Source organism: Synechococcus sp. O70.2, assembly GCF_047462135.1.
Lineage (GTDB): Bacteria > Cyanobacteriota > Cyanobacteriia > Thermostichales > Thermostichaceae > Thermostichus.
Window position 1 is genome coordinate 1 of the sequence record NZ_JANSIS010000012.1, and the last position, 51,323, is coordinate 51,323.

The 51,323-nt window shown below is 59.0% G+C and carries 47 protein-coding genes, 1 tRNA gene and 3 pseudogenes; 25 read left to right on the forward strand and 26 right to left on the reverse strand.

Features of this window, described 5'->3' with window-relative positions; translation table 11 throughout:
• Positions 1-137 precede the first annotated feature (137 nt).
• From rsmA to NW812_RS10645, 3 genes and pseudogenes are all read right to left on the reverse strand, one after another.
• Positions 138-728, reverse strand: a pseudogene (gene rsmA / locus NW812_RS10635) (16S rRNA (adenine(1518)-N(6)/adenine(1519)-N(6))-dimethyltransferase RsmA); the annotation flags it as partial.
• 22 nt (positions 729-750) lie between these two features.
• The gene (locus NW812_RS10640) at positions 751-2,436 is read right to left on the reverse strand and encodes an ATP-binding protein (RefSeq protein ID WP_414396722.1); all 1,686 of its coding nucleotides are present in this window, start codon (positions 2,434-2,436) and stop codon (positions 751-753) included.
• A gap of 49 nt (positions 2,437-2,485) precedes the next feature.
• Positions 2,486-3,592, reverse strand: coding sequence for a PIN/TRAM domain-containing protein (locus NW812_RS10645; protein WP_414396725.1), 1,107 nt, complete (start codon positions 3,590-3,592; stop codon positions 2,486-2,488).
• A gap of 205 nt (positions 3,593-3,797) precedes the next feature.
• Between NW812_RS10645 and NW812_RS10650 the strand changes: the two genes are divergently transcribed.
• The 3 genes from NW812_RS10650 (at position 3,798) to nth (ending at position 5,896) form a co-directional block, all read left to right on the forward strand.
• Positions 3,798-4,040, forward strand: a complete 243-nt coding sequence (locus NW812_RS10650; protein WP_414396728.1) for a NifU family protein — start codon at positions 3,798-3,800, stop codon at positions 4,038-4,040.
• Between the two features lie 80 nt (positions 4,041-4,120).
• On the forward strand, positions 4,121-5,221 hold the full coding sequence (rseP, locus tag NW812_RS10655; protein WP_414396730.1) for an RIP metalloprotease RseP: 1,101 nt from the start codon (positions 4,121-4,123) through the stop codon (positions 5,219-5,221).
• Between the two features lie 6 nt (positions 5,222-5,227).
• Positions 5,228-5,896 (forward strand): endonuclease III, encoded by a 669-nt coding sequence (nth, locus tag NW812_RS10660; RefSeq protein ID WP_414396733.1) that lies wholly within the window; start codon positions 5,228-5,230, stop codon positions 5,894-5,896.
• 77 nt (positions 5,897-5,973) lie between these two features.
• On the opposite strand, the gene sixA is transcribed toward nth, so the two are convergent.
• The gene (sixA, locus tag NW812_RS10665) at positions 5,974-6,519 is read right to left on the reverse strand and encodes a phosphohistidine phosphatase SixA (protein ID WP_414396736.1); all 546 of its coding nucleotides are present in this window, start codon (positions 6,517-6,519) and stop codon (positions 5,974-5,976) included.
• Positions 6,520-6,644: 125 nt separating this feature from the next.
• On the opposite strand from sixA, the gene trxA reads away from it, so the two are divergent.
• The 3 genes and pseudogenes from trxA to NW812_RS10680 form a co-directional block, all read left to right on the forward strand.
• On the forward strand, positions 6,645-6,986 hold the full coding sequence (gene trxA / locus NW812_RS10670; protein ID WP_414396739.1) for a thioredoxin: 342 nt from the start codon (positions 6,645-6,647) through the stop codon (positions 6,984-6,986).
• Positions 6,987-7,106: 120 nt separating this feature from the next.
• Complete coding sequence (locus NW812_RS10675; protein WP_414396741.1) at positions 7,107-8,171, forward strand: TIGR00730 family Rossman fold protein; 1,065 nt, start codon at positions 7,107-7,109, stop codon at positions 8,169-8,171.
• 11 nt (positions 8,172-8,182) lie between these two features.
• Positions 8,183-8,809: pseudogene (locus NW812_RS10680) on the forward strand (phosphoribosylanthranilate isomerase); the annotation flags it as partial.
• Positions 8,810-8,879: 70 nt separating this feature from the next.
• On the opposite strand, the gene NW812_RS10685 reads toward NW812_RS10680, so the two are convergent.
• The 4 genes and pseudogenes from NW812_RS10685 to rbfA form a co-directional block, all read right to left on the reverse strand.
• Positions 8,880-9,470, reverse strand: coding sequence for a DUF4115 domain-containing protein (locus tag NW812_RS10685; RefSeq protein WP_414396829.1), 591 nt, complete (start codon positions 9,468-9,470; stop codon positions 8,880-8,882).
• A gap of 45 nt (positions 9,471-9,515) precedes the next feature.
• Positions 9,516-9,728 (reverse strand): annotated as a pseudogene (locus NW812_RS10690) (helix-turn-helix domain-containing protein); the annotation flags it as partial.
• Positions 9,729-9,844: 116 nt separating this feature from the next.
• Positions 9,845-10,621, reverse strand: coding sequence for a pseudouridine synthase (locus tag NW812_RS10695; protein ID WP_414396744.1), 777 nt, complete (start codon positions 10,619-10,621; stop codon positions 9,845-9,847).
• A gap of 286 nt (positions 10,622-10,907) precedes the next feature.
• The gene (rbfA, locus tag NW812_RS10700) at positions 10,908-11,351 is read right to left on the reverse strand and encodes a 30S ribosome-binding factor RbfA (protein ID WP_414396747.1); all 444 of its coding nucleotides are present in this window, start codon (positions 11,349-11,351) and stop codon (positions 10,908-10,910) included.
• A 169-nt stretch (positions 11,352-11,520) separates the two neighbouring features.
• Here rbfA and NW812_RS10705 point away from each other — a divergent pair, with 169 nt between their 5' ends.
• Positions 11,521-11,751, forward strand: a complete 231-nt coding sequence (locus NW812_RS10705) for a hypothetical protein (RefSeq protein ID WP_414396749.1) — start codon at positions 11,521-11,523, stop codon at positions 11,749-11,751.
• A gap of 49 nt (positions 11,752-11,800) precedes the next feature.
• Positions 11,801-13,264 (forward strand): cryptochrome/photolyase family protein, encoded by a 1,464-nt coding sequence (locus NW812_RS10710; RefSeq protein ID WP_414396751.1) that lies wholly within the window; start codon positions 11,801-11,803, stop codon positions 13,262-13,264.
• Between the two features lie 127 nt (positions 13,265-13,391).
• On the opposite strand, the gene NW812_RS10715 is transcribed toward NW812_RS10710, so the two are convergent.
• From NW812_RS10715 to NW812_RS10725, 3 genes are all read right to left on the reverse strand, one after another.
• Positions 13,392-14,519 (reverse strand): alkaline phosphatase, encoded by a 1,128-nt coding sequence (locus tag NW812_RS10715; RefSeq protein WP_414396753.1) that lies wholly within the window; start codon positions 14,517-14,519, stop codon positions 13,392-13,394.
• On the reverse strand, positions 14,516-14,749 hold the full coding sequence (locus NW812_RS10720; RefSeq protein ID WP_414396755.1) for a hypothetical protein: 234 nt from the start codon (positions 14,747-14,749) through the stop codon (positions 14,516-14,518). Before NW812_RS10720 ends, NW812_RS10715 begins: the two co-directional genes overlap by 4 nt.
• Before the next feature lie 233 nt (positions 14,750-14,982).
• Complete coding sequence (locus NW812_RS10725; protein WP_414396757.1) at positions 14,983-17,355, reverse strand: DUF3488 and DUF4129 domain-containing transglutaminase family protein; 2,373 nt, start codon at positions 17,353-17,355, stop codon at positions 14,983-14,985.
• A gap of 198 nt (positions 17,356-17,553) precedes the next feature.
• Here NW812_RS10725 and uvrA point away from each other — a divergent pair, with 198 nt between their 5' ends.
• The gene (gene uvrA, locus NW812_RS10730) at positions 17,554-20,454 is read left to right on the forward strand and encodes an excinuclease ABC subunit UvrA (protein WP_414396759.1); all 2,901 of its coding nucleotides are present in this window, start codon (positions 17,554-17,556) and stop codon (positions 20,452-20,454) included.
• Between the two features lie 114 nt (positions 20,455-20,568).
• On the opposite strand, the gene hemW is transcribed toward uvrA, so the two are convergent.
• Entirely contained in the window at positions 20,569-21,762 is a 1,194-nt protein-coding gene (gene hemW / locus NW812_RS10735) for a radical SAM family heme chaperone HemW (protein WP_414396762.1), read from the reverse strand.
• 36 nt (positions 21,763-21,798) lie between these two features.
• On the opposite strand from hemW, the gene hisH reads away from it, so the two are divergent.
• Positions 21,799-22,443 (forward strand): imidazole glycerol phosphate synthase subunit HisH, encoded by a 645-nt coding sequence (hisH, locus tag NW812_RS10740; protein ID WP_414396764.1) that lies wholly within the window; start codon positions 21,799-21,801, stop codon positions 22,441-22,443.
• 22 nt (positions 22,444-22,465) lie between these two features.
• Complete coding sequence (locus NW812_RS10745; RefSeq protein WP_414396766.1) at positions 22,466-22,927, forward strand: EVE domain-containing protein; 462 nt, start codon at positions 22,466-22,468, stop codon at positions 22,925-22,927.
• Positions 22,928-22,996: 69 nt separating this feature from the next.
• Here NW812_RS10745 and surE read toward each other — a convergent pair whose 3' ends face one another.
• The gene (surE, locus tag NW812_RS10750; RefSeq protein ID WP_414396769.1) at positions 22,997-23,776 is read right to left on the reverse strand and encodes a 5'/3'-nucleotidase SurE; all 780 of its coding nucleotides are present in this window, start codon (positions 23,774-23,776) and stop codon (positions 22,997-22,999) included.
• A gap of 324 nt (positions 23,777-24,100) precedes the next feature.
• On the opposite strand from surE, the gene NW812_RS10755 reads away from it, so the two are divergent.
• Complete coding sequence (locus NW812_RS10755; RefSeq protein ID WP_414396772.1) at positions 24,101-24,766, forward strand: Crp/Fnr family transcriptional regulator; 666 nt, start codon at positions 24,101-24,103, stop codon at positions 24,764-24,766.
• A 3-nt stretch (positions 24,767-24,769) separates the two neighbouring features.
• Complete coding sequence (locus tag NW812_RS10760; protein WP_414396774.1) at positions 24,770-25,639, forward strand: alpha/beta fold hydrolase; 870 nt, start codon at positions 24,770-24,772, stop codon at positions 25,637-25,639.
• Here NW812_RS10760 and NW812_RS10765 read toward each other — a convergent pair.
• Positions 25,579-26,178 (reverse strand): Ycf51 family protein, encoded by a 600-nt coding sequence (locus NW812_RS10765; protein ID WP_099884551.1) that lies wholly within the window; start codon positions 26,176-26,178, stop codon positions 25,579-25,581. The genes NW812_RS10760 and NW812_RS10765 overlap by 61 nt on opposite strands.
• Before the next feature lie 336 nt (positions 26,179-26,514).
• Between NW812_RS10765 and NW812_RS10770 the strand changes: the two genes are divergently transcribed.
• The 3 genes from NW812_RS10770 (at position 26,515) to NW812_RS10780 (ending at position 28,089) form a co-directional block, all read left to right on the forward strand.
• Positions 26,515-26,709 carry a dynamin family protein gene (locus NW812_RS10770; RefSeq protein ID WP_414396777.1) on the forward strand — a complete coding sequence of 65 codons (195 nt, stop codon included), beginning with the start codon at positions 26,515-26,517 and terminating at the stop codon, positions 26,707-26,709.
• The gene (locus NW812_RS10775; RefSeq protein ID WP_414396780.1) at positions 26,687-27,598 is read left to right on the forward strand and encodes a hypothetical protein; all 912 of its coding nucleotides are present in this window, start codon (positions 26,687-26,689) and stop codon (positions 27,596-27,598) included. The genes NW812_RS10770 and NW812_RS10775 overlap by 23 nt, the downstream gene beginning before the upstream one ends.
• A gap of 113 nt (positions 27,599-27,711) precedes the next feature.
• Positions 27,712-28,089, forward strand: a complete 378-nt coding sequence (locus NW812_RS10780; RefSeq protein ID WP_414396783.1) for a hypothetical protein — start codon at positions 27,712-27,714, stop codon at positions 28,087-28,089.
• A gap of 5 nt (positions 28,090-28,094) precedes the next feature.
• Here NW812_RS10780 and NW812_RS10785 read toward each other — a convergent pair whose 3' ends face one another.
• The 6 genes from NW812_RS10785 to NW812_RS10810 form a co-directional block, all read right to left on the reverse strand.
• On the reverse strand, positions 28,095-29,219 hold the full coding sequence (locus NW812_RS10785; RefSeq protein ID WP_414396785.1) for an FtsW/RodA/SpoVE family cell cycle protein: 1,125 nt from the start codon (positions 29,217-29,219) through the stop codon (positions 28,095-28,097).
• Complete coding sequence (gene murD / locus NW812_RS10790) at positions 29,164-30,573, reverse strand: UDP-N-acetylmuramoyl-L-alanine--D-glutamate ligase (RefSeq protein WP_414396788.1); 1,410 nt, start codon at positions 30,571-30,573, stop codon at positions 29,164-29,166. Before murD ends, NW812_RS10785 begins: the two co-directional genes overlap by 56 nt.
• A 75-nt stretch (positions 30,574-30,648) precedes the next feature.
• The gene (locus tag NW812_RS10795; RefSeq protein ID WP_414396790.1) at positions 30,649-31,377 is read right to left on the reverse strand and encodes a type 1 glutamine amidotransferase; all 729 of its coding nucleotides are present in this window, start codon (positions 31,375-31,377) and stop codon (positions 30,649-30,651) included.
• Between the two features lie 139 nt (positions 31,378-31,516).
• Positions 31,517-33,337, reverse strand: coding sequence for an ATP-binding protein (locus tag NW812_RS10800; protein ID WP_414396793.1), 1,821 nt, complete (start codon positions 33,335-33,337; stop codon positions 31,517-31,519).
• A gap of 4 nt (positions 33,338-33,341) precedes the next feature.
• Positions 33,342-34,490: a DNA double-strand break repair nuclease NurA gene (locus NW812_RS10805; RefSeq protein WP_414396795.1), complete on the reverse strand. Its 1,149-nt coding sequence runs from the start codon at positions 34,488-34,490 to the stop codon at positions 33,342-33,344.
• Between the two features lie 17 nt (positions 34,491-34,507).
• The gene (locus NW812_RS10810) at positions 34,508-35,644 is read right to left on the reverse strand and encodes a Druantia anti-phage system protein DruA (RefSeq protein WP_414396797.1); all 1,137 of its coding nucleotides are present in this window, start codon (positions 35,642-35,644) and stop codon (positions 34,508-34,510) included.
• 271 nt (positions 35,645-35,915) lie between these two features.
• Between NW812_RS10810 and NW812_RS10815 the strand changes: the two genes are divergently transcribed.
• Positions 35,916-39,878, forward strand: coding sequence for a magnesium chelatase subunit H (locus NW812_RS10815; protein WP_414396799.1), 3,963 nt, complete (start codon positions 35,916-35,918; stop codon positions 39,876-39,878).
• A gap of 132 nt (positions 39,879-40,010) precedes the next feature.
• Here NW812_RS10815 and gatC read toward each other — a convergent pair whose 3' ends face one another.
• The 3 genes from gatC to NW812_RS10830 are packed head-to-tail and all read right to left on the reverse strand — an operon-like array spanning position 40,011 to position 41,229.
• Complete coding sequence (gatC, locus tag NW812_RS10820) at positions 40,011-40,304, reverse strand: Asp-tRNA(Asn)/Glu-tRNA(Gln) amidotransferase subunit GatC (protein WP_414396802.1); 294 nt, start codon at positions 40,302-40,304, stop codon at positions 40,011-40,013.
• A 48-nt stretch (positions 40,305-40,352) separates the two neighbouring features.
• Positions 40,353-40,874, reverse strand: a complete 522-nt coding sequence (locus NW812_RS10825; protein WP_414396804.1) for a photosystem I assembly protein Ycf3 — start codon at positions 40,872-40,874, stop codon at positions 40,353-40,355.
• 55 nt (positions 40,875-40,929) lie between these two features.
• Positions 40,930-41,229: a chlororespiratory reduction protein 7 gene (locus NW812_RS10830; RefSeq protein WP_414396805.1), complete on the reverse strand. Its 300-nt coding sequence runs from the start codon at positions 41,227-41,229 to the stop codon at positions 40,930-40,932.
• 90 nt (positions 41,230-41,319) lie between these two features.
• Between NW812_RS10830 and trpS the strand changes: the two genes are divergently transcribed.
• Entirely contained in the window at positions 41,320-42,330 is a 1,011-nt protein-coding gene (gene trpS / locus NW812_RS10835) for a tryptophan--tRNA ligase (RefSeq protein ID WP_414396807.1), read from the forward strand.
• On the opposite strand, the gene NW812_RS10840 is transcribed toward trpS, so the two are convergent.
• On the reverse strand, positions 42,323-43,324 hold the full coding sequence (locus tag NW812_RS10840; RefSeq protein ID WP_414396810.1) for a DMT family transporter: 1,002 nt from the start codon (positions 43,322-43,324) through the stop codon (positions 42,323-42,325). The genes trpS and NW812_RS10840 overlap by 8 nt on opposite strands.
• A gap of 73 nt (positions 43,325-43,397) precedes the next feature.
• Here NW812_RS10840 and truB point away from each other — a divergent pair, with 73 nt between their 5' ends.
• From truB to NW812_RS10875, 7 genes are all read left to right on the forward strand, one after another.
• A complete protein-coding gene (gene truB, locus NW812_RS10845) occupies positions 43,398-44,297 on the forward strand; it encodes a tRNA pseudouridine(55) synthase TruB (RefSeq protein WP_414396812.1) in 900 nt (299 codons plus the stop codon).
• 159 nt (positions 44,298-44,456) lie between these two features.
• Complete coding sequence (apcB, locus tag NW812_RS10850; protein ID WP_414396814.1) at positions 44,457-44,960, forward strand: allophycocyanin subunit beta; 504 nt, start codon at positions 44,457-44,459, stop codon at positions 44,958-44,960.
• A gap of 260 nt (positions 44,961-45,220) precedes the next feature.
• Complete coding sequence (locus NW812_RS10855) at positions 45,221-46,222, forward strand: zinc-dependent alcohol dehydrogenase family protein (RefSeq protein WP_414396815.1); 1,002 nt, start codon at positions 45,221-45,223, stop codon at positions 46,220-46,222.
• Positions 46,223-46,255: 33 nt separating this feature from the next.
• Entirely contained in the window at positions 46,256-46,825 is a 570-nt protein-coding gene (locus tag NW812_RS10860; protein ID WP_414396817.1) for a hypothetical protein, read from the forward strand.
• Between the two features lie 33 nt (positions 46,826-46,858).
• Positions 46,859-48,445 (forward strand): AAA family ATPase, encoded by a 1,587-nt coding sequence (locus tag NW812_RS10865; RefSeq protein ID WP_414396819.1) that lies wholly within the window; start codon positions 46,859-46,861, stop codon positions 48,443-48,445.
• Between the two features lie 13 nt (positions 48,446-48,458).
• Positions 48,459-49,112 carry a Crp/Fnr family transcriptional regulator gene (locus NW812_RS10870; protein WP_414396822.1) on the forward strand — a complete coding sequence of 218 codons (654 nt, stop codon included), beginning with the start codon at positions 48,459-48,461 and terminating at the stop codon, positions 49,110-49,112.
• Positions 49,113-49,172: 60 nt separating this feature from the next.
• Positions 49,173-49,245, forward strand: a tRNA-Phe gene (locus NW812_RS10875).
• 92 nt (positions 49,246-49,337) lie between these two features.
• Here NW812_RS10875 and NW812_RS10880 read toward each other — a convergent pair.
• Positions 49,338-50,327, reverse strand: coding sequence for an ABC transporter permease (locus tag NW812_RS10880; protein WP_414396824.1), 990 nt, complete (start codon positions 50,325-50,327; stop codon positions 49,338-49,340).
• Between the two features lie 20 nt (positions 50,328-50,347).
• Positions 50,348-51,172, reverse strand: coding sequence for an ABC transporter ATP-binding protein (locus NW812_RS10885; protein ID WP_414396826.1), 825 nt, complete (start codon positions 51,170-51,172; stop codon positions 50,348-50,350).
• Between the last annotated feature and the right edge of the window lie 151 nt (positions 51,173-51,323).

Below are 51,323 nucleotides of genomic sequence, written 5' to 3' on the forward strand. Positions count from 1 at the left end.
GACCAGTATCTCGTAAGGCTCGCCCCGCGCGTTCAGGTACTCCCTTGCGCTTATACACATCTGCCGCTGCAGAAGATATGCAGGGTGTTCATCTCGGTGGTCGCCGTATCATTAAATACAAATTGGGGGGTGGGGGGGGGGGCAGGGCGGGGAGTGAGGCGAACCACTGCCGATTCCACTTGGGGAGGAGGCTGGAAGGCGCTAGGGGGCACGCGGCAGATGAGCTCGCACTCAGCTAGGTAACGCACCCGCACACTCAAAGCGCCGTAGGCTTTGCTGCCAGGGCCGGCCTGCAGGCGCTCAGCCAGCTCTTTTTGCACCATCAAGACGATGCGCTCAAACTGCCTCACCGGCTGGGCTGGGGATCCCAGAACTTTCTCCAAAATGGGGCCAGTGAGGTTGTAGGGGATGTTGGCCACCAGCAGGCGGGGCTGAGGCGGGAGCGGCAGGCGCAGAAAATCTCCCTCCAATAGCTGAAAGCGGGACTCGTTGGCAAAGCGCTTGCGCAGCAACTGGCACAGATCCCGATCGATCTCCACTGCCACCACCTGGGCGCCTTGGGCCAACAGCCGCCGTGTTAACTGCCCCGTACCTGGGCCAATCTCCAGCACCCAGGGGGGATCCCTGCCCTCTTGGGGTGGTGGCAACTGGGCGGCCTCCACAATTGCCGCGTGGACAGCAGGATCTTTGAGCCAATGCTGGCCAAAGCGCTTGCGGGGATAGGGCATGGGTGGGCTGTCGGCTGAAGGATCAGGGTGAGACCGGCGTCTTCTCTTGGGGCAGGTTGGGATCCCTCCCTGGGAGAGGCTGGCGGTAGAGCGGCACGGTAAAGGTAACGGTGGAGCCCAATCCCTCTCCCAAGCTGTAGAAATGGATCTCCCCCCCCATTGCCTGCACCAGGCGTTGGCTGATGGCCAAGCCTAGGCCGGTGCCCCCGTACTGGCGAGTGGTGGAGCCATCGACCTGGGTGAAGGCCTGGAACAGCTTTTGCTGCTTTTCCAACGACACGCCGATCCCGGTGTCGATAACGCGAATGCGGGCCATCCCCGGCTCGCCAGGCAGGAGGTCTGCTCGCACCGTTACCGAACCCTTGGGGGTAAACTTGACGGCATTGCCCACTAGATTCAGCATCACCTGCAGCAGGCGTTGGTAGTCGCCATAGAGCAAAATGGGCTCCGCCGTGGGGGGCAGGTGAAAGCTGAGCTGCAATCCCTTTTGACTGGCCTGCAAACTGGTTTTGGCCTCCACATCCTTGAAGAGAGCTTGCAGGTCGCAGGGTTGAAACTGCAACTCCAGTTTGCCGGCTTCAATTTTGGCAATATCCAGCACGTCGTTGATTAAGGCCAACAGGTGCAGGGCAGAGCGGTAGGCTTCCTGCAAAAAGTCCAGCTCCTCTTCCCGGCTTTCGGCCATTCCATCCAGTACCAGCCTAATAAAGCCGATGATGCTGTTTAAAGGGGTGCGCAGCTCGTGGGAGGTGTTGGCCAGAAATTGGCTTTTGAGTTGGTTGGCCGATTCTGCTTGGGCGCGGGCCAGCTCTAGCTCTTTGTTTTTCTGAAGCAAGGTTTGGTTAGCCAGTTGCAGACGGGTGGCCAGTTGTCGACTTTGTTCGAGCAACCTGGCGTGGGCAATGGCAGTACCCAAGTAGGTGGCAATAATCTGCAGCAGCTGGAAGTGGCCGGTCTGCCAGGCAGGAGCTGTCTTGGGGGGCAGCACTTCTAGCCAAAGCAAGCTGTTGGGATAGCTGCGGTAGCACATGGCCACGGCTAGGTGGCGTTCTGTTACCACTGGCTCTTCCTGTCTAAGGGCCTGGAGCAAATGGGGGTGATCTCCTAGCCGCAGCGTCTGGTCGAGCAGCGAGGGAGTTTCCGGATAGCGGCGGTACTCGGCGTTAACCGTCAGGAAATCCTGTCCCACCTCGTAGAGGGCAAGTAGACACCGATCCACCCCAAACAACTGCCCCAACTGTTCTACCGTCTGCTGGCACAGCTCGCGGATACCTGCCGAGTGGCCAATGCTGCGCAGAAGCTGAGCTGTAACCGCCTGGAGCGGCTCACCGTCACTGAAGGAATAGGGCGACCTAGGAGTCTTGCTTGTCCCTCCAGCCAAGTTGAAGGGCGTTGCCCCCAGCACCCTGCCCACCACCGCAACAGCTACCACCTCCCCCTCTGTATCCCGCACGGGGTTGAGGCAAAGGTGCAAATGCAGCTTGTAGCGGGGCGAGAGGACTTGGCATTCGTGCTGCAGGGGCTCCCCTGCCGCAAACACCTGGCTGAGCTTGGCTTGGTACTCCTCCCCGTTCACCAACTCCCATCCCTGCTGGGCAGCCACAATCTGCTGCGGGTAGATGCCGTAGCTCTCAGCACCTTCCCAGTAAAAGCTTTGAAAGCGCTGCTGGCGATCCTGCGTGTAGAGGATGAGATCCGGTCGAAGCACACCCACCTTGCTTTGAGCTTTGAAAAACCAAGCTCTTGGGATCCAGAACTTAGGTTTTTGCAGAGGAAGCTGAGGTAGTGGGGTTGGAGTCTCTGTCGGCAAGGCGGGCAAAGAGCATTCGCCCTGCCGAGGTCTGGATGGAGCCAGTAACCACGACCGAGCGAGTTTTGCCTACGGCCCGCTGTCCCTCTTCCACCACCACCATCGTGCCATCTTCCAGATAGCCTACCCCCTGGCCTGGCTCCTTGCCCTCACGAGTAATCTTGATGTCGAAGCTATCGCCAGCGATGTAGATAGGCCGCAAAGCCTCAGCCAGCTCGTTGACATTCAGCACCTTGATCCCTTGCAGCAGAGCTACCTTCTTTAGGTTGTAGTCAGTGGTTACCAACATCCCGCCCACACTTTGGGCAAGGCGCACCAGCTTCTCGTCGACGGTGTTTAGGTCAGAGTAGTTGGCTTCGTGGATAACAAAGCAGTTGGGGTTGGCCTGGCGAAGGGCCTGCAGCGTATCCAGCCCCCTCCGACCCCGCTCCCGTTTTTGGGGATCGGCCTTGTCAGCAATGGCCTGTAGCTCGGCAATCACAAAGCGGGGAACGACTAGCGTTCCCTCCAGAAAGCCCTTCTCAATCAACTGAGCCACGCGCCCGTCAATGATGGAGCTGGTATCCAAAACCTTGGGGCTGGCTGCCACCACACTCCCTTCTGCTGCCGCCTGTAGGGCATAGTTAGGGTTGAATAGGCGCAACAGCGCCGGGCCGTGGGTATCGGCCAAACTCACTCCCAAGTAGGCAAAGGAGAGGCTAAAGAAGACAGAGGCCAGGGGTTCCAGAAAATTGTTCAGCTCCTGGGGCAGGGGCAGTAAATAGACAGGAGCCATAGCCAAGTTGGCAATCACCAGGCCAATGACCAATCCTACCGAGCGGCTAATCAACACATCCGGTGGCAGCGAGCGCACGTTGGCCTCGAAGCGGCGGTAGCCCCAGCGCACCAGGGATCCCAGCGCCAAACCTGCCAAGGCCCCAAAGCCGCCAGTAACCACGCGCGCCCCTTCGACGTTGGCTCCTTCAAGAGCAGCAGGGGGGAGCAGATCTAGGCCGTAGAACCCAAGGCCCGAGCCCGCTAAGATGAAGATTGCAATGAGTAAAATGTCCAACATGGCGCGGAAAGTGCCCCTGCTGGGAATGGCAAGCTGTCAGCAAGGGGCAAACCTGCCCCCTATTCTAGTCTTCGGGCTGGAGGCGGATCTCCTCCCCAAACTCTAGAAAAAGGAGGCTATGCTGAGAGAGGGCGATCCCTGGCTGGCTTAAGTGCTAGTCAAGCTTAACGCCACCAATCAAGGTCTGAGCAAGCTAGAAGGAACCATGGCCCAAACCTTAGAACTAACTGCCGAAAATGTGGAAAAGGTCCTCAACGAGCTGCGCCCCTATCTGCAAGCTGATGGCGGCAATGTAGAGCTGGTGGAGATCGATGGCCCAGTGGTGAAGCTGCGCCTGCAGGGGGCCTGTGGCGCCTGCCCCAGTTCTACCCTAACCCTGAAGATGGGCATTGAGCGCAAGTTGCGGGAGAGGATCCCCGACATCCTAGAAGTGGAGCAGGTGTTCTGAGGATCCCTGCCCCGAGGACTTTGGGCTGAATTCCCCTCTCTTGCGAGGGTAGCTGTCTCCTCTTTTGTTGTTGCCAGCACATGCCGATTCTTCTCTCCATCGCCATCCTAGCCCTCCTCATTCTGGTGCACGAGGCGGGCCACTTCGCAGCAGCCAAACTGCAAGGGATCCACGTCAACCGCTTTTCGCTGGGGTTTGGCCCCGTGCTGTGGCGCTACCAGGGCAAGGAAACAGAGTATGCCATTCGCGCCCTGCCCTTGGGAGGCTACGTAGGGTTTCCTGACGATGACGAGCGCTCCCCCTACCCCCCCGATGACCCGAATCTCTTGAAAAACCGCCCCCTTGCGGATCGCCTGGTGGTGATGAGTGCCGGAGTGCTGGCCAACTTGGCCTTTGCCTACCTGGTGCTGGTGCTGATGTTTGCTCTGCTAGGGATCCCCTCGGTTACCCGCATCCAGCCCGGCATTCTCATTGCTCAGGTAATGCCAGGTAGCCCGGCAGAGCGGGCGGGCCTGCAGGCAGAAGATGTGGTGCTGCGGGCAGCTGACCACGACTACAGCGACCTTGCCGATGCCGCCTCGGCCTTGGCGGCCCTCAACGATTTTCAGACGCTCATCCGCAGTAGCGAAAACCAACCCGTTCCCCTGCAGGTGCGACGAAGGGAAAAAGAAGCGCTGCTGGAGATTACCGTAATCCCGGAGCGGCAAGGGGAGAAGGTAGCCATTGGGGTTAGCCTAGCACCCAATCAGGAGGTGAACCTGCGCCCAGCCCAAAACCTGGGGGAGATCCTGACGGAAGCTGGAAACGCCTACCAGCGCTTGGTGATGATGAATCTCACTGGCCTGCAGGAGCTGCTGCGGAACTTCCAAAACACCGCTACTCAGATATCCGGGCCGGTGGGGATCGTCAAGATTGGCGCAGACCTAGCGCGGGATGACGTTGCCAGCTTGTTGAATTTCACTGCCTTGATTAGCATCAACTTGGCCGTCCTTAACCTGTTGCCCCTCCCTGGCTTGGATGGAGGCCACATTGCCTTTTTGATCTTGGAAGCCATCCGTGGCAAGCGGCTGCCCAAGGAGGTCGAAGAGCGGGTGATGCAGACAGGCTTGGCGCTTCTCCTGGGGCTGGGAGTGTTCCTAATCTTCAAAGATACTCTCGCCATTGTCACCGGGTCGGGCTAGTTGCCAATGACCAGCAAGCGGGCTTTGCGCCAAAAAGCCTTGGAGATTTTGCTGCGCCTGAAGCGCCATTACCCCAACTCCAAGTGTACTCTCCACTACCAGACGCCGCTGCAACTGCTGGTGGCGACGATTTTGTCAGCCCAGTGCACTGACGAGCGGGTTAACCAGGTAACCCCAGAGCTGTTTCGCCGCTTCCCCGATGCCCAGGCTCTGGCCACAGCCCCGCGGGAGGAGATTGAGGCTCTAATTCGGCCCACCGGCTTCTACCGCAACAAGGCCAAACACATCCAAGAGGCCTGCCGCAAGATCTTGACAGACTTTGGCGGCCAGGTGCCCCGCACCATGCCGGAGTTGCTCACCCTGCCGGGAGTGGCCCGCAAGACGGCCAACGTGGTACTAGCCCATGCCTTTGGCATTAACGCTGGGGTAACGGTCGATACCCACGTCAAGCGCCTCAGCCGCCGCCTTGGCCTTACCGAGCACGAGGACCCCGTGCGCATTGAGCGGGATCTCATGCAGCTGCTGCCGCAGGTGGATTGGGAGAATTGGTCCCTTCGCCTTATCGAGCATGGCCGAGCCATCTGCACCGCCCGCCAGCCTCTCTGCCAGCAGTGCTTCCTAGCTGATCTCTGCCCCAGCGCCTCCCTCCTAAAGCCGGAGGCAGCTGCCAATTGAAATCCGCAGGAGCTGGCCCTCTCTCCGGAGGGAGTCCTCAAGCCCCTGCTTTTTACCTCGGTATGAGCGCGGTCACGCTACCCCAGCATCACCTTGGGAGAGAGCAACAGCGTCAGGGATCCCTGGCCACAATCAATGCGCCCTTGAGCAAAGCGCACGCGAGCCAGGCCTGCTTTCTTGAGGGTAATGGCCTCGGGATGGGCTGGCTGTAGCCCAATGGCTGCCTGTACCCAGAGGCTCAGATCCGGCTGGTGGCCAACTACCGCCAGCGAGGTGAAGGGATCCCGCTCCGTCTGCCAGCGCACCAAGTCGGCAAAGCTGCCGCCGGGGGCCAGCGGCTCAAACACTTCCAGGGCTTCGGCCAAGTTCTCGTCCAAGAAGATCTCTGCCGTCTGCCGCGCTCTGACCAGAGGACTGGTGAGCAGGAAATCCCACTTCCAGCCCATGCTCCTGAGCTGGCGGGCAATTTTGCGACAGCGCTGGCGGCCTTTATCGGTTAGGGCGCGCAGGCTATCCTCCTTCCCTGGTTGGGGCTCTTCGGCTATGCCGTGGCGAACAAAATCCACGGTCACTGCCCTGCCTGTTACCTGACTGTTGTCGTCTGGTTCAAGCTCAAACACCATCGGCACCCGGCAACCTTTCACGTTCCTCCTAGGATACCTTGCCCTGCTCGGGAAAAGCCCAGTGGCGACCCTAGTTGTGATACGATAACTAGGATACTAGATGATGTTTTAGGAGTTCCCCAGGCATGTCTGCGGCAATAGATATTGCTGATGCTACCTTTGAAGCCGAGGTGCTGCGCAGTGAGATTCCAGTTTTGGTTGATTTTTGGGCACCCTGGTGCGGCCCATGCCGGCTGGTAGCTCCTGTGGTGCAGGAGATAGCAGAGCAGTATGCTGGTAAAATCAAGGTTGTAAAAATCAATACCGACGAAAATCCCCAAACTGCCAGTCAGTACGGCGTTCGGAGTATTCCTACCCTGATTCTCTTCAAAGGTGGCCAAAAGGTAGATGTGGTGGTTGGCGCCGTTCCCAAGGCAACGCTGACCACGATTTTGGAAAAGCACCTTGGAGCCTCTGCCGAGGGCTAAGGTTTTGGCCAAGACCAGGGATCTTGCCGGCTCTCCACCAGAAGGCAAGTCCTCCAGCCGGGGGAGCCTATTGCAGTAAAAGTGGGTAAAAGAAGTAGACAGAGGATTCTGGATCCCAGCTTGACGGATTCTCTTTCCTTGCTGCTGCAAGAGATTTTTTCCAGTGCGGAAGCTCGTCTCAAGCAGTTACACCACCCCAACCGAACAGCTTGGTTGCGGATCTTGCGGTCGCTGCAGCGGATGGGATCCCTGAAGCTCAGCCGTCTGGACGCCAAGATCCTGGCAGCTACGCTTGAGGATCTGGAGCAGGGTTTTGCCACCTTCCAAAACTACACCCATCGGCGCAAGGTAACCGTCTTTGGCTCGGCGCGTCTAGGGGAGGACAGCCCCGAGTACCAGCAGGCGCAGCTATTTGCCCACCGCATTAGTCAGCTAGGCTTCATGGTGCTGACAGGGGGCGGCGGCGGCATCATGGAAGCCGGTAACCGGGGGGCGGGGCAAGAAAACTCGTTTGGGCTGAATATTCAGCTGCCCTTTGAGCAGGTAGCCAACCCTTTCATTGCCGCCAGCGACCGGGTCATTAACTTTAAGTACTTCTTTTCTCGCAAACTTTTCTTTGTCAAGGAAACAGATGCCCTAGTGCTGTTTCCTGGCGGCTTTGGCACCCAGGATGAGGCTTTTGAGTGTCTGACCCTGATGCAGACCGGGAAGACCAAGCTGATGCCGCTGGTGCTGGTGGACAGGCAAGGCGGCTGCTACTGGAAAGAATGGGATGAATATGTGCGAGAGCACTTGCTCAGCCGCGGCCTAATCAGCTCCGAGGATCTCCACCTTTACTCCCTAACTGACGATGTCGAGGAGGCCTGTCAGCAGATTGTCGATTTCTATCGCATCTTTCACAGCAATCGCTACGTGCGGGAGCTTTTGGTTTTGCGCTTAAACACCAAGCTTTCACCGGAAGCCCTAGAAATTTTAAACCAAGAGTTTGCTGACATTCTCGAGTCGGGCCGGATTGAGCAAACAGAGGCTCTGCCCGAGGAAGCTGAGGAAGACATTGCCCATCTGCCGCGGCTAGTAATGCGCTTTAACCAGCGCAGCTTTGGGCGGCTGTGGCAAATGGTGCGCCGAATCAACAAGCTCCCTCCCGAAAGGTCAGAGCCTTTGATGCACCCTGAACAAAAGTAGCATCAATCCCAATGGGCCGGTTGTTTGTCAAAATCTGCGGCATCACGCGGCAGGATCAGGCGGAGGCCATTGCGGCGCTGGGGGTAAGCGCCCTAGGGTTTGTGGCCGTGCCCAACACGCCGCGCTATTTGCCTCTTTCGGCAGCGCGCTGGGTGGGATCCCTGCCCCGCCATGTGGAAAAGGTAGGGGTTTTTCTGGATCAGGATCCCGGCACCATCGCCACCTGGGTGGAAACGGCTGGCCTCACGGCTGTTCAGCTTCACGGCCAGGAATCTCCAGAGATGTGTCGGCAACTGGGAGAGTGGCTCCCCAGCATCCGCCGCATCAAGGCCCTGCGCATTCGGTGCCCAGCAGACCTGGAGGTGGCCGACCTCTACCGCGACTGTGTAGAGACCTTACTGCTGGATGCCTATCACCCCCAACGGGCAGGTGGCACTGGGCAAACGCTCAACTGGTCGGAACTGGCCTCCTGCTCTCTGCCCTTGCCCTGGCTTCTGGCCGGTGGCCTCAACCCAGACAATGTTCTGCAAGCGCTCAGCCACCTTCAGCCTGCCGGCATCGATCTCTCCAGCGGTGTCGAACGCCAGCCGGGCGACAAAGACCTAGACAAAGTCCGGCGTCTGCTGCAGCAGTTAGCATCCCAAGGTTGGGCGATCGCCCCTGGCCAGTCTCAACCCCCTGCAAGCCAGGAGGGCTCGCGCCCGATCCCTACTGCAGGGATCGAAGGTCCAGCCCTGGCTCGAACCTCACCTCTTTCACCTCTCCAAACCGTCCCATCAGTCCCAGAGGGCGATCGTTGAAGGTCACCAGCACCCCGCCCGCATTGCCAGTGCGCAGCACGATCGATCGCTCGGCCTCCCAGTTCAGCTCCGCCCCTGGCTGTAGGGTAGCCTCAAAAACAGTTTTTCCGTCGACAATAACCCGCAGCCAAGAAGGATGTTCCACCACGCGAATATCAAGGCGCACTGGCTTGCGCTGCTGGGCTTCCAAGACGTCGGGGAAAACCCCCTCGATGCGCGTCCATTGCTCTAGGGTAGGAAACATCTGGCGAAGGGTCGGCTCGGGGTCTGGCTTGCGCTCCAAGGAGTTGGCCGCCGGCGGCTGTAGCTGGGATCCCTCACCGCCCGAACGGCTAGCTAGCCACTGCCCAAAGGGATTGCCCCTGCTCTCCAAAAAAGCCGACAGCCCTCCCACCGCCAGCACGACCAGCCCCACATAGGCAGCCCAGAGGTGGAAGGGTCGCAAAGCAAAGGCGGGCTGTTCGCCAACAGCAGTTCGCGGAGGTGAGGCAGAGGGCATTTTGGCCGATAGCAGCGGCAACGCTTGCCGAGATAGCCTTTCGCCATCCAGCCCTAGGTAGTTAGCGTAGCGTTTGATGAAGCCTTGCACGTAGACTGGCTCCGGCAAGCGGCTTAAGTCGGCTTCCTCCAGGGCCTGCAGGTATTGGGAGCGGATGAAGGTATCGTTAGCTACCTCTGTCAACGTCAGCCCCCGTGCCTCCCGTGTTTGCCGCAACAGGGATCCCAGAGCTTCTAGAGAGTGTGCTGGTTCCTGCATCGTCGCTTACCTGTGAACGCACACTCAGGTGACATCCTCCCCCTCAATTCACGGGAGATACCTAACACGCATATGGTAACGTACCCCAAGACGGGATCCTTGCAGATCGCGCTCCCCTACTCTCTGAGCGCTTGGGCATTGTCAGCAAACGAGGCCAGCAAAGCCTGAACCTCCTGGGGCTCCAACCGGCGAAACTGACCTGGCTTGAGGTTGCCAAGGCGCAGCGGGCCAATCGCCTCCCGGTGTAAGCTGAGCACAGGATGACCCAGCTGCTCGGCCACCCGCCGAATTTGCCGCTTGCGGCCTTCAAACAAGACCACCCTCAGCCACGAGGAGTTGGAGTTTTTTCTAAAGGGGGGCGGATCACAAAACTCCACCACTGCCGGCAGAGTGGTAGACCCATCCAAATCGACGCCCTCCCGCCACCGTTGTAGCGTGGCTTGGCTAGGGCGACCCTGCACCTGCACCCGATAGGTCTTGGGCAGATGATAGCGCGGGTGGGTCAGCTTCAGGGTCAGGTCGCCGTCGTTGGTGAGCAGCAAAGCGCCACTGCTGTCAGCGTCCAGCCGGCCCACTGGATAGAGGCGGATCTGCCGGTTCCAGGGTGGCGGAAGCAGATCCAGGACGGTCTTGCGCCCCCAGGGATCCCTGCAGGTGGACAGGACCCCCCGGGGCTTATGCAGGAGCAAAACGTAGCGGGCCAGATCCCCGCAGGAGATTGCCCGCCCATCCACTTCGATGCAATCCCGTTCCGGATCGGCTTTAAAGCCCAGCTCGGTGACCACCTTCCCATTGACCCGAATGCGCCCAGCCAGGATCCAGGCTTCCACCTGGCGGCGGGAAGCTAGCCCCTGCCGAGCCAAAAGCTTCTGGAGCCGCTGGGGTGCTGCCATAGGCACTGGGTAGCAAAGGAAGCAGAACCTTACCTCCTAGGAGGAGGCGGGTGTGGTGCCGGCTCTGGGCAGATAACTGGAGGAAGAGCTGTAGGACACCTTAAGCCTAACAAATCCTAGAACTTTGCGGTGAACTTTGCGGTTGCTAACCTCTCAAAAGGCAACCGATGAGCTATCGCCCTGCTGGGCTGAAAGGTTCACCAACCGGTTGCGGCCTCCTAGGCGGCAAGACGGATCTCCTCTTACCTCCTGCAACCCGCGATGGTTAAGGGCTGAAATGGTGCAGCTACTGGCCGCCCAACTCCTCGGCCTCGCCACCATCCCCCTCTTCAACCGTTTCCTGGTCTTTGGAGGAGGATCCCTGCTGTCGAGCCTCGGCTTCCCGTTTCAGTTGGTTGAGTAGGGCCAAGACTCGGGACCCCCGTTCCAAGGAGCGATCTTGTAAAAACACCACCGTCGGCACTCGTCGCAGGCCCAGCCGCTGGCCAATCTCCCGCCGCACGAAGGGGGTGGCGGCGACCAACCCTTCCATTGTTTGCCGCTGGGCTGCTTCGTCACCATAGATGCTGACGAAGATGCGGGCGTTTTGCAGGTCGCTGGAAACCTCTACGTCCACAATGCTGACCATGCCCGCCCCCACGCGGGCATCCTTGATCTCCGAGAGCAGGATCTGGCTAACCTCCCGCTTGATCTGCTCGGCTACCCGGGCTACCCGTCGCTCTGTTGCCATTTTTCGATCCTCAGGTTCCTATCCTCTGCAAACTTCGGCCCTTGGGGAGTGCTGACTTCTCTGCGCCATGTTCTCAGAACAGTAGCAGATGCTACGCGCCTCTTCTCCTTCCCCTTCTATTTTGGGTCAATGTCCACCCTCTCCTGAGTAGGAATACCTAAAGCCAGCGATGGATGGAGACAAGGTGATCAAAACCCCAGAGGCGCTGCGGCGCTCCGTGGAGCAGTTCATGCTCGATGTAACGGAGCCGCTCGATCCGCTACTTGCCCTCAAGCTAACTCAGGTGGTGGTGATGCTGGGAGATACAGCTTACGCCATGGGCTACAGCGATGGCCAGCGAAGTCTCTGCCCTGGCCGTCTTTTGGGAGATAGACACTGCCGGCAGCCTGAGGGGAATTGAAGAGAGGAAGGAAAAGCAGCCAAGATGGGATCCAGTTGCTTGGCCTCCTATGACTTCCCTGGTTCTCCTCTGGCATCGCCGCGATCTGCGCCTAGGAGACAACACAGCCCTCCATGGGGCAGCCCAGCGCAGCCCCCAGGTAGTGCCGGTTTTCGTTTTCGACCCCCAACTCCTGCAGCGGGCAGACATGGCCCCAGCCCGGGTGGCGTTTCTGCTCCAGGCGTTGCAGGAGCTGCAGGAGCGCTACGCCCAGATGGGGATCCCACTCCTGTGGCGGCGGGGAGATCCAGCCGTGGAGCTGCGGCAGTTGGCCGCCGAGCTGGGAGCGCAGGCCGTGTTTTGGAACGAGGATCTGGATCCCTGGGCTCGGCAGCAGGAGAGTCGGGTGCGGGCCAGCTTGGCGGAAGCTGGGATCCCGTCTTTTTCTTACCAAGATATGCTGCTGCACGGGCCAGGGGAAGTGTTGACCCAGGCGGGGGAGCCCTACTCGGTTTTTACCCCTTTCTGGCGCCGCTGGTCTAGCTTGCCCAAGCCGGATCCCTTCCCCATCCCAAAGAGTCTGCAGTCGGTGTCAAGCCTGAAAGCCCAACCTCTGCCCAGCTTGGCGGAGCTGGGCTTTGTCTGCAGTCAGCGGATCCCGGCCGCGGGTGAGAGTGTAGCTCAGAGGCTTCTAGAGGATTTCTGCCAGGGCCTGCGCATTTTCGAGTACGAGCGAGCCCGCGACTTCCCCGCCGAGCAGGGCACCTCCCTCCTCAGTCCCCACCTCTGCTGGGGAACCATCGGCATTCGCCGGGTGTGGCAGGCCACCTGTGAAGTGGAAGCGGAGGCCCGCAGCGAAGAGGCCGAGAGCAGCCTGCGCACGTGGCGGCAGGAGCTGTGCTGGCGCGAGTTTTACAAGCATGTCTTGGCCCACTGGCCCCATGTGGAAAGCGGAGCCTACCGACGAGCCTTTGATGCGCTGGAATGGGACAACCGCCAGGACTGGTTTCAGGCCTGGTGCGCCGGGCAGACAGGCTACCCCATTGTGGATGCGGCCATGCGCCAGCTCAACGAAACTGGCTGGATGCACAACCGCTGCCGCATGATCGTGGCCAGCTTTTTAACCAAGGATCTCCTCATCGACTGGCGCTGGGGGGAGCGCTACTTCATGCAAAAGCTTGTAGACGGGGATCTGGCTGCCAACAACGGCGGCTGGCAGTGGAGCGCCGGTGTGGGCACAGATCCCAGGCCCCTGCGCATCTTCAACCCAGCCACCCAGGCGGCCCGCTACGACCCAGAGGGGGAGTATATCCGCCGCTACCTGCCGGAGCTAGCGGGGCTGGATACCCCAGCTTTGCTGTGGGTGGGGAATGACCCCAAGGGATCCTGGGCTCTGCAGGAGCGGCGGCGCTGCGGCTACCCGGATCCCATCGTGGATCACAAGGTGCAGCAGCAGGAGTTCAAGCGGCGCTACCAGGCAGTGCAGCACGGCCACTCTAAGCCCGCTCAAGGCAGTCTTTCTCCTCCTTTCTGACAAGACGTGGCAAGGACTCCTCGTCACTCCCAGAAGCGCTCCGCGCCGCCAGCAGGTTTGCGACGGCGTTGCGTAGCAATAAAAAAGGGGATCCGAGGGATCCCCGCCAATCCCCACTTGCTTGAGACTACCGCCTTAGCTCGCTGGGGATGCGCTCCCCGAAGAGCACGAAGTAGAGAATCCGATAAATGTCCGTGTTCAGGATCCCGGTGGTCGGCACCAACTCTCGAGCGTTCAAGCCCGCAGCGCGAGCAATGACTCCACTGCCGACGTCATCTCCGCTAGCCCAAGCCACGGCAAAGGGAAAGCGCTTGCCATTTTTGTCAGGAGCGGAAATGAACGGCTTGCTACCGGTGCCGTCAACCCCGTCAATGGGGGCACCACTGCCTTCGGGGTCAGTAGTGGGCAACGGCTCCTCGGCAGACTCGACATCCACCAGCTGCATCCCGCCAGCATTGCTGTCGCTGGTGGTGATCATGAAGGTCTTGGGATTCTTCTCGATGAAGTTGAGAATCACCCCAATGGCATCGTCAGCCCGCTTCATGGCCTCCAGGCAGCCGGAAGCGTTGAGGTTGTTGCACATGTTATCAGTGCCCTCTTCTTCGATGACGGCGAAGAAGCCCTTAGGATTGCGGGAGATCCGCGCCAGGGCAAACTGTGTCATCTCGGCAATGGTGGGGGCGCTGGCGATGTAGTTGGGCAAGTTTTCTTTCCGCAACTCTTCTTCAGGCTTGTCGTAGAAGGTGTCCTCGACGTTGAACACCCCCAAAACCTTGGAGACATTTGCCGGCAGCTTCAGCAGCTCGTCGCGGGTGTAGACAACGGCGTACCCCTTTTTCTTGGCCTCCTCAATCAGGTTGCGGCCATCCTTGCGCTTCCCTTTGCCAAAGCGGCCCTGGACACCTCCCGGTAGCAGCCATTCCTCGCCACCCCCCAGGATGATGTCTACCCCTGACTCCACCACCTGCAGGGCAATCTCCTCACAGTCGCTGCGCTTGGCAACTTCGGCAACGAAGGCAGCCGTCCCCGGCTCAATGATGGATCCCGTTTGCACCAGAGCCGTACCCAAGCCTGCCGCCACAGCCTCTTCCATGATCGTGTTCAGGGTGCCGTTGGCAGAGGGGTACTCCTTGCCGTCCGGATCCAACCCAAAGCTCTTGGCGTGGACACGGGTTCCTGTGGCATGGGTCACCGCTCCGGCGTTGGAAGTTCCCCCAAGCTGGTCGAGATGGTGCCCGCGATAGGGGGCAATCACGGATAGGGGGCAATCACGGGGAGACGATCCCAGTTCAGAAAGCCATCGGGGCCGTAGTAGAGAATGCGCGTGATGTCCCAGTGGGAAGCTGAGGTTCCATCTGGGCGAAAGAAGATTGCACCGTTGCCGGTTGGCTTAGGCGCCGCTTGAGCCACACTAGAGGAAAAAACTGACGAGGACAGCAGACACAAAGTTGCAGCCAAAGCCGCCCTCAGAGAATAGCTACGCATAGCTAACACGCCCTTGCTCGTTCGAAGCTGAACGTCAAGGAAAGTAACACAGCCTTGAACAGCTAGCAAGAGCGCGCGCAAATGCTCCTGCAGAACTTACCTGCAGCGACAATCCGCCTCTCAGGTCTACTACTTGGCCGGGGTAGGTTGCGAGGTCTATACCTAGAGTTAACTATCTCTTAACTGCCTCATAACGTCAAGGCTTCTCGTAGAGCTTTATAGCCGTCTTCCAGTCAAGCTGTTCTTTTGGGAGCAGGCGTCGAACTCTTGGCCTGCCAGGACCGCCTAAGCTGTCTAAGGTGGTGTTGCCAACGCTGCAGTTCCCCGGCTTCCAGCGGGATCCCGCCAAAGCGTACTTCCAGGTAGCGCTGCAGGAACCGGATGGCCAGTTCAACCTGAGGCAAGTCGGCCTGGCGCAAGTGTTCTAGGCAAGCTTCTGGCCCTAGGTGGGCGGGGATCCCCACCGCCGTCGCCAGATCCTGCAGTTGCAGATAAAGCCTTGAGATAAGCTGGCGGCGCCGCTGGGACTTGGGTAGAGCCGCCGGGATCCAGCGCATCCCGGCAAAGGCCAGACTCGGCAGCAAGAGGCCAACCATCCAGGTGGGCCAAGGGGGGGATGGCTGCCACAGGGATCCCATCACCACCCCATTGGCGGCAGTGGCTAGGAGAATCCACCCCCCATCCTGCCAGCGCAGGGCCTGATAGCGGCGGCGGCGACCCCAGTAGGCCATGGAACTGGTGATTAAAATCACCCCCACCAGCGGCAGGCCGTTTTGCTGCAGCGCTTGCCCCCAGCCCACCAGGCTGCGGCGGAAGACGGCGACGACATCCTCTTGCTTTTGGGGAGCAGTCACGCGGCTGGCCAGCTCTTGGATTTGCCGCCAGATCTGCCGCTGGGTAAATAGGTCGTACTGAATCACATACTTAAACCAGCGAAAGCGCAGGCTGTCGTAGAAGTCTAGGATGGGATCCCACCCGCTTTGCCGCTGGCTAACATTGGCCTCTGCCGGCGTGGCATCGAAGATGATCCATCCATAGGGGCCAAAGGGGATCTCCGTCCAAGAATGGGCATCGGCGTTGCGCACCGCCAAGTACTTCTCCTGCGCCACCCAGCGACCGCCCAAGAAGCCATTGACCACGCGGGCCGGTATGCCAAGGCTGCGGGCCAGTATCGTCAGAGCGGTGGCAAAGTATTCGCAGTGGCCGCGGCGATGGGTAAACAAAAAAGCCTCCAAAGGCGGCTCGGCACCGGGATCCGGCAATTTGGTGGTGTAGGCGTAGTTCTCTAGCAGGTAGTTCCGCAGAGCCGTTACCTTGCCAAAGACATCGGGGATCCCAGCCGTGATCTCCTCTGCCAAGGCGGGAATGCGCGGATCCAGGTCTTCTGGCAACTGCAGATAGGCTTGTTGCTGGACTGGGTCAAGAGCGCTCAGCAGCTCCTCCCGGCCAAGCTGGCGCAGGCGGGGTTCCAGATCCGGTGGGATCCGGCTCACGGCACGGTAGAGATAGGGCATCCGGGGGGGCAGAGAATGGCTGACATCTCCAGTCTCGCGCAGGAGCAGGCGGCGGTTTTGCCATTGCCACCTCTGCTGTGGAGTCATCGCCCCACCTCGATCCAGCCATTCCACCTCCACCAGCGGCGCCACCCCAAAAACGGTGTTGGTGTCCAGCGGCTCTAGGTAGATGAGCTGCTCCAGCGGAAAGAACTGCAGGTCGGAGGCAGCAGGGATCAAGGGGGAGGCCGAGAGCTCAAAAACCCCTGCCGCGTTGGGGAAAATCGAGAGCGAGCGATCCAGCGTCCGCGACCAAGCCCGCCCGTCGTAGCGATCAAAGCTCATGCCACGCCAGTAGAGAGACTCCACCTGGGGCGGCACCCCTGCCGGGAACTCCACCCGCATGACAACGGTGTTGTCAGTCTTGAGGGTGCCGAACTCCCCCAGGCTGACCTCTTCGGCAAAGCCAGTGGTCATCACCGGCGAACGGGCCTGCCGGCCTAAGATCCCCAAGCCGACGCGCGGAAATAGGAAAAACAAAGCCACTGACAGGACCATGGCCAGCAAGGCCAGGGATCCAAGAAACCCCAGAAAGCCAAGGTCGATCCTGCGGACTTGGCTGGCCGCCTGCGGGTGCTGCTCGGCTTGGAGGCGCAGATGATAAAGGGTGAGGTTAACTAGCCCTACCCCCACGTAAAGCAGGAAGAGGAGTCCAAAGCTGATATCTTGGTTGAACAGGGTGGCAATCGCCATCAACAGCAGCGACAACACCGCCAACTGGATGTAATCTGCTGCCCGCTCCCGCTGAAACAACTTGGCCCCCGTTAGGTAGAGCACCAGGCCAATGGCCCCATCCGAAAGCTGCAGGAAGCCCGAGAGCACCAACGCCGCCAAGCTGACCAACACGCTCACCGTCAGCGGCATCCAGAGGGGCGCATAGCGGGCAAAGCTAATTCGGGGTGGCTCCCAGAACCAACTGCCCACCCCCGCCGCCAAGCAGAGGGCGATAACCGCCGGCGACAGGGCCTGATCTCCAAGGCAGAGGGCCGTGAAGGCGATCCCCACCAGCAGGTAGATGAAGACTTTTTGGACAGCAAGCAGCGGCCAGGTCATGGGCTAGGTTGCTTCGGGATCCCTCAAGTGGCCCTTCCAAGATAGCCAGGTCTTTTTCCTTCTCCTGCCCACGATAGACCCAGCTTGCCGGCACCTCTTCTCGATTGGAGAAGACAGACCTCTGCCGCGGCACTAGAATCGTTAATGTTCCTTAACTTTCGTTGTTTTTCGACCTGCGCTGCGCACAGAGGGGACGAGATGTCCGGCCAGAACGAAATCCACGTAGTGGGGGCGCGGCAGCACAACCTCAAGAACATCGAGCTGCGGATCCCGCGCAATCGCCTGGTGGTGTTTACGGGCGTCTCCGGATCCGGCAAGTCTTCGCTGGCCTTCGACACCATTTTTGCCGAGGGGCAGCGGCGCTATGTGGAGTCCCTCAGTGCCTATGCGCGGCAATTTCTAGGGCAACTGGACAAGCCGGATGTGGATCGCATCGAGGGCTTGAGCCCAGCCATTGCCATCGACCAAAAGTCCACCAGCCACAACCCCCGCTCCACGGTGGGCACCGTTACCGAGATCTACGACTACCTGCGGCTGCTCTATGGGCGGGCTGGGATCCCGCACTGCCCCCAGTGCGACCGGGTGATTGCTCCCCAGACGGTGGATCAAATGGTGGATCAGATCCTGGCCTTGCCGGATCGGACGCGCTTTCAGCTGCTTGCGCCTGTGGTGAGGGGGAAAAAGGGCACTCACGCAGCGCTCCTGCAAAGCCTGCGCCAGCAGGGATTTGTGCGGGTGCGTGTCGACGGCCAGGTATGGGATCTCAGCGAAGAGATTACCTTGGACAAAAACAAGACCCACACTATCGAGGTGGTGGTGGATCGGCTGGTCAAGGGCCCCGACATTGCAGAGCGGCTGGCCGATTCCCTGACCACCTGTCTGCGCCAGTCGGGGGGACTGGCGGTGGTGGAGCTCTTGCCTCGGGAGGAGGAGCGGGAACATCTGTTGCAAAAAGTAGCCGAGGTGGCGGGGCAGTACCTCAACGGCAAGCCGACGGAGCTGATCTTCTCTGAGCAATTTGCCTGCCCCGAACATGGCTCGGTGCTGAGCGAGCTGTCGCCGCGGCTATTTTCCTTCAACTCGCCCATTGGCGCTTGTCCTGTCTGTCACGGCTTGGGCTTTGAGCCCATCTTCGACCCCGACCGCATCGTGCCCGATCCCAAGCTTCCCCTCTACGCAGCCATCGCACCTTGGGCCGAGCGGGAGAACCCCTACTACCTGGCGTTGCTGGCAGGCGTCGCCAAGGCCTTTGGCTTTGACCTCAGCAGCCGCTGGTGCGACCTCACGCCCGAGCAGCAGCAAATCCTCCTCTACGGCACCGACCAGGAGATCTACGTTGAGGCAGAATCCCCCTACCGGGGCCGGGGCTACTACCGTCGCTACGAAGGGGTGATCCCGCAGTTGCAGCGGCACTACCAAGAAACCACCTCCGAGACCTACCGGCAAAAGCTGGAAACCTACCTCACCTACCGCCCCTGTGCGGCCTGTGGGGGGGCTCGCCTTCGCCCTGAGGCCCTGGCAGTGCGCGTCGGAGGCTACCGTATCACCGATCTCACCGAGGTCTCCATCCGGGAGTGCCTACACCGCCTAGAGCATTTGAAGCTCACCCCTCGCCAGGCGCAGATTGCCGAGCTGGTGCTGCGGGAGATCAAAACCCGGCTGCAGTTTTTGATCGACGTGGGCCTTGACTACCTCACCTTGGCCCGCCCGGCCATGACCCTTTCGGGGGGTGAAGCGCAGCGGATCCGGCTGGCTAGCCAGATTGGCTCTGGCCTGACGGGCGTGCTCTACGTGCTAGACGAACCCTCCATTGGCTTGCACCAGCGGGATAACCACCGCCTCTTGCAAACCCTGTTCCGCCTACGGGATCTGGGCAACACCCTAATCGTGGTGGAGCACGACGAAGAAACCATCCGCGCCGCCGACCACATCGTGGACATTGGCCCTGGAGCTGGCATTCACGGGGGAGAAGTGGTGGCCCAAGGGTCTCTAGCCAACATCCTGGCCTGCGATCGCTCCATGACCGGAGCTTACCTTTCGGGGCGGAGGCGGATCCCTACCCCTGCCCAGCGCCGACCGGGGAAAGGGGTTGCCCTCAAGCTCACCAATGCCCACAAAAACAACCTCAAGCACATCGATGTGGAGATCCCGCTCGGCAAACTAGTCTGTGTTACGGGGGTCTCCGGCTCCGGCAAGTCCACCTTGGTCAACGAGTTGCTCTACCCTGCCCTGCAGCACTACCTTGGCCAGAAGGTGCCCAAGCCGGCGGAAATGGGGGAGTTGCACGGCATCGAGCACATCGACAAGGTTATTGTCATCGACCAATCCCCCATTGGCCGCACCCCTCGCTCCAACCCTGCCACCTACACGGGTCTGTTTGATCCCATCCGCCAAGCCTTTGCCCAGACTCGGGACGCCAAAGCCAGAGGCTATCAAGCTGGCCACTTCTCCTTCAACGTCAAGGGCGGGCGCTGCGAAGCCTGCAAAGGGCAAGGGGTGAACGTGATTGAGATGAATTTCCTGCCCGATGTGTATGTTACCTGCGAAGTCTGCGGCGGCAAGCGCTACAGCCGCGAGACCCTCCAGGTCAAGTACAAGGGCAAAAACATCGCCGAAGTCCTGGATATGACGGTGGGAGAGGCGCTGGAGTTTTTCGCTGCCCTGCCCCCTGCGGCCAAGATCCTGCAGACCCTGGCCGATGTGGGCCTCGACTACATCAAGCTGGGTCAGCCGGCTCCAACCCTCTCGGGTGGGGAAGCCCAGCGGGTGAAGCTGGCCGCAGAACTGGCCCGCCGCTCCACCGGCAAAACCCTTTATCTACTGGATGAACCCTCCACCGGCCTGTCGTTTTACGATGTTCACAAACTTTTGAACGTCCTGCAGCGGCTGGTGGATGCGGGCAACACCGTGCTGGTGATCGAGCACAACCTGGACATTCTCCGCTGTGCCGACTGGATCATCGACTTAGGGCCGGAAGGGGGCAACCAGGGCGGCCAAATTGTTGCCGTCGGCACCCCGGAAGAAGTAGCCGAACACCCGGGATCCCATACAGGGCGGTACCTGAAGCAGGTTTTGCAGCAACACCCCCCCGGCCAGTGAGCACCCCTTTCGATTGGGCTGCTGCTTTTCAGGACCCAGCAGCTCTGAGCTTCACCCACCGCTTGGGGTTGCCTCAGGCTCATTTCAAGAAGCCCGTTTCAAGTCAACTGCAACTTAAAACAACAGCTCCTCAATAATCTCGTTGGAAAACAGCCAGCCCTCGGGCGGGACTAGCCGTAGCCGTCCCCCTTCGCAACTGGCCCAACCTTTTTCAAAGTAGGGATCCAGCCTCTGCAGAGCCTGCTCCACCCTCCTGCTGCCAAAGCGCTCCTGTAAAGTTGCCAAATCCAGCCCTTCCCGGAGGCGCAGCCCCAACATCACCGTATCCATCCAGGTTTCTTCTAGAGAAGCTGGCGGCGGGAGGGGGTGAACTTGGGCTTTGACCTGTTCAAAATACTCGTGGAGAGTCCTCGGCTGGTGAATGCGCCGCCCCCCTTCGTAGCCGACAGATCCCATGCCAAAGCCAAAGTAGGGGCGATTTTCCCAGTACACCCGGTTGTGGCGACAGGCATACCCAGGGCGGGCAAAATTGGAGATCTCGTAGTGGATATAGCCTGCCTGGGTGAGGAGACGCCGGGCCATCAAGTACATTTCAACGGTCGCCTCTTCGCTGGGCAGGGGCGCCTCCCCCGGCCGGTACAGCCGGCCAAAGCGAGTTTCGGGCTCGAGGGTGAGATCGTAAACGGAGACGTGGGCCGGGTTGATTTCAAGAACAGCTTGCAGGGACTCCTGCCAATGTTCCAAAGTTTGGTAGGGCAGCCCGAAGATCAAGTCCAGGTTGAAGTTCTCAAAGCCCACCGCCTTCAAGTCGGCCACAGCTTCATAAATTGCTTCCACTCCGTGTAGGCGACCGCAGGCGGCCAGCAGCTCTGCCTGAAACGCCTGGGCTCCCAAGCTAATGCGGTTGACCCCCAGGTCCCGGTAGCCCGCCAACTGCTCCCGCGTCAAGGTGCCGGGGTTGGCCTCAAGCGAAATCTCGCAGTCGGGATGAAACGGGATCCGCTCCCTAAGTTGAGCCAAGATCCGGCCCAATTGCTCCACCGTCAGCAGGGAGGGGGTGCCGCCGCCGAAAAAAATGCTGGTCAAGGGTTGGGGATCCCCGGCCAAATGGCGGTAGCGATAGGTGCCGCCGATCTCCTGGCAGAGCACCTGCACATAGGTTTCTATGAGCTCGCGGGTGCCCAGGCCAGTGGCAAAATCGCAGTAGTGGCAGCGCTGCCGACAGAAGGGGATGTGCAGGTAGGCAGCCTTCGGCCAGCCAAGCTGAGCGGAGGGGGTCAGCTCTTCCGTAGGTGCTGCGACTGCCATAGAACCACTCTACTGATAGGCCCTTGATAAGGATCCATGAAAGCCGTGCGCCTGGCGGTGATCGACTATGATGCCGGCAACTTGCATTCGGCTTGCAAAGGGCTGGAGCGGGCCGGGGCCGAGGTGCAGCTAGTAACAGAGCCGGACGGCCTAGAGGCTTTTGATGGCGTCGTCCTGCCGGGAGATGGGGCTTTCGACCCAGCCATGCAGCAGTTGCGGGCGCGGGGCTTTGTGGAAGCCCTCCGAGCGGCAGTGGAGCGGCAGCAGCCCTTCCTGGGCATCTGCCTTGGGCTGCAGGTTTTGTTTGAAAGCAGCGAAGAGGGAAACGAGCCAGGGCTGGGCATCGTGCCAGGACGGGTGCAACGCTTTCGACCAGAGCCAGGCCTGCGCATCCCCCACATGGGCTGGAACCAGTTGCACCTCACCCAGCCCCAGTCTCCCCTTTGGGCAGGGATCCCTGACCAAGCCTGGGTCTATTTTGTTCACTCCTACCACGCGGTGCCCCACGACCCAAGCTGGGTGGCCGCCACCACTCAGCACGGCAGCCAAACCTGTGTGGCCGCCATTGCCCGCGGCGCTGTGTTGGCCACCCAGTTTCACCCGGAAAAGTCCGGACCGGTTGGTTTGAAGATCTTGCAAAACTTCGTGGACTTTGTGGCCGGATCCCTGGCCCGCACCTAGACCTCGGCTTTTCCCAAGCCCTATGAACTACTGGCTGATGAAATCGGAGCCCAGCGTCTACAGCATCTGGGATCTGCAGCGGGAGGGCCAAACTCTCTGGGACGGCGTGCGCAACTACCAAGCCCGCAACTATCTGAAGGCTATGCAGCCTGGGGATCGCGCCTTTTTCTACCACTCCAACGCCAACCCTCCCGGCATAGCTGGCTTAATGGAGATCGTGGAAACCCAGGTGGTGGATCCCAGCCAGTTTGATCCCACCAGCCCCTACTACGATCCCAAGTCAACCCCTGCAGCTCCCCGCTGGTACACGGTGCGAGTGCAATTCGTTGCTGCCTTTGAGCGCTTGATCCCTTTGGCCCAGTTGCGGGCCACTTTTACCCCTGCAGAGCTAGAGGTGGTGCGGCGGGGCACGCGACTGTCGGTGATGCCCGTTCCCCAGGTCGTGGCAGAACGGCTGCTGGAACTGACAGCCTTTTCCCCCTAGTCCTACGAGGCTAGGGCGAGCCAGCTAGAGGCCTCTTGGCCCCTGGCAAGGGGATCGACTGCCAAAGCTTCAAGAGCCAAAGGTTGAGAGTCCCCAGCGCTGCAGGCTGTCGAAAGCTGCGTAGGCCGTCAGATCTGGCTGCAGGGGCGTAATCGACACGTAGCCCTCGGCAACTGCCCGCACATCAGAGCAGGGATCCACCTCCTCTTCCACCACCTCTCCTGCCAGCCAGTAGTAAGCCTTGCCGCGGGGGTCTACTCGTTTCTCGTAGAGATCCGTGTACTTGCGCCAGGCCAGGCGGGCCAAGACCATGCCGCGTATTTCAGCTAGCCCCAGCGGCGGCACGTTGACGTTCAACAGCATTGGCTTCTCTAGGGGCTTCAGGCTCAGCTTCTCCAGCAGGGTCAGCACCACCTGGGCCGCCGGCTGAAAATCCTGGTGGGTAAAGCTGGCCAGGCTCACTGCCAGGCTGGGGATCCCTTCCAACAGCCCTTCCATGGCCGCTGAGACAGTGCCCGAGTAGAGCACATCGGTGCCCAAGTTGGCCCCCTGGTTGATGCCGGAAATCACCCAGTCGGGACGATGTTGCAGCAAGCCATCCAAACCCAGCTTGACGCAGTCCGAAGGGGTGCCTGAACAGGCCCAAGCTTGCACCTCTGGCGGAAACCCCTCCCGCACCGGCTCCAGCCTTAGAGGCTTGTGCAAGGTTAGGGCATGGCCCGTGGCCGAGCGCTCCCGATCCGGACAGACCACCGTTACCTGGTGCCCGCCTATCTGAGCCAGCGCTGCCGCCAAACACCGCACCCCGGCCGCTTGGATGCCGTCATCGTTGCTGACGAGAATGTTCATCAGTGCCACCCCTCACCCATCCCTGGCCATCCTTCCCTTCGACCAAGCTCGGCTGCCTCCATGATGCCCTCTGCTGCCAAGCCTACAGCCGTCCGGAAGCCAAGACAAAGCCTGAGAAGCGCAGCCTAGCATGTTATCATTGAGTGTAGTCTTACGAACAATATCCGTAGAGGTACGGTGTCGTTCAGTAAATTTTGAGGGTCATTATGAAGCTAAGGTAAAGCTAGTCTTCTTCCTCTTGTGGGGGCTGCCAATGGCGTCTTTGGTGGAGGGAAGAGCCCAATGTAGCCCCTGAGGTTGCTCAATCGACAGGAAGTCTATCCCATGTCCCTAGTTTCCATTGCATCGGCAACAGAAGCTCAGGAGTGGCGAGAACTCTGCCAGTGGGCTGAGGAGCACTACCGCTCTCGCACTTTTCCCAAAGATGTGCGCATCCCCACCCGTCCGGGACTGGTGTATATCCCCCAGGAGGGGGTGGTGCGCCTGGTCTGCCAAACGCCAGAGCGGCGGGAAGTTTTTGTTGGGTTTATCACACCTGGCGTGCCCTTTGAGGTGAGCCACCCAGAGCGCTTTGAGCTAAAAGCCTGTACCCACGTCGATCGCACCACGGTGATGTGGTTTTACTGGAAGGATTTAGAACAGTGGCCCTATCTGCACCAGAAGATTCAGGAAAGCTTCCGCCAGCAACTCCAGCGCAAGTTGCTCTGGCTAGGCAACCTGGGCCAGCGTCGAGCCATTGACCGCCTCAGGGGCTTCCTGAACCTGTTGATCGAGGAGTACGGCCAGCCCTGCGACCAGGGGATGTACCTCCCCTGGACTCTAACCCACGCCCAGATTGGGGATGCCATCGGCGCTACCCGCGTGACGGTAACCCGCCTTTTGGGATCCCTGCGCTCGAAGGGGTTTGTGCAGATCCTGGATCAGAACCTGATCTGCATTCCCAATGGGGTAAAGCTGCAGCCGACGCCGAAAAAGGTGGCCAGCGCTTAAGCTATGGGCCTACAGCTTTACTACCGGGCCTGGGGAGAAGGGATCCCTTCCCTGCCCATCTTGCTGCTCCACGGCCATCCCGGCAATGCCGACTGCATGGAAGTTTTTGCCGAGGCGGTGGCTGGGATGCACCCCTGTGTGGCCCCAGATCTGCGCGGCTACGGGCGTTCGCAAGTACGGGATCCCTTTGAGATGTCGGCCCACTTGGAGGACTTGCAAGAGCTGCTGGATCGCCTGGGCTGGCAGGAGTGTCTGCTACTGGGCTGGTCGCTGGGCGGGATCCTAGCCCTAGAGTTGGCTTTGCGCCTACCCCAGCGGGTCAAAGGTTTGATCCTAGTGGCCAGCGCTGCCTGTCCCCGCAGCAACCATCCCCCTACCGATTTTTGGGATCAGCTCAACACCGGCATTGCTTCGCTGCTCAACTGGCTTTGGCCCGGCTGGAGTTGGAACATCAACACCTTTGGCCGCCGCTCTCTCTACCGCTACCTAATCCAGAGACATACCCCGAGAACCTATCGCTACCTGGCCCAGGCAGCTTTGCCGGCTTACCTGCATACCTCTCCTCAGGCTCGCCAAGCCCTACGCGCTGCCCTTCGACAGGGCTACAACCGCGAGGGAGAGCTGCACCGCCTGCACCTACCGGTTTTGATTCTGGCTGCGGAGCAGGATTGCCACATCACTGTTGCCAGCAGCCTAGCCACGGCCCGCCTTCTCCCTCAGTGCACCTGCATTGTCTATCCCAACGTGGCCCACCTCTTTCCCTGGGAGATCCCTGAGCAAGTAGAGCAAGATCTGCGCCGCTGGCTGAGGGCTCAGGACTGGGCCAAGGGAGGCTCTTGCAAAGTCCCCTCAGAGGGCGGGGCGGCCTCCTGAGCTTGGGCTAACCTACGCAGCCGAGCAAAGGCCTCTTCCTCCAGGTGGATTTGCTGCTGCTGTTGTTCTTCCGGGGTGCGCAGGCGTTTCCCCAAAGGCTGTTGCAGCGTGCCCAAAAGTAAGGGCTCGGAGACTCCCGGCTCGGGGTGGATGACAGTGCGGGCTTGCAGGGTAAATACCGGCGAGCCGGTAGAGAAACGACCAGAGGAGGCCAGATCGCTAGCTGCCTGCTTCAGCGTAAGGATTAGTTGCTCCGGGGTGATATCTGGGCTAACGGCAATGACCGCCCGCTCCGCCCCTTGGTCATAGACAGTGGTGTAGGGAGCAGCCCCGGGGATGCGGGAGCGGAAAATGGGCCCTAGGCTCAGAGCAAAACAGCCTGCCGTTAGGACCAAGGTAAAGGCCGTGTAGCCCACTAGCGAAAACTTCCAAGGCCAGTTGCGTATCCAGGCCAGCAGAGTGAGCAGCGCCAGGAAGACCGCTACTCCCAGCCCCACCTGGCTGGCAGAGGCGAAGAAAGATTGCAAAGAGCCATCCATCATTCGCAAACTACCTCTTGTTGACCCCAGAACTGCCGGCGGCTATGTGCATTTTAGAGCCATTTCTTTATGCTACTAAATCAGCATTGCTGGCAAGAAGGACGCTGAAAAAATGCGAAGAAAACGAACCACGGTAGTAGCGAAAGGACTATAATGCCGGCGAAGCGGCTTGAGAGCTGTCGGCATGTCATCTTCAACTCTATCTGAAGGAGCGCATCACAGGCTTGATTCTACGATCCCTCGGTAGCCCTGCGGATCGCAAGAGAGTCACTGTTCACCCTCGGCAACCTCACTGCTGGGATCCTCAGCGAATACCACGACGTCATTAGCAGCTCTGTGCTGCTGGAGAAGCTGCAGGCCTTTCGGGTTGTCTACGAAGAGGCTGTTGCCCGCCTACAGAAGCCCTCCTTCCGGATTGCCACCATTGGCACCACCTCTTCGGGTAAATCCACCATTGTGAACGCCCTCATTGGCCGGAAAATCGCGCCTACTGAGGCCCAGGAGATGAGTGCCGGGATTCCTGCGGATTAGGCACAGCGAGCGGAGCAGGCTAGTTATCCACAATACCGAAGGAGCTACCTGGGAATGCGGCACGTGGGAAGACCTAAGGGACGAAGAAATCTACAGCCGGCTCAAGCTGACGATGGAGGCCTACCACCAAGAGCGGCGAAAGAAGAGGAAGAAGAGGGATGAAGCGGAGGTGGGCATCCCTCAGGTAGACGTTGAGTGTCCGCTGCTGCCGGTCAGAAATCCTTTTCTGTTAGGCCTGCCTGAGGGCTTACAGGTCGAGATTTATGACTTGCCTGGCCTAAACTCAATTCAAGATAGAACAAGCCTTAGGATTATCCAAGAGCATGTCAGCAAGTGCTTTAGCTTTGTTGCACTGGATTACTCTCAGACAGATTGGCAAGGACGGGAAACTCTCTTGAGAGAGCTAAAGGATTTCGTAGAGTTTCTCAGAAGTCAAACCAGTTTGATGGTCTTCTTGCTCAACAGGGTTGACATGCGGAATCAAACCGACAACCCTCTAGAGCAAAGGATCGAGGAGCTGAGGGAGGAAATTCAGGAGATTCTGGCTCTTCCAGAGCCGCCTTGCATCGTTCCTCTTTCTGCTATTGCACTCTTTTATGCTCAATGTGCCTGGGGAGCTAACTCTTCTGAAGCATCGGATGTAGATCCCAGTACCAGGCGGTGGATGATCAGCTCTCTTTTTAAAGACTGCTATAACTTCATTAAAGCCTCTACGAGAGGTGATAAGGAGCTGAGGTCGTGGCTACTTAACCTCGAGAACAGCATCGAGGAAGGACAGGAAATATCCGAATTTTTTTCTCTGACTAAGCCCATCAGATCCCTGTTGAGCGCCAGGCCCACTGCCTATTGCTCAGCGATATTGCTCTCAAGGGTTGGGCAGTTTCCCTAGCGGCGGAATCCCAGCTTCTGCTTAAACATGGGTACCTTCAAGATGCTGTTGATGTCCTAAACTTCGAGGTCCCTCGTTTCCGGGAACTGAGCGAAAGGTGGTGTGCAGCTCTCTTGCCAGCAGATCGGCCTCAGCTCCGGACGGCCTATACGTACAAGGCTTCTGGCTTCGCTGGCCGCATCTCTAGCGAACGCATCCAGCGCATTGCTCGTCTTTCCCCATTTGATCGAGGGCTTACGCCAGAGGAGGTCTTTCTCAGAGAAAAGAATCTTTCCGTCGAGTTTCAGATGACCTATTTCCAGGAGCTGGACAAGTCTTGGTACCTTTCCCAAGCTGCTTTAGCCGAATACCTAGATACCCTCAGCGAGCTCACCGAGCGCCTTGAAGGTCTCCAGTCTTTTGCTCGCCTCTGTCGAGAGCTTAACCAAGCGGATCCGTACCGATTGATCCCATCTGAACCCAAAAGTCTCTATCTACTGGCTGCCGAGTAAAATGGTCAGCCGACCTCGCGGGCAGCGCGCACCAGCAGTCCCGCCATGATCAGCGCCGAGAGAATCGAGCTACCCCCGTAGCTCACTAGAGGCAGGGGCACCCCTGTAGTTGGCAGCATCCCGCTCACCACGCCGATGTTGAGCAAGGCCTGGCCCACCAGGAACATCAGGCAGCCACAGGCCACTAGACGAGTGGGCAGATCTGGGCAGCGCCACATGACTCGCAAGCTCACCCAGGTATAGGAGCCCAACAGCACCAGGAAGAAGAGGGATCCCACTAGGCCAAACTCCTCCGCATAGACCGCAAAGATGAAGTCCGTGTACTGGATGGGCAAGTAGAACAGCTTTTGTTGAGAAAGACCGTAGCCTTTGCCCCACCACCCCCCTGAGCCAATAGCCAAGAGGCTTTGCACCAACTGGTAGCCATCTCCTCGGGCATTGCCCCAGGGATCCAAAAAAGCCAGGATGCGCCGCCGTTGGTAGTCTTTGCTGAGGATGCTCACCACTGCTGCTAGCGTCCCCAGGCCTGCCGTAGCCAAAAGGGCGAAGAGGGGGACCCCAGCCGTCCAGGCCATAACCCAGAGAGTAAGACTGCAGATGGCCGTGGTGCCCAAGTTGGGCTGGGTGAGGATCCCCAGCAGCCCCAAAGCAAAGAGCCCAACCCAGACTCTACGAAACCAGCGGGGATGCTCGAACCAACGGCCAAACACCCAAGCTCCCTGGAGCACCAGCAGGGGCTTGAGCAGTTCCGAAGGCTGGATGACAGGGATCACCTTCAAATCCAGCCAGCGACTGGCATCCAGGCGGGAAACCCCTAGCCCCGGCACCTGGGTAGCCCAGACCAAGCCAATGCCCAGCAGGCAGAGGATCCCGGCCCAGGGGAACCAGCGCTGCAAGGGGATACGCACCAAGAGGGTAAAGCAGGCCAGCCCCAGCCCCGCCCAAAGCAACTGGCGCTTAAAAAAGTAGAGGCCATCGCCGGTAGTCTGCTGCGCCACCGGGTAGGAGGCCGAAAACAATACCGCCAGCCCTATCCCCAGCCAGACCAGCGTCAGCCAACGCAGCCAGCGCGCTTCAGCGTTCCAGGGATCCCACAAGGGCTTGGCAGCAGGCGCGGAAGTGGTGGCCACGGTGCTCGAAGCTGGGGTACTGGTCGAAGCTGGCACAAGCAGGCGACAGTAAAACGGTGATGGGCTGAGCTGGATTGGCTAGAGCTTGCGCTAGGGAGCAGGCAGCTGCAAAGGCCCTTTCCACCGCCACATCTAGGGTCGGCAGGATCTCGACGTCAGTATAGCGGATTTCCTGAAGAGCCTTGGCCAGCTTAGGAGCAGCCTCCCCAATGAGCAACACGCGGGCCACCTTGGCCTGAATAAGCCGCAGCCAGGCCGAGGGATCCCCCTGTTTGGCCCTTCCACCGGCAATGAGGATAATGGGCGGGGAGAGGGCGTTGAGCGCTACCCAGCCGGCCTCGTAGTTGGTGGCCTTGCTGTCGTTGACAAAGCGGATGGGGGTAGATCCCACCTGGATTTGGGCCACCCGTTCCAGCCGATGGGGCATGCCGGCAAAAGAGCGGATGGCGGCTTGAACGGCAGCGTTGGGGATCCCGGCTAGATGAGCAGCCGCTGCTGCCAAGAGCAAGTTCTGCAAGTTGTGCGAGCCAGGGCAGCGCTCGGCAAAGTCCTCCAGCTCCGCCACCGCTTCCCCCTGGATGTAAAGCGTGCTCCCTCGCAGGAAGACATCCGCTTGTGGATCCTGCAGCGAGACCCAGTAGGTCTTTTCCCAGTCTCGCCGCCGGCGAAAGAGGTAGGGGTCCTCACCGTTGACCACCCGCCACTGGGCCCGCTCCAGTAGCCGCGCCTTAAAGCTGGCATAGCGCTCCAGCGTGCCGTGCCGCTCTAGGTGATCTGGGGTGAAAGTTGTCCACACCCCAATGCGGGGTGGGCCTCCGGGGGAGCTCTTCATCAGGCGGCTGCTGGCCTCCAGTTGGTAGCTGCTCAGCTCTGCCACGATCCAATCTGGCCGACGCTGCCCTTGCCAAGTCTCCAGAGCCACTTGGGACAGGGGCAAGCCAATGTTGCCGCAAGGGATCCCTTCTAGCCCTGCTGCCTTGAACATCTCCGCCACTAGGGCCGTGGTGGTGCTTTTGCCGTTGGTGCCCGTGATCCCCACCCAAGGCAGATGCTCTAGGAACTGCCAGGCCAGCTCCGCCTCTCCCAACACCTCGATCCCTTGCCGACGTGCCTCTTGCAGCAGCGGGTGATCCCAGGCAATGCCGGGGCTAACCACCACTTGCTCCACCCCTGGCAGCAGTTGAAAAGGCTGGCCCAGCTGGACAGAGATCCCCTCTCGTTCCAGATCCGCCTGCCGTTGCCGCAAGATCTCCGAGTCCTGCTCGTCCCAGACCCAAACCTCTTTTCCTTGCGCTCGCAGCAGCCGTGCAGCCGACCGACCTGCGATCCCCAGCCCTAGAACTTGATGGCCCACGTCTAGTTCCTTGGCAACTTTGGCCTTCAGATCCGCATCTTACAAACTAGCCGCCCTCTAGAGCATGGCACTGGGCTAGGGATTGCAACGACAGAGAAAGGAGAGGACCTCGCCCATTAGACAGTTTATGGCTTGGTACTTCTCAGGGGGGGCTGAGAGGATTTCTGCCTCTGACTGCACATAGGTAGATGGCAATAGTTCGTCGCGGCAGTTGGAGACAAGCCCTTGCACCAGTTCTGGCGTGGTTTCCAAGTGAAACTGGAGGCCGATCACTGAGCGTCCAAGCTGAAAGGCCTGATTCTCACAGCCTTCGCTTTTGGCAAGGTGAATTGCACCGGGCGGCAGCTCGAAAGTTTCCCCGTGCCAGTGAAAAACCTCAATCAAAGGCGGGAAGCGAAAGGCCAGCTCGTTAGCCGGTTGGATCCCTTGCACCGGCCACCAGCCTATTTCCTTGACAGGATTGGGAAACACCCGAGCCCCCATTGCGCTGGCAATCAGTTGCGCCCCCAGACAGATGCCCAAAATGGATTTGCCGGCCCCGATGGCCTTGCGGATAAACTCTTTCTCCTGACCTAGCCAAGGAAACGTGCTTTCGTCATTGGCACTCATAGGGCCACCCATGACGATGAGTATGTCAAATTCATCCAAGCTCGGCAATCTCGTCGATTCAAAGAACCTTGTGCCTGTTACAGGGTATCCCTTGGCTCTAAGCCAAGACTCTATGTAGCCAAGACCCTCAAACGGCACATGTTGTAGGTAGTGAGCGCGCATCTCAGCTTCAAGACTAACCTCCCGGCCTAGCATAGCCCCCGTGGCTTGCCAGGCTGCCTCGCTGTCACTGCTTCTAGAATCAGGCAGTCACGTTTCCGGGGGCTGGGTTTCTTAGTGTACTTGGAGGTAGTTGATGGATCCCCTTAACTTCATCGTGCTCTTTACAGCTTATTCATTTGTCAAGACTACTAAAGTTGGCCCTTAAAAACTCGTCGGCATTGCTAAAAGCGTTGAAGAACAACGGTGTACCCGCAAACGAGAGAGGAGAAACTGGGCCAATGGTCATAAATGAGTACTCTCGGCTTTCAGTGTCAAAGGACGAGTGTGGGTCACGGAATAGCTGATAGAGATCAAGGGCTTTGCTACGCCCACCTACTAGCTCACTCAATGTCTTGAATTCAGCTCCCATACCTAAGCCGAAGCCAAAGAAAAGGATGCGCAGCTGCTCCAAAATCTCTCGGTGCAGGCTAGAGAGGGTCTGGCTGATGAATAGCCAGCCTACTCCGTACTTACGAGTGGTGCGTGCCGCATCAATCAAGATGCCCCGTACAACTTTCTTCTCTTCACTCTCAGGTTCTTCACGGGGTGCAAGGCGGTGAGCTTCATCTATCAGCACCAGTGTGTTGAGACCTTGGCTTTGCCGATAGGCATATTCTGCCGCTGTGCGAGTACCTTCCAATAGCCGTTTGATCACCAGCGCTTGTATCGTCTCATTCCAGAACAAGGGAGTACTTTGCGGCTGGGATTGATCTCCACCAAAAAGGGGGAGCGTATTCCAACTCGCAGCAGTTTGAGTTGCCTGTTCTATAGACAAGTCTATCACGACGAGAGGCCGCTGATTTCGATCAGAGTTAAACAGGCTGGCCAACAGCTGCTCTACTTTCTGTGCTCCTGATCGATCTTCACGAAACAGTTGCGTAACAGGAAGCCAAATTGTCTGATATAGGTCATTCTGATTGGCACCAGCCATCTGCTGACGGACTCGTTCCCTAGCCTCCTTCGAACCATAAAATCGCACCTGAATACGCTCTTCCTGCAAATATCCCCACGCTTTATCGAAACTCTCACGTTTGTGTAACTTGGCAAGATGTACACCGTCTTTCTGCAACTGCTCACTTATGGCCTCTGCGGCCTGACGCTGGTTTTCGACTGCTTTAACGCCAAGCCGCTGAAAGAATCCTGACTCCAAGAGGATCTGTTCAAACAAGTTCCACTGGTCCAGCACCAAATTCCTCACGCTATACACATTGGTCGGCTTTCCAAGCCTGTCCAGGACTTCTTTCATTCGCAACTGGAATGCGCCTGGAACTGCCTCACCTCTCGCCTCTTTAGCAAATTCACCCTGCGGATCAATGACCAGGAGTGCCATCCCGGGATAGCGGGCATAGGCCAGCAGGATCATCTTAGCCAGCACCGACTTTCCAGAACCGGTTTTGCCAAAAATGCCCAGATGGTAGGCTTCGCCAGCACCCTGGGGACCAGTGTCGAAATGTTTGAACCAAAGGGGCAAAAGCGGTTTTGAGCCATAGACATGCCCCAGGTAGAAAAGCTGGTCACGATAGGGCGAGAGCAATTCGGACAAAACGGCATCATTGACAAGATGAATGGGCGTGCCTGTAGCCGGGACAGTGCCCAGGATACTGGGACGGTAGCCATTGGATTCAGCAGAGAAGACGGCGCTGATCGTCATCTCCCCTGTATGGGTATCCTGGCGTTCGCTGACTGTATCCACCCGCCCACGCTGACGAATCAGGCTGCGCATGGTGGGGTCTTCGTGCCAGACATTGCGCAGTTTCACCTCAGTAATCTGTCCCAAAGCATAATGAGAAAGCCCATCCTGGTAATAGCGAAACAGGGCCAGTTCCCCCACAAGCTTCTTGCTGACGGCTCCGGCCAAGATGTCCAGCGCCAATTCACTGGTAGAGGATGGTGACCCCACCACGCCAATCCGTTCCGCTGCATCCACAAGCTGATCAAGATTATTCGTTGGCATAGGATCAGACTCCTGACTCGGTGCGATAACCATGCAGGCCTAGAAAAACCTCACTAATGTCCCCCAAATACGTCTCAGCGATATGCTGGCTGGTAACCTGCCGAAACGTAGGGATGGCCTTGGGCAAGTGCTTGACCATACGATCCGCCATGTAGAGGGGGTAGGGCTCCATGACCGGCGGTGTACCGCATTGATGACGAATGCCATGGAGCACTGTGGCCAGGCGCGCCCGATTTTCAGATACCGTCCGGTTCATCTCCACTCGAAGAGCGGGAAGCCAGGGATAAGGACGATAATAAACGACCCGGATCTCATCCAGTAGAGCAACAATCTCCCTTGTTACGCCTTCTGCTTCTTGCTTGAGATTAGATGCGAGTGGATCCAGATTCAAGTGCCAGGGTTGAGAAGGCTGTTGGAGAACAATAGGGCCTGTGTATTCACCCGGCTCCAGCACAAAACTTAGAAGTCCGCGATCGTCGTGGGTATCAGGCCAGCCCATTTTCTGGCCAATTTCCCGTCTTGTCGTATATTTGGGTATCGCTACCCAGCAACGGTCGCTTCGAGCTGAGGCCAATACTGTTCGGTAAGCTTCCAGGAACGAGAGCACGCCCCCAAGAAAGCGGGCCGTCGTATGCAAATGTAAAGCATCCTGACTCTTGTTCAGCGCCTGATTAAAGTAAATGAGAGGGGTCGTGAGAGAGCCATCTATAAAGACAACCTCGTGCGGCGCTTGTGCTGCCAGTTCTAACTCCATACCGATCATCAGAGCACGCAGGATGGTGCCCGTTTCGGCTTCGTGCGCCTCCGTCTCTATCCAAATTCGGTGGCGAGGTTCGGGCCAGTAGCGCGTTTCTGAAGGTGGCGTCAAGCCTTCGACAGCCACAGCAGCTGCTGCAATCAGGTCGCTGGCTAACAATCGCTCAACAGCATAGGAACCATCTACACCGCAGGTTGTTGGAACAGGCGTATAGGGAACCTCGGCATCGCGATGAAGCAAGCCTGCTCTCTTGAGGCCCTCTCGCCATTCCTCGCGACGAGTGCGTACTTGCTCAAAATTATCCAGCAGTTTCTGACCAAGATCCGCTGTGCGTTTGAGAGCCTCATCAACTAAAGCAGCAGGAAGTTCACCAAAGGGACGCTCTCCAGATTCCATTACAAATTACTCCATCTTTACTCTGTGGCCTTATTCTGTTCCATCAGAAGTATATTCTTGATTTCCTCTTTGCGCCAAGCCCGCCATCCATCCACTCGCCCTGCTCGCGGCAGCAGCCAGCGCTCCCGCCACCAGGCGACCAGTTCCGAGAATGGCAAATTGCGATAGATTGGTTCAGTGTCACGGCCTTCCATGTATGCTTCCAGATTGTCCACCAGGCGAAACAGAAACACTTCCCGCTTTATGCCATGGTAGAGGAGCTGATCTGAAAGACCTAGCCGTCTGAGGGCTTTCACTATTATTTGCCATTTCCGCCTTGGCCCACTACCAAAGCCACCGCGAGTCGAAATGCCTTGGTTTTCTAAAAACTCTCGGAATAGTGGGTAAAGTTCCGCTAGGTGAAAAGCTCCGTATCCTTCGGTATAGCCAATAGACTTAGCTATAAGAATTCCTTTGTAACTCAGGCGGTTATACAGGCTACTTCTTCCAAAAGCACTTGTGGTTGTAAGTGCAACTAGGTGAGGTTTTAGGATGCGCTGTTCGATTTCAGTCACACGACCCAGGTATTTGTGCCAGTAGGCTTGTCGAACCTCATTTGACGCTGCTGCCAACGCTACCAGTTTTCCACCTAGGAGACGGTTATATGGTGGCACAGCGCCCAAAGTTTGAATATCCATTGTCTGGTTAACCATCTCCGTTTTTTTGCCAGGGGGGTAGCAAAACAGACGATCGCGAGCTGGAAAACTAAGAGGCGGGGACTGCAGAGCTAACAGACCGATCAGCTTGTCATTAGCTTTGTCTATGATTAGAAACCGGGAGCGGCGCCCATATCCCTTGGAGAACGGGATAGACCAGAGTAGCCGAGCTATGCGGAAGAGGTCATGGTGCTGCTGTTTGGTAACCTCAACTAAAACCGGATCAATGCGCTCAGGTATAATCTCGTTACCATCTGCGAAGAAGGTGAGGTATTTAGGAAGATATTGGCGAAGCCAATCTTGCCGGTTAGCGATTTCTAACTGAAGAGCAGGCCTGTGTACCCGCCGCAAGCTCTCCTTACCAAGGACAGAAGGGCGTAGCTTACCTTCATCTGTTACTACGAACCCAGCTTCTTTAAGCTTAGTCAAAACAAGTTCTGCTAACTCCGCTTCACTCACCCTAGCCGATCCTCTTCTGCTTCAACAATCCTCTGCAGCCTTAACGTAGACAACGTACTGCACTGCTCCCTTGCTAAGGGTAACGTGAAAGGCTCCCACAGAGTGATCAGATCCCTCTGCCCTTACAGAGGCTCAAAGGTTATTTCGAATTGTTACAGCCTTGCCTCCGTGCCCCCAGCAGGGATCCGTTTCTCGGGTAGAACGGGAAACAGGTCATAAGGGATAATGCTTACCCGTAGGCTGTTTGCATCACCGGACGGAGAGCGACCGCATGTTTACTCTGGTTAAGCCCATCACCCGCCACGTTGCCCCTGCTGAGGTGGGGGATCGCCGCTTGATGAAGGTGGTGTACGTGGTGTTGGAGCCGCAGTATCAGAGCGCCCTGACGGCGGCGGTGCAGCGCATCAATGCCCACAACCCTAAGCTGGCGGTGGAGCTGTCGGGGTACTTGGTGGAGGAGCTGCGGGATCCCTCGGGGTATGAGGCTTTCCAGCGGGATCTGGAGACAGCCAACGTCTTTATTGGATCCCTGATTTTTATCGAAGACATTGCCCAGAAGGTGGTGCAGGCGGTGGAGCCCCTGCGGGAGCGGCTGGATGCGGTGGTGGTCTTCCCCTCCATGCCGGAGGTGATGCGCCTTAATAAGCTGGGATCCTTCTCCATGGCGCAGCTAGGGCAGTCCAAGAGCGCCATTGCCCAGTTCATGCGCAAGCGCCAGCAGGGATCCAGCTTCCAAGAGGGGATGCTGAAGCTGCTGCAGACCCTGCCCAAGGTGTTGAAGTACTTGCCCTTCGACAAGGCGCAGGATGCCCGTAACTTCATGCTCAGCTTCCAGTACTGGCTGGGCGGATCCCGGGAGAACCTGGAGAACTTTTTGCTCATGCTGGCGGATCGCTACCTGCCAGGGATGCGGGGGCAGCTCTCCTTTGCTGAGCCGGTTACCTACTTGGAGATGGGTATCTGGCACCCGCTGGCGCCGCAAATGTTTGCCAGCCTGGCGGAGTACTGGGACTGGTACAATGCCCGCGAGGACCTGCCGGAAGACGTGAAGGATCCCTTGGCCCCCTGCGTGGGGCTGGTGCTGCAGCGCACCCACCTGGTGACGGGGGATGATGCCCACTATGTTGCCATGGTGCAAGAGCTGGAGTCGCGCGGGGCGCGAGTGGTGCCGGTGTTTGCCGGCGGCTTGGACTTCTCCAAGCCAGTGAACGAGTTTTTCTGGAACGAGCAGAAGACGGCGCCCATTGTGGATGTAGTGGTGTCGCTAACCGGGTTTGCCCTAGTGGGCGGGCCGGCGCGGCAGGATCACCCCAAGGCAGTGGAGACGCTCAAGCGGCTAAATCGCCCCTATATGGTGGCCCTGCCCTTAGTGTTTCAATCCACCGAGGAATGGGCCAACAGTGACTTGGGCTTGCACCCGGTACAGGTGGCGCTGCAAGTTGCCATTCCTGAGCTGGACGGGGCCATCGAGCCAATCATTCTCTCGGGGCGGGACGCCGTCACCGGCAAAGCTCACGCAATGCAGGATCGGATTGAGCTGATTGCAGCGCGGGCCATTAAATGGGCCAATCTGCGGCGCAAGCCCAAGATAGAGAAGAAAATTGCCATCACCATTTTCAGCTTTCCGCCCGACAAGGGCAATGTGGGAACAGCCGCCTACCTGGATGTGTTTGCCTCCATCCACCGGGTGATGCAGGCGCTGGCCCATAATGGCTACGACCTGGGGCCAGAGCTGCCCAAAACTCCGCAGGAGCTGATGGAGTCCATCCTCCACGATCCCCAAGCTCAGTACGCTAGCCCGGAGCTGAATGTAGCGGCCAAGCTGTCGGTGCGGGAGTACGAGGCCCTGACCCCCTATGTCAAAGCCATTGAGAAATACTGGGGGCCAGCTCCAGGGCACCTGAACACCGATGGGCAAAATCTACTGATTTACGGCAAGCACTTTGGCAACGTGTTCATCGGGGTGCAGCCCACTTTTGGCTACGAAGGGGATCCCATGCGGCTGCTCTTTTCCAGGTCGGCCAGTCCCCACCATGGCTTTGCCGCCTACTACACCTACCTGGAAAAAGTTTGGAAAGCCGACGTGGTCATCCATTTTGGCACCCACGGGTCTCTCGAGTTCATGCCGGGCAAGCAGATTGGCATGTCCAGCGAGTGCTACCCGGATAACCTAATTGGATCCCTGCCCAACCTTTACTACTACGCTGCCAACAACCCCAGCGAGGCCACCATCGCCAAGCGGCGCGGCTATGCCTGCACCATTAGCTACCTGACACCGCCAGCAGAAAACGCCGGCCTCTACAAGGGGCTGCAGGAGCTGCGGGACCTGATTGGCTCTTACCAAACCCTGCGGGAGGGGGCGCGGGGCATTGCCATTGTCAACGCCATCTGCGACAAGGCGCGGCTAGTCAACCTAGACAAAGACGTGGAGCTGCCGACGGTGGACGCCGCCCAGCTCACCCTAGAGGAACGGGACACGGTGGTGGGCAAGCTCTACGCCAAGCTGATGGAGATCGAGTCGCGGCTGTTGCCCTGTGGGCTGCACGTGATCGGGGCGCCCCCCACAGCAGAAGAGGCAATTGCCACCTTGGTAAGCATTGCCAGCATTGACCGGCCAGAAGAAGGGATCCTCGGCCTACCCCGCATCATTGCCCAGAGCCTGGGGCGGGATATCGACGAAATCTACCGCAACCGGGATCGGGGGCACCTGGCGGATACAGAGCTGCTGGATCGCATCAACAAGGCTTGCCATAAAGCAGTGGCCGCGCTCGTGCGGGAACAGACCGACGCCCAGGGGCGGGTCTCGCGCGTGGCCAAGCTCAACTTCTTCAACATGGGACGGCAAGCGCCTTGGCTGGTGGCCCTGAAGGAGGCAGGCTACCCGCAGGTGGATCCAGACCTGCTCAAGCCTTTGTTTGAGTTTCTGGAAGAGTGCCTCAAGCAAATTACGGCAGATTATGAGCTGGGATCGCTGCTGCGGGCCTTGGAAGGGGAGTACATCCCACCGGGGCCGGGAGGAGATCCCATCCGCAACCCCAACGTCTTGCCAACTGGGCGCAACATCCATGCTTTGGATCCCCAGTCCATCCCCACGGCAGCGGCCATCAAGTCGGCGGAGATTGTGGTGGAACGGCTGCTGGCGCGGGAGCTGAGCGCCAACGGCGGCAGGTACCCGGAGACCATCTCAGTGGTGCTCTGGGGCACGGACAACATCAAGACCTACGGCGAGTCGCTGGCGCAGGTGCTCTGCCTGCTGGGGGTGCGTCCTAAGCCAGATGCCCTGGGGCGGGTAAACAAAGTGGAGCTCATCCCCCTGGAGGAGCTGGGGCGGCCCCGCATTGACGTGGTGGTGAACTGTTCCGGGGTATTCCGGGATCTCTTTGTCAACCAAATGGCCCTTCTCGACCGGGCAGTGAAGCTAGCAGCCCTAGCCGATGAGCCGCTGGAGCTGAACTTTGTGCGCAAGCATGCCCTACAGCAGGCAGAAGAATTGGGGCTGACTCTGGAGCAGGCGGCAACGCGGGTCTTTTCCAACGCTTCTGGCTCCTACTCGGCCAACATCAGCCTGGCCGTGGAAAACAGCTCTTGGGAGGACGAAAGCGAGCTGCGGGAGATGTACCTATCCCGCAAGTCCTTTGCCTTCGGCTCCAATTTGCCCAACCAGCAGATGCGGCAGCTTTTTGAGGCCAGCCTGAAGACGGTGGAGGTAACCTTCCAAAACCTGGATTCGTCGGAGATTAGTCTGACAGACGTCAGCCACTACTTTGATGCGGATCCCACCAAACTGGTGCAGAGCCTGCGCCCCGACGGCAAGGCTCCCTCAGCCTACATTGCCGATACCACCACGCCCAATGCCCAGATCCGCACCCTGAGCGAGACCATTCGCCTGGACGCTCGCACCAAGCTCCTCAACCCCAAGTGGTATGAGGGCATGCTCAAGCACGGCTACGAAGGGGTGCGGGAGATTGCCAAGCGGCTGGTGAACACCTCTGGCTGGTCGGCCACGGCAGGTGCGGTGGACAACTGGATCTATGAGGAGGCCAACGAGACCTTTATCAAGGACGAGGCAATGCGGCAGCGCCTCATGAACCTCAACCCCCACTCCTTCCGGCGCATCGTCGGCACCCTCCTGGAGGTGCATGGGCGTGGCTACTGGCAAACTTCCCAAGCCAACATCGAGCTCCTGCAGGAGCTGTATCAGGAGGTGGAAGACCGGATCGAGGGGGTGGAGTAGCTGGTCAAGGCCATCCCCGCAGAGGAGAGCTGAGGCTTCTCCTTGCATTTGCTGGCATAAGGGGGTTGGTAGCAAAGCCCCCAGAAAGTTCGCCCTCTGGCGCTAGGGCGAAGGCCGGCAGGAGTGCAGCTTTTAGCTTTCCTCTTCCAAAATGCGGGGCACCTTGAAGAACATGTCGACGCGGTCGGGGGCGTTAGCTAGGATCCCCTCGACATTGGCGTAGGGCTCCACCTCATCGGGGCGAGTGGGCAGCTCGATATCGAGGACATGGAAAGTAGGCTCTACGCCTTCAGTGTCCAGCTCTTTAAGCTGTTCTACGTAGGCCAGAATATCTGCTAGCTGCTGGGTAAACTGGATTTCCTCTTCCTCAGTGAGCTCTAGCCGCGCCAGGTGAGCGACGTGGCGTACTTCTTCGCGGGTCAGCATTGCTTCCTTGGCCCTATGGGCTACCGATGAGTTTACCTTAGCCAGACCTCAAAAGAGCTCCAGGTTGGCACGCCCTGTGGTTTTGAGCCAGTTTTGGGCCTCGATGTAGTTGTTGGGGGCAATGCGAATGGCACGGATCCAGTATCGGGCAGCTTCGTCAAATAGGGCCTCAGCCGTTTCTTCATCCCCAGCTTGCAGACTCTGCTCACCTTTGTGGTGCAGCAAAACGGCAATGTTGTTGAGGGCAGAGCAGAGGCGGGGGTTGAGCTCTAGGGCCTGGTGGTAGTACTCCAGGGCCTTGTCCAGGTCTCCAGTGCTTTGGTAAATCAGGCCCATGTTGTAGAGGATGTAGCTGCGGTCTTGGTCGTCCTTCTCTAAAGCCAAAGCCTCGCGGTAGTTTTCTAGGGCCTCGGCATATTCCCCTTCGCTTTGGGCCGCCATGCCGTCTCGGTAGTAGGCAAAGGCTTTCTTCTCCTCCGAACTCACCCCCGGCAGCAACTTGAGGATTAGATCAGCCAGGACAGTGAAGGTTTTGTCGATGAAGTTGTCGTTCTTCATGCCGCGGGGCATGGTTGACCTCCCCTAGGGTGCCTCTTCTTTGCGTTGTACCACGCCCACAAAACCCCTAGGTTGAGCTTTGCCCAGAAGAGGCCGAGCGACGCTTGCTTAGGCGCACCGGGTGCCACTGTACGGTTTCACCAGGGGAGACTTCCAGTTCACAAGTAGTGTCGATGAGCCGTTGCGCCTGGGCTTGGGGAGTGGGGTAGCGGGCCAGATCCGCATCCACCAGATGGGGATGTTCTTGAAGCAGCCGCACGAGGAACTCCTGCAATTCCTCAGAGCTGAGAAATTGCTCTGGCAGGCCCGGGATCAGCAGCACGTAGTGATTGGCAGCGCGGAGCGGTTCGGGTTGGAGGTCTGACATATGAGTGTCAGGAAGGGCTGCAACTCTCTTGGTATTCTGAAAAAGACTTTCTTGGCTTTTGTCTGCCGTCTTGTGGGCTTTGAGAGTGCTATGGCTAAGCCGCGCACCTTTTCCGGCATTCAGCCCTCTGGTGAGCTGCACCTGGGCAATTACCTAGGGGCGATTAAAAACTGGGTGGCCGACCAGGAGCACTACGAGAACTTCTTTTGCATTGTGGATCAGCACGCGGTCACTGTGCCCCAGGATCCCAAGCTGTTGAGGGAGCGCACCCGTTCCCTGTTTGCCCTTTATTTGGCCTGTGGCCTCAAGCTGGAGTATTGTGTGCTGTTTGTGCAGTCCCATGTGCCTGCCCATACGGAGCTGGCCTGGCTGTTTGCCACTATCACTCCCATGAACTGGGCGGAGCGCATGATCCAGTACAAGGAAAAGAAAGAAAAACAGGGAGAGGAGACAAGTGTTGGCCTGTTTAGCTACCCCATTCTGCAGGCGGCGGACATTCTCCTCTACCAGCCCAAGTACGTGCCCGTGGGGGAGGATCAGCGGCAGCATATTGAGCTATGTCGGGACATTGCCCGCCGCTTTAATGACCGCTTTGGACAGACCTTTGTCATCCCTGAGGCATTCATTCGTCCGCAAGGGGCGCGGATCATGAGCTTGACCGATGGCACCCGCAAGATGTCCAAGTCGGATCCCTCCGAGTTCAGCCGCATCCACCTGCTGGACAGTCCGGATGCCATTCGCAAAAAGATTCAAAAAGCCAAGACCGACTCCATCCGAGGCATTACCTTTGACGACCCGGCCCGCCCAGAGGCTCACAATTTGCTGACGATCTACATGCTCACCTCCGGCAAGAGCAAGGAGGAGGTAGCGGCTGAATGTGCCGGGATGGGATGGGCGCAGTTCAAACCCCTGCTTGCCGACAGCATTATCGCCACTCTAGAGCCCATTCAAAAGCGCTACCAGGAGCTCTGGAGTGACCCTGGCTACCTCCACGAGCTAATGCGGGAAAATGCCGCCAAGGCCCGTGCCGTGGCCGAGCAAACCCTCCAAAAGGTGCGAGATGCAATGGGGTTTCTGAGCCTTGAGGGATCCCTCACTTAGACTGCCCCTCGCGAACTTCGACAGGGCTAGGGGCAAGGCCCAGCTCGGCCAGGATCCCTTTCCAAACCAGAGGCAAGCGCTCCTGCCATTTTTGCCGGTGGTTGATCACGTACACGCAGAGCAGAGTAATGCCTACGCCCACCCACTGCTGCGGGGTGAGGGTCTCGCCCAGGAGGGTGCTGCCGAAGAAAAGGGCAAACACGGGGGTGAGAAAGGTTAGGGAGCTGAACTCGGTGAGATTTTCCTGGGAGGCGAAGTAGAAGAAGAGGGCATAGGCCACAGCGCTTCCCATCACCGAGGCGTAGAGTAGATCCAGCCAATGGATGCCGCTTAGGTGCTGCCACTGCTCGCTTTCTGTCAGCGCCGAAAGCAGGATCAAGGGCAGGCTACCCAGCACCATGTGCCAGCCGGTTGCCAACACGGGATCCGCCACCTCTGCCACCTTGGGCATCATCACGGTGCCGATGGCCATTGACAGCGAAGCCAGCAACATCCAGCCAACACCAGCTCCTAGCTGCAGGGATCCCCCCCCTCCAAGGCCAATAAGGCCGATGCCGAAAACTCCTAGCCCCAAGCTCAGCCAGCCCAGCACCCCCAGCCGCTCCCCGTAAAACCAGGTGGCCAGCAGGGCTACCACCAGGGGCTGCGAGTCAATCAGCACAGATCCCAAGCCGGCGCCGGTTTCCTGCAGCCCTTGGGCCAAAAATCCCTGAAAACAGGTGGCGTCCACCAGGGCAAAGGCCAAGACCCACAGCCAGCCCTGCAGTCCCTGGGGATGCCAGGGCTGAGACGCTCCGGAGGCCCGCCCCTGCCAGATCCGGAAGGCCAAAACCAGGATCCCGGCTGGCAACAGCCTCAGAATGGCAATGAAGAGCGGAGTGGTCTCAGAGAGGGCATCTCGCATCGCCACCATTGCCGAACCCCAAAGGAAAAACGGGGCAATCATCAGCAGGCGTTGCCAGATAGGCTGAGATAACTTGTTGGATTGAACCATGGGCGCTTCAAACTTGACAACAGAAGTCAACCCCATGTTAAGCGCTGCGGCAACCTAGTTACAAACCTTAACTATGGGATCCCTGGAGGGCTTTCTCAATCTGGATAAGCCGGCAGGGCTCACCTCCCACGACTGCGTGGCAGCAGTGCGGCGAACCTTGCGCACCCGCCAGGTGGGACATGGGGGCACCCTGGATCCGGCGGCAACGGGAGTTTTGCCCATCGCCGTGGGGCGGGCGACGCGCTTTTTGGCGTTTTTGCCAGGAGACAAGGTCTACCGGGCAACCTTTCGCTTTGGGCAGCGCAGCGACACTGACGATGCCGAGGGGCAGGTGGAGGTGGGATCCCCTTGTCCAGAGCTAAGTCGCGAGCAGGTGGAGGAATGTCTGCGGGAGTTTGTCGGCGAGATCTGGCAGGTTCCGCCTCTTTACAGCGCCATCAAACGGCAGGGGAAAAAGCTTTATGAACTGGCGCGGGCGGGGGCAAAGGCCTCAGAGCTAGGGCTAGAGCCGCGGCGGGTGGTGATTCGGCACCTGCAGATCCTGGACTGGCGTCCCGGCGAGTTTCCGGAAGTGGATCTGGAGATTGCCTGTGGCCCCGGCACCTACATCCGTGCCCTTGCCCGCGATGTGGGGGAAAAGCTTGGCTGTGGCGGCTTGATGAGCCAGCTGCGGCGGCTGCAAAGTGGCCCTTTTCGCCTTGAAGAGAGTTGGCCGCTAGAGGTGTGGCAGGGATCTGCCAATCCTGCTGCTGCCCTGCTGCCCATTGAGTGGGGCTTTGCCAGCTGGGAGTCAGTTTCTCTGTCACCCTCAGACAGCCGACGCTGGCAGCAAGGTCAGGCCATTCCTCTGGATCCCGGCCAGGCCACTGCCGAGACCCTGCGGGTGAAAAGCCACCAGGGAGAGTTTCTGGGGTTGGGACAACGCCAGGGCAGATTGCTCAAGCCGCTGCGGGTGCTGTTGCCGGATTCCTGATTTCCCTGTCGGGGAAAAACCTCCGGTGTGGTAGACTGCGTGAGAGCTAACCAAGGGCGGAAAACGCCTCAGTGGGTGCAGCTTGCTTGCCGGGAGCAGTTGAAGAGTTCTATTTTTCAACCTAGCCTTTTAAGACGCCACAAAAACGGAGTTGGGGATATGCGCGATGCCATAACCACCCTGATCAAAACCTACGACCTGACAGGCCGCTACCTGGATCGGGATGCCATGGACGCTCTTAGGGCCTTTTACGATTCGGGGTTGCGGCGCATCAAAGCTGTGCAGGTCATCAACCTCAACTCGGTGGACATTGTCAAGACGGCGGCGGCAGCCTTGTTCGCCGAGGTGCCGGAGCTGATCCGCCCAGGGGGCAACGCCTACACTACCCGCCGCTATGCCACCTGCCTGCGGGATATGGACTACTTCCTGCGCTATGCCTCCTACGCCCTGGTGGCTGGCGACAACAGCATTTTGGACGAGCGCGTTTTGGCCGGTCTGCGAGAGACCTACAACTCCCTTGGTGTGCCGATTGCTCCAACCGTCATTGGGATCCAAAACATGAAGCGGCGCACCCTAGAGCTGCTTGGCACCGACGAGGACTACAGCTTTGTAGCCGAGCCCTTCGACTACCTGAGTGCCAAACTCAGTGAAACCGATATCTAGCCTCATAGAGAGGGCAGGAATCTTCCCGGATCCCTTGCTTTGGTGGGGGTACGTTACCATCGTGGTAGCGCGCTAAGGATCTCCCGGGAAGGGAAAGAGCGGCCGTGGGGCGCGGCCCGAAGCCTTGTCCTAACTTTCCAGGAAGGCACGGCATCGTTGAACCCAAGCGAGAAGGTCGCCCTTTGCATGTCCCTCACAGCCTCCCTCGCTGGGGGCAGAAGGGGAGCAGTTGGTGGACTCAAGCCAAAGGCAGCGAAAACATGAAAGCTGTTGTCATGAACGTGCCCGGCGGGCCGGAGGTCTTGCAACTCCAGGAAGTGCCCGATCCCCAGATCCGCGGCGAGCGAGAGCTGCTTGTTCGTCTCAAGGCTGCTGGCGTCAACCCCATCGACACTAAGCTGCGGCGGCGAGGTACCTTCTACCCAGAAGAGATGCCGGCCATCTTGGGGTGTGACGGGGCTGGCGTTGTGGAAGCGGTGGGATCCGGGGTGCGGCAGTTTCGGGTTGGCGACGAGGTCTACTTCTGCTATGGCGGCCTGGGCAAGCAACCGGGGAACTATGCTGAGCTGATTGTGGTGGATGAGCGCTTTGTAGCTCCCAAGCCCAGAACCCTTAGCTTTGCCGAGGCTGCTGCGGCTCCCCTAGTGTTGATCACTGCCTGGGAGGCCCTCTACGAGCGAGGGCGGCTGCAGGCTGGCCAAAAGGTGCTTATCCACGCCGGCGCGGGAGGGGTAGGTCATGTGGCCATTCAACTAGCCCGTCTGCGGGCCTGCGAGGTGGCCACTACGGTGAGCACGCCAGAAAAGGCTGAGTTCGTCCGTTCTCTGGGAGCCAACCTGCCCATCTTCTACCGCCAGACTGACTTTGTGCGGGCTGTCTTAGACTGGACGGCTGGGGAAGGAGTGGATCTGGCGCTAGATACCCTGGGCGGCCCAGTACTGGAGCAGACCTTTCCGGCTGTGCGTGTGTACGGCGATCTCGTCACGCTGCTGGCGCCTGCTCCGGAGACCGATTGGCGGGTGGCCCGTGACCGCAACCTACGGGTAGGCTTTGAGCTGATGCTCACGCCGATGCTGAAGAATCTTGTTGCTGCCCAGCAACATCAGGCAGAGATTCTCAGGCAGTGCGCTCGCCTCATCGACCAAGGCCAACTACGTATCCGTCTCAGCCACACCTTTCCTTTGGCCGAAGCGGCTGCTGCCCACCGCTTGCTGGAGCAGGGATCCGTTCTCGGCAAAATTGCCTTAACCATTCCCGATTAGGCTGGCTAAGGGAGGCCCTGCCCAGCTCCGCCTATGGCTGACCCACTTACCCCTCACCTGCTGGAGAACGAGAGCTTCTATGAGAACGCCCTCTGCTGGCTGGGGCGGCCGCAGACGGTCTATCGGCTGCTGAGCGAAGCGGTTTTCCCACCAATTTCCTCGTGGGTGCGGGGAGAAGTGGATAGCCGTTCTTTTAACCACTGGCAGCCGGAAGACGTGCGCACCTTTCTCTACCCGGTGGTGGCCCTAGGAGACGAGGAGACGCTTGTCCTTGCCAGCGAGGCTCTCCTACTTTGCGGCATCGGCACCTACTACAATCCCTGCGACCTGGCAATTGTGGTGTTCGTGCAGCAGCCCCAAGAGCTGTTTAGCCAACTGATGCAACGCATCCGCCGCACCGAAGCCATCATCACCCGCGGGCCAGAAGTGCGCATGCTTTCGGAACAGGTGAGCCTGGCCAAGCGAGGACAAGACTACATCAACACCAAATACTTGGTCTGGCCCTACGCCCTTTCTGCTGCCGCTCAAGAGACTCTGGTTAAGCAAGGGATCAGCATTATTCGCCTTTCACCCCCAGAGGCTGCTTTGCCCTTTGGAGGCTAAGCGAAAATAGGGATCTCTTATCCCCAGTTTTCTATGGCCAGTGCCCACCTGCCGCCCCTCATTCAAGCAATGTTGGAGCCGGGGTTTTACCCCCATCCGGTGCGGGAGCCGATCCAGCTTCTCCAAACCCACATCTCCTATGTTCTCCTGACGGGCGACTACGCCTACAAAGTAAAGAAGCCCGTGGACTTTGGCTTTCTAAACTTCACCACGCTGGAGCGGCGGCGCCACTTTTGCCAAGAAGAGCTGCGCCTAAACCAGCGCGGGGCGCCGGGGCTTTACCTCCAGGTGTTGCCCATTGGGCAAACCCAAGGCCGGTTTCAGCTTGGCAGCAGTGGCGAGCCGGTGGAGTACACCCTTAAAATGCGGCAGTTTCCCCAAGAGCAACTCTTCAGCAACCTCCTCAAGCGGGGGGAGCTGACGCCAGCCTTGATGGAGGAGCTGGGGCGGGTGGTGGCAGCCTTTCACGCCCGGGCTGAGACTAACGACTACATCCGCAGCTTTGGCCGGCCAGAGCGGGTACGGGAGGCCTTCGACGAAAATTACGCCCAAACCCAGCGCTACGTGGGCGGTCCCCAGACGGCTGAGCAGTATCAGGAGACCCAAGCCTACACGGAGCGCTTTTTTGCCGAGCGGCAGGAGCTGTTTTACCAGAGGATGGCCCAAGACCGCATCCGCGAAGGCCACGGGGATCTGCATCTTGGCAACCTCTGTTGGTGGGAAGGCCAGATCTTGCTGTTTGACTGCATCGAGTTCAACGAGGCTTTCCGCTTTGTGGATACGATGTACGACGTATCCTATGCAGTGATGGATCTGGACGCCCGCCACCGTTCTGATCTGGGCAACGCCTACTTAAACACCTATCTGGAAGAAACGGGTGACTGGGAAGGACTGAAGATCTTGCCCATTTACCTCAATCGCCAGGCCTATGTGCGGGCCAAGGTTACCTCTTTTCTGCTGGACGATCCTGCCGCTGCGGAAGCTGACAAAGCCAATGCCTTCCACACTGCCGCCCGCTACTACCGACTGGCCTGGGAATACACGCTTCCCAAACAGGGACAGTTGTTTTTGATGGCTGGCCTCTCGGGAGCGGGCAAAAGTACAGTGGCCCGGTACCTAGCCCGGCAGCGGGGAGCCATTCACATTCGCTCCGATGCCGTGCGCAAGCACTTGGCCGGGATCCCTCTGCGGCAGCGGGGGGGGCCGGAGGTGTATACGCCAGAGATGACCGAGAAGACCTACCGCCGCCTGGTGGAATTGGGCGTGGAGTTGGCCCGAGAGGGTTATAGCGTAATTCTGGACGCCAAGTTTGACCGGCAAGCGCTGCGGGGCATGGCCATTGAACAGGCCCAAAAGTGCGGGATTCCCTTGCGCATCCTCCACTGTTACGCCCCTGAAGCTGTCCTCCGTGAGCGTCTGCAACGGCGTATGGCCGCAGGTACAGTCGAGGGAGGAAACCTAGCCGACATTGCCGATGCCACTGCCGATCTCCTTGCCCAGCAGCAGGCGCAGTGGCAGGATTTTTCCGAGGGGGAACGGTCTTACTTGACGGTGTTGGACACCAGTCAAGATTGGCAAGCGCAACTGCAGGAGATCACCAGTGAGCGAGGTAACGGCTAAGGATTTGCACTTGATGCCGTTGTTTGAAGGCTTTTCCCCCGAGGTGCTCGAGCCGCTAGCCCGTCAGATGGCGCTGCGCTCCCATGCCGTCAACCAGGCCATCGTGTTGCAAAACGACGGGGGCAGTACCGTCTATTTCATCCTAGAGGGTTGGGTCAAGATTCGCACTCACGACACGGAGGGGCGGGAGATTACCCTCACCATTCTCGGCCCAGGCGAGATCTTCGGAGAGATGGCCGCTTTGGATGAGGCGCCTCGTTCCAGCGATGTGGTTGCCTTAACACCGACCAAGGTTTGTTCTCTGTCGGCCCAGCATTTTCTAGCTTTCTTGGCTGCCAATGCCCAGGCTGGCATTCGCCTTGCCCAGCTCATGTCCCGCCGTCTGCGGCAGCTTAACCGGCGGCTGCAGTTGCGCGAGGCCAGCAGTGTTGCCCGCGTGGCCGATATTCTCCTCTTCTTGGCCGAATCCCGGGGCTGGGTCAGCCGCAGCGGTGTGGAAATCCCCAACTTACCCCATCGGGAGCTGAGTAGCTTAAGCGGCTTAGCTAGGGAGACCGTTACCCGCGTTCTCTCCAAGCTAGAACGAAAGGAGTTGATCCGCCGGGATCGCAGCCGCAACATTCTCTGTATTCCGCAGCTGGAGGCCCTGGAAAAGCTCCTTGGCTAAACTAGGGCGCTACCTGTTGCCAAAGACCTCCTGAGCACCCTAAAATAGGGGCTACGGAAAGCCGGGATAGCTCAGTTGGTAGAGCAGAGGACTGAAAATCCTCGTGTCACCAGTTCGAATCTGGTTCCTGGCATCCTATCTTGTTTTCCTGAGCTTTTCGAGATAGGTCCACACCCTAGGTTGGGAGCTTGCTGGCGCTGGCAAGTTGGCCACCAGGCAGCCCCCCTAGTTTTCGCGGCGCACAACACTTTCATGCCAGTGGCCCAGGATTTTGTCGGACAGGGCGCTCAAGGCCACAAAGATTAGGATCCCCAGGCCAGTCAGCAGCACCAGAGCGGCAAACATGCGGGGCACCTGTAAGTTGAAGCTGGAGATCAAAATCTGGTAGGCGATCCCGGCCCGCTCCCCGCCGCTACCTGCAACAAACTCGGCCACCACCGCTCCAATGAGAGAAAGGCCACCGCTGATGCGCAAGCCCCCGAGGAAATAGGGCAGGGCGCTGGGCAGGCGCAGGTAGATCAGAGTTTGCCAGCGATTGGCCTTGTACAGTTGAAACAGGTTGAGCAGGTTGTGATCGACGCTGTTTAACCCCAGAGTAGTGTTGGAGAGAATGGGGAAGAAGGCAACAATCCAGGCGCAGACCACCATGGCCGCAAAGGTGTTGTTGCGCAGCCAGATGATAATGAGTGGCGCGATGGAAATGATGGGCGTTGTTTGCAAAACCACCGCATAGGGGAAAAGGCTGCGCTCAATCCATTTGCTCTGGCTAAACAAAACGGCCAGCAACAGCCCAGAGATGGCAGCCAAGAGGAAAGCCACCACGGTAACCTGCAAGGTAACCAGTAGAGAGGGAAAAAGGGATCCCCACTCCTTCACCAGGGTTCTGGCCACCAAAACCGGCCCCGGCAACAAGTAAGGGGGAACCCCTGTCAGCCGCACCGCCACCTCCCAAAGCCCCAGAAAGAGGAGGCCGACGATCCCAGGGGCAATCACATCTGGATTGAGCCACCTGCCCAGATCCAACCGCTGGGGAGAAGTCGGCAGGCCAGAGCCAGCTACCTCAGCCTCACCGCGGGGGCCGGGCCTGAGTCTCTCGTTCACCCCACCGCCCAGAGCCCCAGTCGACCTATGCCAAGACCAGTGCTCCGGCAGGACAGGCAGGGATCCCAGACGGCGATCCAGGAACTGGAAAAGGAAGGCAAGGAGATCCACCATAGAAAAAAGCAGGCATCCTGTCAGCGCAACCGTCCAACCGAGAGAGGAGGCAGGTAAGGCTCCTGAGTCGTGCTACCCATAGCTTCGCGCAAACGGGCTGCCACCTCCCGACAGTAGTCGTTGTAAAGGGGCGAGGTGCGAAAGTCTTCTGACCGAGGGTAGGGGGCATCGATGGGGATATCCGCCACTACTCGCCCCGGACGGGCCGCCATGACCACGACGCGGTTGGAGAGGTAGACGGCCTCGTAAATGTTGTGGGTAACAAAGACTACCGTCCACCGCTGCTCCTGCCACAGCTCCAGCAGCTCACTGTTTAATTTGCTGCGGGTGATCTCGTCCAAAGCTCCAAACGGCTCGTCCATGAGCAGCACCTGGGGCTGGGTGACGAGGGCGCGGGCAATGGAAACGCGCATGCGCATCCCCCCTGAGAGCTCGCGGGGAAAACTGTGCTCAAACCCTTGCAAGCCCACCTGGCGCAGCGCCTGCAATACCTTGGGCTCCGCTTTCTCCCTAGGCTCGCCCGCCAACTTCAGGGGCAAGCGCACATTCTCCATCACCGTGGCCCAGGGCAGGAGGGCTGGCTCCTGGAAGACAAAAGCCAACTTGGGTTCCACCGGGCGGCTGGGGAGGTTTTGCTGGCAGTGGCCCCCCCACTCAATAGAGCCACTGGTCAACTGCCCTAGGCCGGCAATTAGCCGGAGCACTGTGCTTTTCCCACAGCCCGAGGGCCCCACCAAGCTGACAAACTGCCCCTCTGGAATGGCTAGGCTCATATCCTGCAAGGCCACTGTGCCGTTGGCATAGACCTTGCTGACGTGGTTGAGGAGAATCATCGGGGCAGGCATGGCTTACTTTTCCCGGCTCAGGGATCGGCGAGGAAGCGCTAAACTAATCGTACTCCTGCCGCCGCCGCAACTTGTTGACATACTCCCCGCCCTGAAGGGCATTCGCGACAGCGGGCCGTAGGCCGGGGATTCTCGTTCTTGGTTCCACGAG

What these genes read in the sequence shown, in the direction of transcription:
- NW812_RS10645 (WP_414396725.1), bottom strand. Translation starts at nt 3,592, where the DNA reads ATGTTGGACATTTTACTCATTGCAATCTTCATCTTAGCGGGCTCGGGC.
- NW812_RS10650 (WP_414396728.1), top strand. Translation starts at nt 3,798, where the DNA reads ATGGCCCAAACCTTAGAACTAACTGCCGAAAATGTGGAAAAGGTCCTC.
- rseP (WP_414396730.1), top strand. Translation starts at nt 4,121, where the DNA reads ATGCCGATTCTTCTCTCCATCGCCATCCTAGCCCTCCTCATTCTGGTG.
- nth (WP_414396733.1), top strand. Translation starts at nt 5,228, where the DNA reads ATGACCAGCAAGCGGGCTTTGCGCCAAAAAGCCTTGGAGATTTTGCTG.
- sixA (WP_414396736.1), bottom strand. Translation starts at nt 6,519, where the DNA reads ATGGTGTTTGAGCTTGAACCAGACGACAACAGTCAGGTAACAGGCAGG.
- trxA (WP_414396739.1), top strand. Translation starts at nt 6,645, where the DNA reads ATGTCTGCGGCAATAGATATTGCTGATGCTACCTTTGAAGCCGAGGTG.
- NW812_RS10685 (WP_414396829.1), bottom strand. Translation starts at nt 9,470, where the DNA reads ATGCCCTCTGCCTCACCTCCGCGAACTGCTGTTGGCGAACAGCCCGCC.
- NW812_RS10695 (WP_414396744.1), bottom strand. Translation starts at nt 10,621, where the DNA reads ATGGCAGCACCCCAGCGGCTCCAGAAGCTTTTGGCTCGGCAGGGGCTA.
- rbfA (WP_414396747.1), bottom strand. Translation starts at nt 11,351, where the DNA reads ATGGCAACAGAGCGACGGGTAGCCCGGGTAGCCGAGCAGATCAAGCGG.
- NW812_RS10705 (WP_414396749.1), top strand. Translation starts at nt 11,521, where the DNA reads ATGGATGGAGACAAGGTGATCAAAACCCCAGAGGCGCTGCGGCGCTCC.
- NW812_RS10710 (WP_414396751.1), top strand. Translation starts at nt 11,801, where the DNA reads ATGACTTCCCTGGTTCTCCTCTGGCATCGCCGCGATCTGCGCCTAGGA.
- NW812_RS10720 (WP_414396755.1), bottom strand. Translation starts at nt 14,749, where the DNA reads ATGCGTAGCTATTCTCTGAGGGCGGCTTTGGCTGCAACTTTGTGTCTG.
- NW812_RS10725 (WP_414396757.1), bottom strand. Translation starts at nt 17,355, where the DNA reads ATGACCTGGCCGCTGCTTGCTGTCCAAAAAGTCTTCATCTACCTGCTG.
- uvrA (WP_414396759.1), top strand. Translation starts at nt 17,554, where the DNA reads ATGTCCGGCCAGAACGAAATCCACGTAGTGGGGGCGCGGCAGCACAAC.
- hemW (WP_414396762.1), bottom strand. Translation starts at nt 21,762, where the DNA reads ATGGCAGTCGCAGCACCTACGGAAGAGCTGACCCCCTCCGCTCAGCTT.
- hisH (WP_414396764.1), top strand. Translation starts at nt 21,799, where the DNA reads ATGAAAGCCGTGCGCCTGGCGGTGATCGACTATGATGCCGGCAACTTG.
- NW812_RS10745 (WP_414396766.1), top strand. Translation starts at nt 22,466, where the DNA reads ATGAACTACTGGCTGATGAAATCGGAGCCCAGCGTCTACAGCATCTGG.
- surE (WP_414396769.1), bottom strand. Translation starts at nt 23,776, where the DNA reads ATGAACATTCTCGTCAGCAACGATGACGGCATCCAAGCGGCCGGGGTG.
- NW812_RS10755 (WP_414396772.1), top strand. Translation starts at nt 24,101, where the DNA reads ATGTCCCTAGTTTCCATTGCATCGGCAACAGAAGCTCAGGAGTGGCGA.
- NW812_RS10760 (WP_414396774.1), top strand. Translation starts at nt 24,770, where the DNA reads ATGGGCCTACAGCTTTACTACCGGGCCTGGGGAGAAGGGATCCCTTCC.
- NW812_RS10765 (WP_099884551.1), bottom strand. Translation starts at nt 26,178, where the DNA reads ATGGATGGCTCTTTGCAATCTTTCTTCGCCTCTGCCAGCCAGGTGGGG.
- NW812_RS10795 (WP_414396790.1), bottom strand. Translation starts at nt 31,377, where the DNA reads ATGCTAGGCCGGGAGGTTAGTCTTGAAGCTGAGATGCGCGCTCACTAC.
- NW812_RS10800 (WP_414396793.1), bottom strand. Translation starts at nt 33,337, where the DNA reads ATGCCAACGAATAATCTTGATCAGCTTGTGGATGCAGCGGAACGGATT.
- NW812_RS10805 (WP_414396795.1), bottom strand. Translation starts at nt 34,490, where the DNA reads ATGGAATCTGGAGAGCGTCCCTTTGGTGAACTTCCTGCTGCTTTAGTT.
- NW812_RS10815 (WP_414396799.1), top strand. Translation starts at nt 35,916, where the DNA reads ATGTTTACTCTGGTTAAGCCCATCACCCGCCACGTTGCCCCTGCTGAG.
- gatC (WP_414396802.1), bottom strand. Translation starts at nt 40,304, where the DNA reads ATGCTGACCCGCGAAGAAGTACGCCACGTCGCTCACCTGGCGCGGCTA.
- NW812_RS10825 (WP_414396804.1), bottom strand. Translation starts at nt 40,874, where the DNA reads ATGCCCCGCGGCATGAAGAACGACAACTTCATCGACAAAACCTTCACT.
- NW812_RS10830 (WP_414396805.1), bottom strand. Translation starts at nt 41,229, where the DNA reads ATGTCAGACCTCCAACCCGAACCGCTCCGCGCTGCCAATCACTACGTG.
- trpS (WP_414396807.1), top strand. Translation starts at nt 41,320, where the DNA reads ATGGCTAAGCCGCGCACCTTTTCCGGCATTCAGCCCTCTGGTGAGCTG.
- NW812_RS10840 (WP_414396810.1), bottom strand. Translation starts at nt 43,324, where the DNA reads ATGGTTCAATCCAACAAGTTATCTCAGCCTATCTGGCAACGCCTGCTG.
- truB (WP_414396812.1), top strand. Translation starts at nt 43,398, where the DNA reads ATGGGATCCCTGGAGGGCTTTCTCAATCTGGATAAGCCGGCAGGGCTC.
- apcB (WP_414396814.1), top strand. Translation starts at nt 44,457, where the DNA reads ATGCGCGATGCCATAACCACCCTGATCAAAACCTACGACCTGACAGGC.
- NW812_RS10855 (WP_414396815.1), top strand. Translation starts at nt 45,221, where the DNA reads ATGAAAGCTGTTGTCATGAACGTGCCCGGCGGGCCGGAGGTCTTGCAA.
- NW812_RS10860 (WP_414396817.1), top strand. Translation starts at nt 46,256, where the DNA reads ATGGCTGACCCACTTACCCCTCACCTGCTGGAGAACGAGAGCTTCTAT.
- NW812_RS10865 (WP_414396819.1), top strand. Translation starts at nt 46,859, where the DNA reads ATGGCCAGTGCCCACCTGCCGCCCCTCATTCAAGCAATGTTGGAGCCG.
- NW812_RS10870 (WP_414396822.1), top strand. Translation starts at nt 48,459, where the DNA reads ATGCCGTTGTTTGAAGGCTTTTCCCCCGAGGTGCTCGAGCCGCTAGCC.
- NW812_RS10880 (WP_414396824.1), bottom strand. Translation starts at nt 50,327, where the DNA reads ATGGTGGATCTCCTTGCCTTCCTTTTCCAGTTCCTGGATCGCCGTCTG.
- NW812_RS10885 (WP_414396826.1), bottom strand. Translation starts at nt 51,172, where the DNA reads ATGCCTGCCCCGATGATTCTCCTCAACCACGTCAGCAAGGTCTATGCC.